At 68.1% G+C, this 55485-nt stretch carries 60 protein-coding genes (2 of these 60 cut by a window edge); 41 read left to right on the top strand and 19 right to left on the bottom strand.

Annotated features, from left to right (window positions below; translation table 11 throughout):
• The 8 genes from SB786_RS01565 to SB786_RS01530 form a co-directional block, all read right to left on the bottom strand.
• Positions 1 to 81 carry the beginning of a D-alanyl-D-alanine carboxypeptidase family protein gene (locus SB786_RS01565; RefSeq protein ID WP_410725877.1) on the bottom strand. Its footprint begins 1233 nt before the window's first position, so 81 of the gene's 1314 nt are visible here — the first part of the coding sequence; its start codon is at positions 79 to 81; its stop codon lies beyond the left edge, outside the window.
• Positions 82 to 578: 497 nt separating this feature from the next.
• The gene (locus SB786_RS01560; RefSeq protein WP_138847095.1) at positions 579 to 1223 is read right to left on the bottom strand and encodes an alpha/beta hydrolase; all 645 of its coding nucleotides are present in this window, start codon (positions 1221 to 1223) and stop codon (positions 579 to 581) included.
• Between the two features lie 13 nt (positions 1224 to 1236).
• Positions 1237 to 1554 (bottom strand): (2Fe-2S) ferredoxin domain-containing protein, encoded by a 318-nt coding sequence (locus SB786_RS01555; RefSeq protein ID WP_006755914.1) that lies wholly within the window; start codon positions 1552 to 1554, stop codon positions 1237 to 1239.
• 144 nt (positions 1555 to 1698) lie between these two features.
• A complete protein-coding gene (locus tag SB786_RS01550) occupies positions 1699 to 2850 on the bottom strand; it encodes a VanZ family protein (protein ID WP_410725876.1) in 1152 nt (383 codons plus the stop codon).
• A 19-nt stretch (positions 2851 to 2869) separates the two neighbouring features.
• Positions 2870 to 3493, bottom strand: a complete 624-nt coding sequence (locus SB786_RS01545) for an ABC-type transport auxiliary lipoprotein family protein (protein WP_410725875.1) — start codon at positions 3491 to 3493, stop codon at positions 2870 to 2872.
• 89 nt (positions 3494 to 3582) lie between these two features.
• Positions 3583 to 4518, bottom strand: a complete 936-nt coding sequence (locus SB786_RS01540; RefSeq protein ID WP_410725874.1) for an MlaD family protein — start codon at positions 4516 to 4518, stop codon at positions 3583 to 3585.
• Positions 4519 to 4542: 24 nt separating this feature from the next.
• A complete protein-coding gene (locus tag SB786_RS01535; RefSeq protein WP_410725873.1) occupies positions 4543 to 5454 on the bottom strand; it encodes an ABC transporter ATP-binding protein in 912 nt (303 codons plus the stop codon).
• Positions 5451 to 6575: an MlaE family ABC transporter permease gene (locus tag SB786_RS01530; RefSeq protein ID WP_034177296.1), complete on the bottom strand. Its 1125-nt coding sequence runs from the start codon at positions 6573 to 6575 to the stop codon at positions 5451 to 5453. Before SB786_RS01530 ends, SB786_RS01535 begins: the two co-directional genes overlap by 4 nt.
• Positions 6576 to 6869: 294 nt before the next feature.
• Between SB786_RS01530 and SB786_RS01525 the strand changes: the two genes are divergently transcribed.
• Both SB786_RS01525 and SB786_RS01520 read left to right on the top strand, forming a co-directional pair.
• On the top strand, positions 6870 to 8930 hold the full coding sequence (locus SB786_RS01525) for a bifunctional 2',3'-cyclic-nucleotide 2'-phosphodiesterase/3'-nucleotidase (RefSeq protein ID WP_410725872.1): 2061 nt from the start codon (positions 6870 to 6872) through the stop codon (positions 8928 to 8930).
• 14 nt (positions 8931 to 8944) lie between these two features.
• A complete protein-coding gene (locus tag SB786_RS01520) occupies positions 8945 to 9784 on the top strand; it encodes a tetratricopeptide repeat protein (RefSeq protein ID WP_410725871.1) in 840 nt (279 codons plus the stop codon).
• Between the two features lie 40 nt (positions 9785 to 9824).
• Here the strand turns inward: SB786_RS01520 and SB786_RS01515 are convergent, their stop codons facing one another.
• Positions 9825 to 11297, bottom strand: a complete 1473-nt coding sequence (locus tag SB786_RS01515; protein WP_410725870.1) for a PhoPQ-activated pathogenicity-related family protein — start codon at positions 11295 to 11297, stop codon at positions 9825 to 9827.
• 357 nt (positions 11298 to 11654) lie between these two features.
• Between SB786_RS01515 and SB786_RS01510 the strand changes: the two genes are divergently transcribed.
• The 3 genes from SB786_RS01510 (at position 11655) to SB786_RS01500 (ending at position 13829) form a co-directional block, all read left to right on the top strand.
• Positions 11655 to 12575 (top strand): biotin--[acetyl-CoA-carboxylase] ligase, encoded by a 921-nt coding sequence (locus SB786_RS01510; RefSeq protein ID WP_410725869.1) that lies wholly within the window; start codon positions 11655 to 11657, stop codon positions 12573 to 12575.
• Complete coding sequence (locus SB786_RS01505) at positions 12572 to 13360, top strand: type III pantothenate kinase (RefSeq protein ID WP_410725868.1); 789 nt, start codon at positions 12572 to 12574, stop codon at positions 13358 to 13360. Before SB786_RS01510 ends, SB786_RS01505 begins: the two co-directional genes overlap by 4 nt.
• Before the next feature lie 226 nt (positions 13361 to 13586).
• The gene (locus SB786_RS01500; protein ID WP_410725867.1) at positions 13587 to 13829 is read left to right on the top strand and encodes a hypothetical protein; all 243 of its coding nucleotides are present in this window, start codon (positions 13587 to 13589) and stop codon (positions 13827 to 13829) included.
• Between the two features lie 16 nt (positions 13830 to 13845).
• Here SB786_RS01500 and rfaE2 read toward each other — a convergent pair whose 3' ends face one another.
• The 6 genes from rfaE2 to SB786_RS01470 form a co-directional block, all read right to left on the bottom strand.
• Complete coding sequence (gene rfaE2, locus SB786_RS01495) at positions 13846 to 14331, bottom strand: D-glycero-beta-D-manno-heptose 1-phosphate adenylyltransferase (RefSeq protein WP_410725866.1); 486 nt, start codon at positions 14329 to 14331, stop codon at positions 13846 to 13848.
• 165 nt (positions 14332 to 14496) lie between these two features.
• Positions 14497 to 15375, bottom strand: a complete 879-nt coding sequence (locus tag SB786_RS01490) for a ferritin-like domain-containing protein (RefSeq protein WP_410725865.1) — start codon at positions 15373 to 15375, stop codon at positions 14497 to 14499.
• A 495-nt stretch (positions 15376 to 15870) separates the two neighbouring features.
• Positions 15871 to 17097: a patatin-like phospholipase family protein gene (locus SB786_RS01485; RefSeq protein ID WP_410725864.1), complete on the bottom strand. Its 1227-nt coding sequence runs from the start codon at positions 17095 to 17097 to the stop codon at positions 15871 to 15873.
• 24 nt (positions 17098 to 17121) lie between these two features.
• Complete coding sequence (locus tag SB786_RS01480) at positions 17122 to 17883, bottom strand: PhaM family polyhydroxyalkanoate granule multifunctional regulatory protein (protein WP_410725863.1); 762 nt, start codon at positions 17881 to 17883, stop codon at positions 17122 to 17124.
• Between the two features lie 79 nt (positions 17884 to 17962).
• Positions 17963 to 18790 carry an enoyl-CoA hydratase/isomerase family protein gene (locus SB786_RS01475; protein WP_410725862.1) on the bottom strand — a complete coding sequence of 276 codons (828 nt, stop codon included), beginning with the start codon at positions 18788 to 18790 and terminating at the stop codon, positions 17963 to 17965.
• Between the two features lie 118 nt (positions 18791 to 18908).
• The gene (locus SB786_RS01470) at positions 18909 to 19901 is read right to left on the bottom strand and encodes a fumarylacetoacetate hydrolase family protein (RefSeq protein WP_410725861.1); all 993 of its coding nucleotides are present in this window, start codon (positions 19899 to 19901) and stop codon (positions 18909 to 18911) included.
• 127 nt (positions 19902 to 20028) lie between these two features.
• On the opposite strand from SB786_RS01470, the gene SB786_RS01465 reads away from it, so the two are divergent.
• From SB786_RS01465 to metH, 5 genes are all read left to right on the top strand, one after another.
• On the top strand, positions 20029 to 20904 hold the full coding sequence (locus SB786_RS01465; RefSeq protein WP_410725860.1) for an IclR family transcriptional regulator: 876 nt from the start codon (positions 20029 to 20031) through the stop codon (positions 20902 to 20904).
• Between the two features lie 148 nt (positions 20905 to 21052).
• On the top strand, positions 21053 to 22372 hold the full coding sequence (locus SB786_RS01460; protein WP_410725859.1) for a DUF3108 domain-containing protein: 1320 nt from the start codon (positions 21053 to 21055) through the stop codon (positions 22370 to 22372).
• 244 nt (positions 22373 to 22616) lie between these two features.
• Entirely contained in the window at positions 22617 to 22874 is a 258-nt protein-coding gene (locus tag SB786_RS01455; RefSeq protein WP_006477667.1) for a DUF3567 domain-containing protein, read from the top strand.
• Positions 22875 to 23136: 262 nt separating this feature from the next.
• Positions 23137 to 24204 (top strand): homocysteine S-methyltransferase family protein, encoded by a 1068-nt coding sequence (locus tag SB786_RS01450; RefSeq protein ID WP_012364814.1) that lies wholly within the window; start codon positions 23137 to 23139, stop codon positions 24202 to 24204.
• Positions 24205 to 24250: 46 nt separating this feature from the next.
• Positions 24251 to 26968 (top strand): methionine synthase, encoded by a 2718-nt coding sequence (gene metH, locus SB786_RS01445; RefSeq protein ID WP_410725858.1) that lies wholly within the window; start codon positions 24251 to 24253, stop codon positions 26966 to 26968.
• 109 nt (positions 26969 to 27077) lie between these two features.
• On the opposite strand, the gene SB786_RS01440 is transcribed toward metH, so the two are convergent.
• A complete protein-coding gene (locus SB786_RS01440) occupies positions 27078 to 27401 on the bottom strand; it encodes a DUF1840 domain-containing protein (protein WP_410725857.1) in 324 nt (107 codons plus the stop codon).
• Between the two features lie 201 nt (positions 27402 to 27602).
• On the opposite strand from SB786_RS01440, the gene argS reads away from it, so the two are divergent.
• The 31 genes from argS (at position 27603) to SB786_RS01285 (ending at position 53630) form a co-directional block, all read left to right on the top strand.
• Positions 27603 to 29384: an arginine--tRNA ligase gene (gene argS / locus SB786_RS01435; protein WP_410725856.1), complete on the top strand. Its 1782-nt coding sequence runs from the start codon at positions 27603 to 27605 to the stop codon at positions 29382 to 29384.
• A gap of 84 nt (positions 29385 to 29468) precedes the next feature.
• Complete coding sequence (locus SB786_RS01430; RefSeq protein ID WP_410725855.1) at positions 29469 to 30368, top strand: SPOR domain-containing protein; 900 nt, start codon at positions 29469 to 29471, stop codon at positions 30366 to 30368.
• 69 nt (positions 30369 to 30437) lie between these two features.
• A complete protein-coding gene (locus tag SB786_RS01425; protein ID WP_410725854.1) occupies positions 30438 to 31079 on the top strand; it encodes a thiol:disulfide interchange protein DsbA/DsbL in 642 nt (213 codons plus the stop codon).
• A gap of 19 nt (positions 31080 to 31098) precedes the next feature.
• Positions 31099 to 31872 carry an SDR family oxidoreductase gene (locus tag SB786_RS01420; protein ID WP_410725853.1) on the top strand — a complete coding sequence of 258 codons (774 nt, stop codon included), beginning with the start codon at positions 31099 to 31101 and terminating at the stop codon, positions 31870 to 31872.
• A gap of 430 nt (positions 31873 to 32302) precedes the next feature.
• The gene (locus SB786_RS01415) at positions 32303 to 33898 is read left to right on the top strand and encodes an ABC transporter substrate-binding protein (protein ID WP_410725852.1); all 1596 of its coding nucleotides are present in this window, start codon (positions 32303 to 32305) and stop codon (positions 33896 to 33898) included.
• A gap of 279 nt (positions 33899 to 34177) precedes the next feature.
• Positions 34178 to 34444, top strand: a complete 267-nt coding sequence (locus tag SB786_RS01410; RefSeq protein ID WP_410725851.1) for a flagellar biosynthetic protein FliQ — start codon at positions 34178 to 34180, stop codon at positions 34442 to 34444.
• 11 nt (positions 34445 to 34455) lie between these two features.
• On the top strand, positions 34456 to 35214 hold the full coding sequence (locus SB786_RS01405; RefSeq protein ID WP_410725850.1) for a flagellar biosynthetic protein FliR: 759 nt from the start codon (positions 34456 to 34458) through the stop codon (positions 35212 to 35214).
• A complete protein-coding gene (locus tag SB786_RS01400) occupies positions 35214 to 36278 on the top strand; it encodes a flagellar biosynthesis protein FlhB (protein WP_410725849.1) in 1065 nt (354 codons plus the stop codon). Before SB786_RS01405 ends, SB786_RS01400 begins: the two co-directional genes overlap by 1 nt.
• Entirely contained in the window at positions 36275 to 38359 is a 2085-nt protein-coding gene (locus SB786_RS01395; RefSeq protein WP_410725848.1) for a flagellar biosynthesis protein FlhA, read from the top strand. The genes SB786_RS01400 and SB786_RS01395 overlap by 4 nt, the downstream gene beginning before the upstream one ends.
• 27 nt (positions 38360 to 38386) lie before the next feature.
• Entirely contained in the window at positions 38387 to 39091 is a 705-nt protein-coding gene (locus SB786_RS01390) for a flagellar hook-basal body protein (RefSeq protein WP_410725847.1), read from the top strand.
• A gap of 1 nt (position 39092) precedes the next feature.
• Positions 39093 to 39869, top strand: a complete 777-nt coding sequence (locus SB786_RS01385) for a flagellar hook-basal body protein (RefSeq protein ID WP_410725846.1) — start codon at positions 39093 to 39095, stop codon at positions 39867 to 39869.
• On the top strand, positions 39866 to 40501 hold the full coding sequence (locus tag SB786_RS01380; protein ID WP_410725845.1) for a flagellar basal body L-ring protein FlgH: 636 nt from the start codon (positions 39866 to 39868) through the stop codon (positions 40499 to 40501). Before SB786_RS01385 ends, SB786_RS01380 begins: the two co-directional genes overlap by 4 nt.
• Positions 40495 to 41643 carry a flagellar basal body P-ring protein FlgI gene (locus SB786_RS01375; protein WP_410725844.1) on the top strand — a complete coding sequence of 383 codons (1149 nt, stop codon included), beginning with the start codon at positions 40495 to 40497 and terminating at the stop codon, positions 41641 to 41643. The genes SB786_RS01380 and SB786_RS01375 overlap by 7 nt, the downstream gene beginning before the upstream one ends.
• Positions 41640 to 42011, top strand: coding sequence for a hypothetical protein (locus SB786_RS01370; RefSeq protein ID WP_410725843.1), 372 nt, complete (start codon positions 41640 to 41642; stop codon positions 42009 to 42011). The genes SB786_RS01375 and SB786_RS01370 overlap by 4 nt, the downstream gene beginning before the upstream one ends.
• Positions 42012 to 42013: 2 nt before the next feature.
• Positions 42014 to 42463 carry a flagellar basal body rod protein FlgC gene (locus SB786_RS01365; RefSeq protein WP_410725842.1) on the top strand — a complete coding sequence of 150 codons (450 nt, stop codon included), beginning with the start codon at positions 42014 to 42016 and terminating at the stop codon, positions 42461 to 42463.
• A complete protein-coding gene (locus tag SB786_RS01360) occupies positions 42460 to 42750 on the top strand; it encodes a flagellar hook-basal body complex protein FliE (protein WP_410725841.1) in 291 nt (96 codons plus the stop codon). Before SB786_RS01365 ends, SB786_RS01360 begins: the two co-directional genes overlap by 4 nt.
• Before the next feature lies 1 nt (position 42751).
• Positions 42752 to 44248 (top strand): flagellar basal-body MS-ring/collar protein FliF, encoded by a 1497-nt coding sequence (gene fliF, locus SB786_RS01355; RefSeq protein WP_410725840.1) that lies wholly within the window; start codon positions 42752 to 42754, stop codon positions 44246 to 44248.
• On the top strand, positions 44235 to 44747 hold the full coding sequence (locus SB786_RS01350) for a hypothetical protein (RefSeq protein ID WP_410725839.1): 513 nt from the start codon (positions 44235 to 44237) through the stop codon (positions 44745 to 44747). The genes fliF and SB786_RS01350 overlap by 14 nt, the downstream gene beginning before the upstream one ends.
• Positions 44744 to 45439 carry a hypothetical protein gene (locus tag SB786_RS01345; RefSeq protein ID WP_410725838.1) on the top strand — a complete coding sequence of 232 codons (696 nt, stop codon included), beginning with the start codon at positions 44744 to 44746 and terminating at the stop codon, positions 45437 to 45439. The genes SB786_RS01350 and SB786_RS01345 overlap by 4 nt, the downstream gene beginning before the upstream one ends.
• Positions 45417 to 46748 (top strand): FliI/YscN family ATPase, encoded by a 1332-nt coding sequence (locus SB786_RS01340; protein WP_410725837.1) that lies wholly within the window; start codon positions 45417 to 45419, stop codon positions 46746 to 46748. Before SB786_RS01345 ends, SB786_RS01340 begins: the two co-directional genes overlap by 23 nt.
• Positions 46745 to 47194: a hypothetical protein gene (locus tag SB786_RS01335; protein ID WP_410725836.1), complete on the top strand. Its 450-nt coding sequence runs from the start codon at positions 46745 to 46747 to the stop codon at positions 47192 to 47194. The genes SB786_RS01340 and SB786_RS01335 overlap by 4 nt, the downstream gene beginning before the upstream one ends.
• Complete coding sequence (locus tag SB786_RS01330) at positions 47191 to 47922, top strand: hypothetical protein (protein ID WP_410725835.1); 732 nt, start codon at positions 47191 to 47193, stop codon at positions 47920 to 47922. Before SB786_RS01335 ends, SB786_RS01330 begins: the two co-directional genes overlap by 4 nt.
• On the top strand, positions 47912 to 48319 hold the full coding sequence (locus tag SB786_RS01325; RefSeq protein ID WP_410725834.1) for a flagellar hook assembly protein FlgD: 408 nt from the start codon (positions 47912 to 47914) through the stop codon (positions 48317 to 48319). Before SB786_RS01330 ends, SB786_RS01325 begins: the two co-directional genes overlap by 11 nt.
• 7 nt (positions 48320 to 48326) lie before the next feature.
• On the top strand, positions 48327 to 49493 hold the full coding sequence (locus SB786_RS01320; protein ID WP_410725833.1) for a flagellar hook protein FlgE: 1167 nt from the start codon (positions 48327 to 48329) through the stop codon (positions 49491 to 49493).
• Positions 49494 to 49714: 221 nt separating this feature from the next.
• Positions 49715 to 50308, top strand: coding sequence for a FliM/FliN family flagellar motor C-terminal domain-containing protein (locus SB786_RS01315; RefSeq protein ID WP_410725832.1), 594 nt, complete (start codon positions 49715 to 49717; stop codon positions 50306 to 50308).
• Positions 50305 to 50640, top strand: a complete 336-nt coding sequence (locus tag SB786_RS01310) for a FliM/FliN family flagellar motor switch protein (RefSeq protein ID WP_410725831.1) — start codon at positions 50305 to 50307, stop codon at positions 50638 to 50640. Before SB786_RS01315 ends, SB786_RS01310 begins: the two co-directional genes overlap by 4 nt.
• On the top strand, positions 50641 to 51033 hold the full coding sequence (locus SB786_RS01305; protein ID WP_410725830.1) for a flagellar biosynthetic protein FliO: 393 nt from the start codon (positions 50641 to 50643) through the stop codon (positions 51031 to 51033).
• The gene (gene fliP / locus SB786_RS01300) at positions 51030 to 51809 is read left to right on the top strand and encodes a flagellar type III secretion system pore protein FliP (RefSeq protein WP_410725829.1); all 780 of its coding nucleotides are present in this window, start codon (positions 51030 to 51032) and stop codon (positions 51807 to 51809) included. Before SB786_RS01305 ends, fliP begins: the two co-directional genes overlap by 4 nt.
• A gap of 35 nt (positions 51810 to 51844) precedes the next feature.
• A complete protein-coding gene (locus SB786_RS01295) occupies positions 51845 to 52603 on the top strand; it encodes a sigma-70 family RNA polymerase sigma factor (RefSeq protein WP_410725828.1) in 759 nt (252 codons plus the stop codon).
• Positions 52604 to 52656: 53 nt separating this feature from the next.
• The gene (locus SB786_RS01290; RefSeq protein ID WP_410725827.1) at positions 52657 to 53226 is read left to right on the top strand and encodes a hypothetical protein; all 570 of its coding nucleotides are present in this window, start codon (positions 52657 to 52659) and stop codon (positions 53224 to 53226) included.
• A gap of 17 nt (positions 53227 to 53243) precedes the next feature.
• The gene (locus tag SB786_RS01285) at positions 53244 to 53630 is read left to right on the top strand and encodes a hypothetical protein (RefSeq protein ID WP_410725826.1); all 387 of its coding nucleotides are present in this window, start codon (positions 53244 to 53246) and stop codon (positions 53628 to 53630) included.
• Between the two features lie 35 nt (positions 53631 to 53665).
• On the opposite strand, the gene SB786_RS01280 is transcribed toward SB786_RS01285, so the two are convergent.
• From SB786_RS01280 to SB786_RS01270, 3 genes are all read right to left on the bottom strand, one after another.
• A complete protein-coding gene (locus SB786_RS01280; protein WP_410725825.1) occupies positions 53666 to 54223 on the bottom strand; it encodes a hypothetical protein in 558 nt (185 codons plus the stop codon).
• Positions 54224 to 54506: 283 nt separating this feature from the next.
• A complete protein-coding gene (locus SB786_RS01275) occupies positions 54507 to 54860 on the bottom strand; it encodes a DUF2846 domain-containing protein (protein WP_410725824.1) in 354 nt (117 codons plus the stop codon).
• A 269-nt stretch (positions 54861 to 55129) separates the two neighbouring features.
• Positions 55130 to 55485: the 3' portion of a hypothetical protein gene (locus tag SB786_RS01270; RefSeq protein WP_410725823.1), read on the bottom strand. It continues 169 nt past the right edge of the window; the window shows 356 of its 525 coding nt (coding positions 170-525); the start codon falls outside the window, past its right edge; it ends in the stop codon at positions 55130 to 55132.

Raw genomic sequence — 55485 nt, 5'->3', positions numbered from 1 at the left:
GCCCAGCGCGACGTTGCGCGCGGCGGTGCCGAAGGCGATGGAAGAAGCGAGGGACTTGAGGCCTTGGGGAGACAGACGCATGATCGATTCAGGCTGGTGGCAGAAAGTGCGGCGCGAAACGCGCAGGGTTGAACGGCGAGGCGGCGGGCGTTCCGGGCATTCGTCCGACTGCGTCGGACGGCGCGAAACGCGCCGGTTGGACTCGTGCGGACGCGTTCGGTTCGCGGCCGTCGCGAGCGGGCTGACAGGCGGCGAAACGAGCGCCGCATGGGCCCGGCCGGGCCGCGGGCGACGCGAAATGCGGCCATTATACGTGGCCGCGAACGACGTTTTCGCGAACCGTGCGGGTGGCCGCACACGGGCTTCGGGAGGATAGCGCGGCTTCGCTGGCGGACAATCGCGCGCGAAGCCGCGCGAAAGGCGTGCGCGGGCGCGGTGCAAGACGGGGGCGCCGCGCGGCGGCGGCGGGCATGTGCGACCGGGTTCGACGCGGTGCGACGAGACGCCGCGCGAGCGGCGGCATCGGGATGGCGCGGCAGCGACGACGCAACGCGCGCCGCGCTGCACGCTTCAACGCTTCAACGCCACGCGTCGACGATGATGCGCTTCAGCACGTGCAGCTTGCGATGGAAGAAATGCTCGGCGCCGGGGATCACGACGACGGGCAGCTCCTGCGGCCGTGCCCAGTCGTAGACCGATCCGATCGGCACCGTGTCGTCGGTTTCGCCGTGGATCACGAGCGTGTTCTCGGGCACGTCGGCGACCTGCCAGCGGCTCGCGGCCGTGCCGACGAACACCATCCGCTCGATCGTCTCGCCCGCGTCGCGCAGCCGCTTCGCGACATGCGACAGCACGAAGGTGCCGAACGAGAAGCCCGCGAGCACGAGCGGCAGCTCCGCATGGGCCGGCTGCGCGCGCATGTGCGCGAGCACCGCGAGCAGGTCGTCCGCCTCGCCGATGCCGTTGTCGTGCACGCCCTCGGTCGCGCCGACGCCGCGGAAGTTGGACCGGTACACCACGTAGTTGAGCTGGACCAGCGTGCGCGCGAGCGTTTGCGCGACCTTGTTGTCCATCGTGCCGCCGAACAGCGGATGCGGGTGCGCGACGAGCGCGATCCCGCGCGGCGCGGCGCTGCCGTCGCGCACGGCGTCCGGCAGGTCGACCGCGATTTCGATCTGCCCGGCCGGGCCGGCGATCAGCGACTTCTGCGTATGAACGTTCATTCGGCCGGCCCGCTCAGATCTTCAGGCGGTCGACGACCTTGCCGTCGCGCAGGTGCGATTCGACGATCTCGTCGATGTCGGCCTGGTCGACGTACGTGTACCACGTGCCTTCCGGATACACGACCATCACGGGCCCTTCCTCGCAGCGGTCGAGGCAGCCGGCCTTGTTGATGCGGACCTTGCCCGGCCCCGCGAGGCCGAGTTCCTTCACGCGCTTTTTCGCGTATTCCTGCATGGCCTGCGCATTGCATTGCGCGCAGCTCGGACGCTCGGCGCCCGGTTCGCGCTGATTCAGGCAGAAAAAGACGTGGTGCTGGTAGTAGGAATCCATGATGGTGACGAGCGGCCCGGCGCGGTGCCGGGCGGAAAGAGGGGCGATTGCCGTCGCGCGCGGCAACGGATGTGCGGACGATTATAACGACCGGCGCGCGCCGCTGCCGGCGATCGGCCGTGCCGCCCTGCCCCGCGTGCCGCGTCAGCGCCGCAGCGCGGCCGGCAGCCACGCGTGCTCGACCCGCTGGCCGAGCCAGATCAGCGCCGCGTAGGGCCAGATCCATGCGAGCCAGCGCGCGATGCTGTTGAAGTGCACATAGCGGCCCTGCCGCCAGCCCGACAGCGTGAAGTCGAAGAACGGGTTGACGGGCAGCAGGTTGACGAGCGCCACGCCGGCCAGCAGCGCGGCCGCCGCGAGCAGCGCGCGCCACGCGGCCGGCACGCGCAACGCCACCAGCGCCGCCGCGAAGCCGAGCTCGATGCCGAGTCGCGCGCCGGGCGTCGCCCACACGACGACGAGGCCGGTGCTCGATTGCATGAAGGTGGCGCCCGCCTTCAGCGCGAGTGCGGCCGCGACGAACGCGATCAGGAGTCGCACGCGCGGCGCGCCGGCGCGCATCGCGAGCGACGCGATCGCCAACGCGGCGAACAGCATCAAGCCGCCGAGCACGGCTTCCCACGCGGAGTCGGACAGCCAGCCGTCGACGCGCTCGGGCCACTCGCGCACGCGCCACGCGGCCGGCAGCCACGCGAACAGCGCGTCCTGCATCGAGCCGTCGGCGCGCTCCCACAGCGCGGCCGGCCAGTCGCCGATGCCGAACAGGAACGGCGACGGAAACAGGATCGCGAATGGCCACAGCGCGGCGAGCAGCAGCGGCGTCGCGCCGTCGGTCTCGAACCATGCGAAGCGCAGCCGGCGCAGCGCGCCGCGGTCGAGCAGCGCGCCGGTGGCCGGGGCCGCGAGCGCGGCGCCGAACAGCGCGCCGAGCGCATTGGCCGCGAGGTCGAGATTCGACGCGACGCGCATCGGCAGGTAGGTCTGCAGCGCCTCCATCGATCCCGACAGCAGCACGCCGAGGCCGCCCACGATCAGCGTCGCGGCCACGCCGCGCCGGCGCGGATGCAGCGCGAGCACGCCGAGTGCGCCGAACGGCAGGTAGCCGAGCACGTTGGTCACCACGTCGAACGCGGTCACATAACGCTGCATCGGCGCGAACAGGTAGTCGAACGGCCCGATGCCGAGCGACATCCAGCCGCCGAACGGATACAGCGATGCATAGACGATGAGCGCCGCGTACGCGGCGAACGCCTGTCGTGCCAGCGACGACGCGCGCGGCGTGCCCGGCGCGCTCATCGCGGCTGCACGCTGCGCGTCACGGGTTGCCCGCGTACGCCTGCACGCCGACCCACGCGGCGATCTGCGACACGAGCTCGTCGCTCGCGGCCGCGAGCGCACGCGCGCCGCCGGCCGCGTCGGGCGTGCTCGACGGCGCGCGCGCGACGAACGTGCGCTGGCCGAGCACCTTGCCGTCCTGCATCAGCGTCGCGCGCGCGGTGACCGCGCCGTGACTCTGCGACTCCCCGTCGAACACCTGCTCGAATTCGTTCAGGTCGACCTTCAGCGTCGGCGCGCGCACGCCGTCGGAGCCTTCGAGCACCGCGCCGCGCGACGACAGCGCGCCGCGCAGCCGCTGCGTGAGCAGTTGCGCGGGCGGTGCGGTCCAGCGGCTGTCGCGATAGACGGCCGTGCGCTGCGCATCCGCATACGTGAGGCGGTAGACGAACTTGTCCGTGTCGAGCGCGTCGGGCGCGGCGACGTCGAGCACCTTCAGCGCGGGGCCCGTACCGGCCGTCACGACCGACGCGGCCGGCCCGAGGTCGTAGCGGACGTTCGACAGCGCCGCGCCGTTGCCGGCGCAGCCGGCGGCGAACGCGAGCGTCAGCATCGCGAGTGCGGTCGCGGCCGGACGCAGCGCGCGATCAAGGATTCGTGGCATGGCATGTTCCTGCATGATGTTTCCGGTTTCGATGACGTCAGTGCCCGGCCTCGCTTCGGGCCGGGCGGTCGATGGGCTGGCGCCACGCTTCATTTGCCGGCCGCCGCACCGGCCCCCGGCCAGACGAAGCCCGCTTCGCCGGGCCCGGGCGCGGAGCCGGGCGAACCGAACAACAGACTGCTCGGGTGGCGGCCGAGTTCACCGGCGACGTCCTTCAATTGCCGCGACGCATCGCCGACGCTGTCCGCCAGCGTGTTGAAACGCGGCAGCGTGTCGTACTGGACCCGCGAGTTCAGGTCGTTCAGCGCGACGCCGACCTGCTCCGCGGCCGAGCCGGCCTTGTTCAGGTTCGACACGAGCGGCCCGTTCGGCTGCAGCAGCGTGTTCGCCGACGCCATCGCGCGATTGACCTCGTGCATCGTCTGCGGCAGCGCGGCCACCGCCGGCGCGAGCTGCTTCGACAGCGTCGCCGCCCCGTCCGCCGCGTGCTGCAGGCTTTCGGCCGTCGCGCGCAGCTGCTCGCGCATCTCCGGCGACAACAGCGCGTTCGCGCTTTCCGCCGCCTGCTCGAGCTGCCGCAACAGCACGTCGCCGCGCTCCTGGATCTGGTCGAACAGGCTCGGCCGCATCGGAATCTGCGCGATCGCCTTCGGCGACGACGGCAGCGGCGCCAGGTCGCGGCCCGTGTCCTCGAGCTGCACGAACGCGATGCCCGTCACGCCCTGGAAGCCGAGGCTGCCGTAGGTCGACTGCGTGATCGGCGCGTCGTGGTCGACGAGAATCCGGATCCGGATCTGGCCCGGATGCGTGCGATCGAAGCCGATCGACTGCACCTTGCCGACGTCGAGCCCGCGAAAACGCACGGCCGCATCGGGGAACAGGCCCGTCACGTTGGTGCGCGCGAGCAGGTCGTACGGCACGCGCACGGTGCGGTCGACGTTGAACCAGAACACGGTGCCCGCGATCGCCAACGTCAGCGCGATCGTGAACAGGCCGGCCCAGAACGCATGTGATTTGTTTTCCATCAGGAGATTCCTTGTCCTTGCCGGTTACAGCTCGACGCTCGAGAGCGCCGGTTCGAGGGCGGCCTTCGGCAGCTTCGCGCGCCGCTCGGGCGGCAGCGCCTGCAGTGCGCGGCGCCCGCGCAGCCCCAGGAAATATTCGTGGATGAACGGATGGTCGACGTTCGCGGCCTCCTCGACCGGCGCCGCGACCAGCACCTTGCGGTCGGCCAGCACCGCGACGCGCGTCGACAGCGCGACCATCGTGTCGAGGTCGTGCGTCACCATCACGACCGTCAGCCCGAGCGTGCGGTGCAGCGTCGCGATCAGCTCGACGAATTCGTCGGATGCCTGCGGGTCGAGGCCGGCGGTCGGCTCGTCGAGGAACAGCAGTTCGGGCTCCAGCGCGATCGCGCGCGCGATGCCGACCCGCTTCACCATCCCGCCCGACAGCGCGGCCGGCATCTTCGACGCGTGCTTGCACGGCAGCCCGACCATTTCGAGCTTCAGCATCACGATGTCGTGCAGCAGGTCGGGCGGCACGCGGCCGAGCTCGCGCAGCGGCTGCGCGACGTTGTCGAACACCGTCATCGACGAGAACAGCGCGCCCTGCTGGAACAGCATCCCCGAGCGCGTGCGCATCATCCCCGCGCTCGCGTCGTCGATCTTCGAGGTGTCTTCGCCGAACACCTTGATCGTGCCGGACGTCGGCCGCTCGAGGCCGAGGATCTGCCGCACGAGCGTCGTCTTGCCCGACCCCGAGCCGCCGACGATCGCGACGATCTCGCCGCGCCGCACGTCGAAATCGAGCTTCTGGTGAATGATGTTGCGCCCGTAGCGCTTCGTCAGGTTGCGCACCTCGATCACGAGGTCGTCGCCGGGCGCGGCGGCCGATCCGGCGCCGGCTGCCGCGGTATGGGCGCTGGCGGCACCGGCCGCCGAGTCGTTCGACGCGTTCATCCGAGCCCCACGTTCTGGAACAGGATCGCGAACACCGCGTCGGCGAGGATCACGACCGTGATCGACGAGACCACCGACGTGGTCGTGCCTTCACCGAGGCTTTGCGAGTTCGCCTTGATCCGGAAACCGAAATGGCATGCGACCAGCGCGATCAGCATGCCGAACACGACGCCCTTGCCGACGCCGATGTACAGGTTCGCGATCGGCACGACGCCCGGCAGCGAGCGCACGAAATAATTGATGTCGATGCCGAGCACGAATTTGGCGGCGAGCGCGCCGCCGGTCAGCGCGATGATGTTGGTCCACATCACGAGCAGCGGCATCGCGACGCCGAGCGCGAGCACGCGCGGCAGGATCAGCCGCAGCCCGTGCGGGATGCCCATCACGCGCATCGCGTCGAGCTCCTCGGTCACGCGCATCACGCCGATCTGCGCGGTGATCGCCGAGCCCGAGCGGCCCGCGACGAGGATCGCCGACAGCACCGGGCCGAGCTCGCGGATCACCGACAGCCCGAGGATGTTCACGATGTAGCGGTTCGCGCCGAATGTCTGCAGCTGCTGCGCGGACAGGTAGCTGAGCACGATGCCGATCAGGAACGCGACCAGCGCGGTGATCGGCAGCGCCTGCGCGCCGGCGCTGTAGATGTTCGCCGAGGTTTCCTTCCACGGCATCGTGTTCGGACGGCGCAGCACCGACAGCGCGTCGAGGATCACGAGGCCGAACATCGCGATGCCGCCCTGCAAATGCTCGGCGAACGCGAACAGCATGAAGCCAAAGCGCGTGATCGGGCCGAAGTGCACGACGCGCTCGGGCGCCTCGCGCTGGCTGTCGAGCCGCTCGATGCGCTCGAAGATCGTGCGCTGCGTGGGGCTCAGCGCGACGCCGTCCGGCAGCTTCCGGCCCCACACGCGCCACAGCGCCTGGCCGCCGACGTGGTCGAGCCGTTCGATGCCGGACAGATCCCATTCGCTCACGCGCCCGGTCGCGATGCCCGCGACGCGGCGCGCGACCGCGCCACGGTTGCGCGCGAGCGCAAGCGCGGTCCATTGGCCGTACAGGCGCACCGTCTGGCCCTGGCCGCCGGCGTCGACCGACAGGCCGGGAGGAGTCTCGAAGTCCAAGGGCGGGTAGTTTGCAAAAGGTTGACAGCGGCCATTGTAGCGAACCGCCCGGCGCAGCGACGTGAGGATGTCGGTCGCGGCGCCCGGCCGGCGCGCCGGCCCGAGGCGCCCGCCTGCACGTGCGCGGCCCGGATCGGCTTGCCCCGCGCGCGAGCTTTCATTCTTCCGTCATGTTTCCTTTCGATACTCTCACGCGCCGCACCTCAGGCCGTCGGCGCCCGCGCCGCCATTTCGTTGCGGACTTCGCACTTCATCGTCGCGACTCATAGAACAGAACACCGAACAGGACAACCGATGCGTCTCCCCCCGCTTTTCCGCCGCCGCGCGGGCTCCGCCGCCGCGCTCGCCAGCCTCGCCTTCGCCCTCGCCGGCTGCGGCGGCGACGACGTCACCGCTCCGCCGCCGCAGGCCCAGGCACCCGCCGGCACGACCGCCACGCTCGCGCTGCTCGAAACGACCGACCTGCACACCAACGTGCTGTCATATGACTATTTCAAGCTCGCCGCCGACAATTCGCTCGGGTTCGAGCGCGTGTCGACGCTGATCGCGCAGGCGCGCGCGCAGTACCCGAACACGCTGCTGCTCGACAACGGCGACACGATCCAGGGCACCGCGCTGTCGGACTATCAGGCGCTCGTCAAGCCGATCGGCTGCGACCAGACGCTCGCGATCTACAAGGTGATGAACGCCGCGAAGTTCGACGGCGGCGGGATCGGCAACCACGAGTTCAACTACGGGCTGCCGTACCTGTCGCAGGTGACCGGCAACACGTTCGACGTCGACGGGCTGCCGGCCCCCGCGCAGCAGAAGAAGTGCGCGGGCCCGAACTTCCCGCAGGTGCTCGCGAACGTGATCAGCGCGAAGACCAACGCGCCGCTGTTCACGCCGTACACGATCCTGACCCGCACGGTGACGGCCGTCACGCCCGACGGCAAGACGGTCAGCGCGCCGGTGAAGGTCGGCATCATCGGCTTCACGCCGCCCGCGATCATGAACTGGGACAAGCGCTGGCTCGACGGTAAGGTTTATACGACCGGTCTGAAGGAAGCGGCCGAGAAGTACATTCCGGAGATGCGCGCGAAAGGCGCCGATCTCGTCGTCGCGATCTCGCACGGCGGCCTCGACAACTCGGCCTATTCGCCGACGATGGAAAACGGCAGCTGGTGGCTGTCGAAGGTGCCCGGCATCGACGCGATGCTGATCGGCCACTCGCACCAGGTGTTCCCGGACGCGAACAGCACCGTGCCGCAGTTCAACCTGCCGGGCGTCGACAAGGCGAAGGGCACCGTCAACGGCGTGCCGACCGTGATGGCCAACTTCTGGGGCAAGCATCTCGGCGTGATCAAGCTCGGCCTGAAGTTCGACGGCAACACGTGGAGCGTCGACAAGTCGCTGACGACCGTCGAGGCGCGGCCGATCCAGAACGCGGACAAGAGTTACGTCGCCGCCGACCCGTCGGTCTCCGCCGCGATCGCCGCCGAGCACCAGGCGACGATCGACTACGTGAAGACGCCGATCGGCTCGACCGACTACCGGATGAACTCGTACTTCGCGGACGTCGGCGATCCGGGCGCGATCCAGATCGTCAATGAGGCGCAGGCCGACTACGTGCGGACCTACGTGCAGGCGAACCTGCCGCAATACGCGTCGCTGCCGGTGCTGTCGGTCAGCGCGCCGTTCAAGAGCGGCTTCGGCGGCGGCAGCGACTACACCGACGTCGCGCCGGGCGCGCTCGCGATCAACAACGCGGCCGACCTGTACCTGTATCCGAACACCGTGTACGCGGTGAAGGTGAGCGGCAGCGACGTGAAGAACTGGCTCGAGACGGCCGCGAAGCGCTTCAACACGATCGACCCGACCAAGGCGACCGTGCAGCCGCTCGTCAGCAGCTTCCCCGGCTACAACTTCGACATGTTCACGTCCGCCGATCTCGCGTACGAGATCGACGTCACGCAGGCGGTCGGCAGCCGGATCAGGAACCTGACGTACAAGGGCGCGCCGATCGACCCGAACGCGCAGTTCATCGTCGCGACCAACAACTACCGCGCGAGCGGCGGCGGCAACTTCCCGGGCCTCGACGGCAGCAAGACGATCTTCGCGTCGCCCGACGCGAACCGCGACGTGCTGATCGCGTTCATCAAGAAGCGCGGCGCGATCACGCGCGCGGCGGACGGCGCGCAGCGCAGCTGGCGCTTCACGAAGCTCGCGAGCTCGGTCGCGCACGTGCGGTTCACGTCGGCGCCGAATCGACTAGGCGACGCGGCGGCAGCCGGCCTGAGCGGCCTCACGCAGGTCGCGGCCGACGACGGCTCGGGCAAGAACCTCGCCATCTACGAGATCGACCTCACGCAATGACCATGAGACCCGCGATGCAACCGATCCGGACGATGCGGCCGGCCGAGGCCGGCGTCACCGCCGCCGCGCGGCGCCTGCTGCGCGCGAAACTCCCGCCGGCCGCGTTGCTCGCGGCGGCGGCCGTGACCGTCGCGGCCGTCGTCGCGACGACCGGCTGGCGGGCCGCCGGCCCCGCGCCGAGCGCCGCGCAGCTCGACGAATGGCAGGCGATGGTCGCGCAGGCCGTCGAGCCGCACGCGCTCGCGCAGTTGCGCACCCTCGCACGGCGCGGTTCGGGCGACGCGCAGGCGGCGCTCGGCATCGCGCTCGTCGATGCGCGCGAGCCGGGGCTGCGCGACGAGGGGCGCGGCTGGCTGGAAACCGCCGCGGACGGCAAGACCGACTCGCCCGCCGCGCGACGCGCGCAGCTCGCACTCGGCAAGGCCCTGCTGCTCGGCAGCGGCGACCTCCCGAAGGACTACGTCCGCGCCCGCGCGCTGCTCGGCGAAGCGGCCGGCCAGGGCGATCCGGCCGCCGCGTACTACCTCGGGCTGATCTACCGCAGCGGCTACGGCATCGCGGCCGACCCGGTGCAGGCCGCGCACTGGTTCGAGCTCGCGTCGCGCGCGGACATCCCGGCCGCGGACTTCATGCTCGCGAACGCATACCGCGACGGCAGCGGCGTGCCGCGCGACGAAGCGCGGGCGCTTGCGCTGTATCGCCGGGCCGCCGAGCACGAGTTGCCGGAAGCCGTGCAGACGCTCGCGATGGCCTATCGCAACGGCGAACTGGGGCTCAAGCCCGACGCGGACGAATTCCACGCGCAGTGGATCGAGACCGCGCATGCGTTGAAGCATCCGGTGGTCGCGCCGTGACGGCACGGCGCGACCACCGCGTCGGACCGGAAGCCACGCATCACGGCGTGAAGCCGCGCCCCGGCAAGGTCTTGCACGCGCTGCCGCCGGCCGGCGGCGCGACCGTCGGGTAGCCGTCGCCGAGGATGTAGGTCGGACTCGTCGCGACGAACCCGTCATCGAACGTCGCTTCCACGAAATACGCACGCCAGCCCGACGCGGGCTTCTCGACCGGAATGCGCAGCGGCGGCGCATCGGCTGAACCGACCGGCGTCGACGTGTAGCGAATCCCGCACGCGTAGCGAAAATCCCGCGCGTTCGGGTTCTCCGCCTGCCACAGCAGCAGACGCTTCGGCTGCTCACGCAGCTTCAGCTTGATCGCGGCGCCATGCCCGGTCTGCTGCAGCTTCGCGTCGACTTCCGGCAACGCCGCGCCGCGCTGGATGCGATTGACGAACGCGGTCAGCGAATCGAGCGTCGCGCGCCGGATGTCGACGTGCGACGAATTGGGCACCATCCGCAGCGCCTTGTCGCCCGGCAGCCGGTCGAAATACAGGCTCGCATTGTCAGGCACGAAGAAATCGTCGCCGCTCGCATTGACGACGTATTTCGGAATCTTCAGCCGCTTGCCGTGGCGGGTGCCGCGATACGCGAGCGGGTCTTCGATCTGCATCAGCGCACCGAACGCCTCCGTGTCGATCGCCTTGTCGATGCCCTCCGCATAGTATGGATAGAACGCGAGCGGCCAGTTGCCGCCATAGCTGCGATACATGTTCTTCAGCGCGTCGCGCGTCGACAGCAGGTCGATCGCGAACGGTGCGACGGCATCGATGCGCGAATCGCCGATCACGGCCAGCCAACTGATCCAGGCCCGCTTCGAAATACCCGACACGATGAACCGGTCGATCTGCAGCGCGCCAAGTTCGCGTTCGGCCAATGTCATCCCGCGCCACACCGCGGCCGCCATCGGCACGTGCAGCGGCATGGTCGCCCGCTGCTGCGGCGCCTGCATGAACAGCGACCAGCTGTGTGCGACGCTGTCGTCTTCGGCACGCGGCCGGCCGTCGTCCATATACGTCAGGAACTGGCTCGGTATGTCGCTGACGGACACGATCACCGTGCGGGTGTTCTTCGCGAGCGACGCGAGCGTTTCGGGCGTGAAGTCGTTCGGGGCGATCGGGTCGCCCCCGCCCTGCGGATAGCGCGTGCCGTTGTTGGCGATCACGAGCGCACGGCGCGTCAACGCGCGTTCCGGGATGTACAGCGTCGCCTCGTGCTCCCACGTGCTCGGCTGCACCAGTTGCTCCGGCGACCACGACTGCGACGTGAACCGGTAAGTGCGCCGCTCGATGCCCGGCAGGTTCTCGACGCGCGTCAGCGTGTAGTGCAGTGGCTGGCTCTCGACCATCTGTCGGTAGCACGCAACCGTATCCTCGAGACCGGCTTTTCGGTCGCCGTCGCATGGCAATTTTGCGTAAGCGCTGGCGAACAGCGTTGAGCACACGAGCGCAACCACCATTTTTTTTCTTGGCATTTCAACCTTGTGTTTCTTTGAATGAAGCGGCCGCGTCAATCGCGACGCGCTGTCGACGCCGCCGCCGACGACGAATCGTGCACGCCGGCCGCTGGGAAAACAGGTAGCGGGCAAACCGTGATGCGAACGCTGCTCGAACGGGCGGCGACACGCTCGCCGAGCCGTCGCCCGCATCGGACGAACGGCAGAAACCCGTACCGGCGGCACGCAGTCACGAGCCGGCCGCCCCTCCGGACCGCAGAACGATCCGGCCCTCGCATCCTAGAAATGCGCGTCATCCCGCACAACGTTTCTCAACGATTTCTCAAGTTCGTGGATCAAGCGCGCCACCGCCGCCCTGTCGCTACAATAGGCGCCATGAACGCCCCCACCTCCTCCGACACGCCCGATACCGGTGACGCGCGCATCGCGCGCAACCGGCTCGAGGCGCACCTGGATGCCGCGCCGCGCGCATGGCCGCTCGACATCGTCGCCGCCACCGGCTCGACCAACGCCGACGTCGCGACGCGCCTGAAGGCGCTGCCGCGCACCGCGAGCGCGCTGCCCGCGCCGCTCGTGCGCGTCGCGTTCGAGCAGACGGCCGGCCGCGGCCGCCAAGGCCGCCCCTGGTTCGCGCAACCCGGCAACGCGCTGCTGTGCTCGGTCGGCTGCATCGTGCCGCGCCCCGTCGACGCGCTCGCCGGCCTCAGCATCGCGATCGGCGTCGCGCTCGCGGAAGGGCTCGCCGCGCTGCCGCTCGACGCCCGCTCGCGTATCGCCCTCAAATGGCCGAACGACGTGCTGCTGACGGCCACCGACGACGGTACGTCGCACATCGTCGGGAAGCTCGCCGGGATCCTGATCGAAACCGTGTGGAGCACCGCCGACGCGACCGCCGTCGTGATCGGCTTCGGCATCAACGTGCGCGGCGCGGAAGCCGTCGCCGCGCAGGTCGAAGCGCTGCGCGCGCGCGAAGCGGCGCTCGCGAGCGGGCTGCCGCCGGCCGCGCTGTCGGCCGCGTGCGCATCGGCCAACCTCACCGATACGCTCGCCGCCGCATTGAACGCGCTCACGCCCGCCCTCGCGCAGTTCGGCACCGACGGCCTCGCGCCGTTCCTGCCGCGCTGGCACGCGCTGCATGCGTACGCCGGGCGCGAAGTCGTGCTGCTCGAACAGGGCGTCGAACGCGCGCGCGGCATCGCGACGGGCATCGACGCGACCGGCCAGCTGCTGCTCGACACGCCCGACGGCGTGCAGGCAATCGCGGCCGGCGACGTATCGCTGCGCGAAGCGCAATGAACGAACCGCATCTGCTGATCGACGCCGGCAACAGCCGGATCAAGTGGGCGCTCGCCGACGCGCGGCGCACGCTCGTGGACACGGGCGCGTTCGGCCATACGCGCGACGGCGGCGCCGATCCCGACTGGTCGGCCCTGCCGCGTCCACACGGCGCATGGATCTCGAACGTCGCGGGCGCCGACGTGGCCGCACGGCTCGACGCGCTGCTCGATGCCCGCTGGCCGGGCCTGCCGCGCACGACGATCCGCTCGCGACCCGCGCAATGCGGCGTGACGAACGGCTACACGACGCCCGACCAGCTCGGCAGCGACCGCTGGGCCGGCTTGATCGGCGCACGTGCGGCGTTTCCGGACGAGCATCTGCTGATTGCGACATTCGGCACGGCGACGACGCTCGAAGCGCTGCGCGCGGACGGTCGCTTCACCGGCGGGCTGATCGCGCCGGGCTGGGCGCTGATGATGCGCGCGCTCGGCACGCACACCGCGCAGTTGCCGACGCTGACCACCGACATCGCGAGCGGGCTGCTCGCCGGCGCGCAGGCCGAGCCGTTCCAGGTCGATACACCGCGCTCGCTGTCGGCGGGTTGCCTGTACGCACAGGCCGGGCTGATCGAACGCGCATGGCGCGATCTCGCCGATGCGTGGCAGGCGCCCGTGCGGCTGGTGCTGGCAGGCGGGGCGGCGGACGAGGTCGCGCGCGCGCTGACGCTGCCGCATACGCGGCACGACGCGCTGATTCTGTCGGGGCTTGCGTTGATCGCCGCGGAAGCGGCGGCACAGGATTGACGAAAACCGACCGGCATCGCGCCGACCGCGTCGACGGATGCCCGGCTGCGTGCTTCGTCACGGGAAGGATGGAACAATGGGCGCCGGTGTATGCGCCCATGCAGACAGCCGGCCGCCCGCGCGGCTCGGCCGTCGCGAACGATCGCCGGCTGCAACGGCAACCTTTGCCATGCGGCCGGCCCGACTGAACGGTTGAACGACTGAACCACGACGAGGAGTGTCGACGATGCTGCGCTGGCTGATCGCTGTTCTCTTTCTCGCGAACCTGCTCGCGTTCGTGGCGGTGCGCGGCGTGTTCGGGCCGCCGCCGGCGGCCGGCGCACGCGAACCGGGCGTGCTGTCCCGGCAGGTGCGGCCCGATGCAGTGCACGCGATGCCGCTCGCGCAGGCGACCGATCAGGCCGTGATCGGCGGTGCGATCGCCGCGCCGGCCATCACGGCGGAGCCGCTCGCGGCATCCGCGCCGTGACGGCGCGGCGCGCGTATCAGGGCTGCTGCGCGCGCACCTTCTTCAGCAGCGCGGTGGTCGAGCGGTCATGCTCGAACGGAATCGCGAGCGCACGACCGCCCCAGCCGCGCACGATGGCGGACTCCGGCAGCGCGTCCATGTCGTAGTCGCCACCCTTCACGAGAATGTCCGGACGGACGGCCTCGATCAACGAAACCGGCGTCTGTTCCTCGAACTTCACGACCCAGTCGACGCTCTCCAGCGCCGCGAGCAGCGCCATCCGGTCGTCCTCGCGGTTGATCGGACGGTCGTCGCCCTTGCCGAGCATACGCACGGACGCATCGCTGTTCACGCCGACGATCAGGCAGGCGCCGAGCGCCTTGGCATCGGCGAGATACGTGACGTGGCCACGGTGCAGGATGTCGAACACGCCGTTCGTGAACACGACGGGCGAAGGCAGCGAAGCGCGCAGGGCAACCAGCGTGTCGCGGGTGATCAGCTTGCGTTCGAAGGTAGCGGACATGATGGAGTTCGAATGGCGTGAGCGGCGCGCAGTGCGCATCGCGACAGGACGCGGCGGCGCCGGATAATAAAAAGCCCGCCGGCGGGCCGGGCGGGCTTCATGCAGAGAATCACTGCGACGATCGCAACCGGCGGAGCGTCACGGCGGCTGCGCCGCCGCGCGGCCTCAGGCCAGTTGCGCGGCCGACGACGGGCCGCTTTCGGACTGCAGGCGGCCGGTGACTTCCTTGCGATAGCGGTTCAGCTCCTGCGCGGTCGCGAACGTGCGCTCGAACAGGATCGACAGGTTGTGCAGGATCCGGTCGACGACCTTCTTTTCCCACTCGCCGTCGAAGCGGATCTGCTCGTCGAGCCAGCGCTCGAGCCATTCCGGATCGGGCAGGCGCGACTGCACGGTGTCGCGCGGGAACAGCGCCTGGTTCACGTGCAGGTTGGTCGGATGCAGCGGCTTCTCGGTGCGGCGCGCCGACGCCATCAGCACGCCGATCTTCGCGAACGCCGCACGCGCGACGTCGCCGCAGTTGTTCAGCGCCTTCTTCATGTAGCGCAGGTAAGCGCCGCCATGGCGCGCTTCATCGCGCGAGATCGTTTCGTAGATGTGCTTGATGACCGGCTCGGTGTGCCAGTCGGCCGCGCAGCGATACCAGTGGTTCAGGCGGATCTCGCCGCAGAAGTGCAGCATCAGCGTCTCGAGCGGCGGCGCCGGATCGAACTGGAAGCGCACCGCGTGCAGCTCTTCCTCGGTCGGCACCATTTCCGGCCGGAACCGGCGCAGGTATTCCATCAGCACGAGCGAATGCTTCTGCTCCTCGAAGAACCACACGCTCATGAACGCGGAAAAGTCGCTGTCGTGCTGGTTGTCGCGCAGGAACATTTCCGTCGCGGGCAACGCCGACCATTCGGTGATCGCGTTCATCTTGATCGTCTTCGCCTGCTCGTCGGTGAGCAGCGAAGCGTCGAACTTGTCCCACGGAATGTCCTTCTCCATGTCCCAACGGACAGCTTCGAGCGACCTGTAAAGTTCCGGATAAAGCATGGTGTTCATGATGGTCCCACCCCTGTTCTGCGCAATGCGACTTCTCTAAACGTGACTGTTGCCGCGTACGCGCGCGAACGCGCTTTTTGCAGCCAAGACTCTAATTTTACGCGGGAATCCAGCCGCCGGACGCAGATTCCGCATCCGGCTGCCGGGCGGCCGCGCCGCCGCCTCGACGCACGCCGCCGCCCCGCTCCGCTCGAACGGAACCGGCCGCGCGTGCCTCATGTGGGGCCGGCGCAGGCCGGCTCGTTGACGAGCCGGCCCCAGCGTCACGCGGCTGCCGGACGGGTTACCCGTACGGCTGCCGGACGGCAGGCTGCTCGATATGGTGTATACGGCGGCGGCCATGATAGCACGCAGCCATGACGGTTCCGAGACGCCCGCCCGCTCGCGCGCGGCCCACGGCGGTGCGGCGATCGGTCGCGGGTGGGCGTCGCGAAAACGCAACCGGTCTGTAAGGCGGATCTGCTTCAGCACCGTTTCCCGGTAGCCGGACTCCCATCAGACCCGTATTTCGCCCGTCGCGATGCCGCCTTCCGGTGGCGTGCCGGTGGGCGGCGCGCTGCAGCCATCGGCCCCCGCGATCCAGTGCGCCAGCGTGTCGCGCTGCGCGCGCCCGTCGCGATAGCCGAGCTCGATCAGTTCCCGCGTGAACGCCTCCTCGAACAGCAGATAGCTCGCGAACGACGCGCCGGCCGGCTGGCTGCCGCCGATCGCGCCGAGCAGCCCGCGCATCGTCGCCGGCATCTGCTTCAGGTGTTTCGCGGCGATCAGCTCGATGCGCTCGGACGGCGCGATCGCGAGCACGTCCACGTGCCGCCAGCCGCTGTCCACTTCGACCTGTTGCGGCAGGTGCTCGATCATCCGGTTGATGTGCTCGATGCGCTCGATGTCCGCGCCGATCGAGTCGAGAAACACGCTCGCAAGCACTTGCTGGCCGATCTGCGCGAGCGTCGGATAGCCGCGCACCCGCCCCGAACCGTTCGCGGCGGGAATCTCGGGCCGCGGATCGGCCGCGCCGATCACGACGATCCGGTTCGCGCCGAAGTGGATCGCCGGCGACAGCGGCGCGACCTGCCGGATCGACCCGTCGCCGAAGTACTCGACCTGTCCGTCGAGCACGAGCGGCACGGCCGGGAACACGAACGGAATGGCCGACGACGCGAGCAGGTGCGACGCCGACAGATCGACGAGCCGCGCGGTGCGCTGCGCGCGCCGCCATGCCTGGATCGGCTCGGCGGCCTGGTAGAACGTCAGGTGCCGCCCGCTCGAATAGCTGAGCGCCGTGATCGAGAGCGCATGCAGCAGCCGGCTCTCGAGCATCTGCTCGATCCGGTGGAAACTCAGCTCGCGCTGCAGCAGGTGCGCGAGCGGCGCGTTGTCGAGCAGCCCGCGCGGCGAACGGCGTGCCGCCCAGCCGAAGGTCATCGTCGCGAGCCAGCGTGCGCCCGCCGCCGCGATGCCGAGCCAGTCGGTGCGATACACGTAGTCCGCGCGCAGCGGCTCCCAGAATTCGAGCAGCCGCCGCACGCCGTGCGAAAAATCGTCTGCGTGGCTCGCGATCGACGTTGCATTGATCGCGCCGGCCGACGAGCCGCATACGACCGAAAACGGCACCGTATGCCGCTGCGGATCGGCCTCGCGCGCGATCTCGGCCAGCGCCTTCAGCACGCCGACCTGGTAGGCGGCGCGGGCGCCGCCCCCCATCAGAACGAGCGCGAGCCGCATGATCGACCTGCCATCCGGTTCGCGTCAGGTCGAGCGCTTCGGCGGACGCGTTTCGGGCGACGAAGCGGCCGCCGCGCGCGCCGCGGCCGAACCGGACGGCCTCGCGCGCTTCGCGGCCGGCTTGCGCGGCGCGGCGGCAGCGGCAGCGGCCGCGGCCGGTGCGGGCGGCTCCGCCCGCGCCGCCGGCGCGGCCTGCCCGGGCGGCGCATCGTCCGGCTGATCGGCCTGCACGCCCGGTTGCGTCATCGCAAGGCTCGCGAGCTGGTTGAACTGCGCCTGCAGCAGGTTCCACCAGCCGGTCGGGTCGAACGCCTGCTGCGCGGCGTCGCCTGCGGGCGGCGCCTCGGCAGCGCCCGCACCCGGCGCTTGCTGCGCATCGGCGCGCGGCGCGGACGCCGCTTGCGCGGCCGCGAGCGCGGCTTCCTCGGCCGCCGACATCGAGCTCTGCGCGAATGCGCCGAACGCGCGCAGCGTCGCGAGCGTCGCGCGCTGGACCTCGAGCGCCTGGATCGCGGACTGCAGCATCCCGAGATTGAGCTTGAGCCATTGCTCGACCGCACGCAGATCGGTGATCCGCTTGTCGAGCTCCTCGACGCTCGTGAGCGGCGCCATCATGTCGGACATGCTCGACAGCGACGGCGGCAACCCCGAGGCGGCGCCGGGAAACGACGCCATCCCGCCGAACGGCGACATCCGCATCATGTCCCACATCCGGTCGAGCATGTCGGCAGGCTTGAAACCGGCAAAGCCGGCGAAAGGATTGGAGCCGGAGGCTTCGTTCGTCATTACGGGCATCCTGGTTGACTGGGTGGGCGAAGCGGCCGGCACGGGTCGCGCGGCCGCCCTGGTTCGATGATAGCGCGCGTCAGAACGGTGCGTCGCCGGGGAAACCGGGCGGGCGCCGCTCGCGCAGCGAGCGGATGCCTTCCTGCACGTCCGGCCCCGAGAAGCCCATGAATTCGAGCGCGAGCGACGTATCGAACGTCGGCCCGGCGCTGCGCAGCCAGTTGTTCAGCGCGTACTTGGTCCAGCGGATCGCCGACTGCGACCCGTGCGCGAGCCGCTCCGCGACTTCGTACGCCTTCGGCAGCAGGTCGGCCGGCTCGACCGCGAGCGACACGAGGCCGATCCGCTCGGCCTCCTCGCCGCTCACCGGCTCGCACAGCAGCAGGTAGTACTTCGCCTTCGCCATCCCGCACAACAGCGGCCATACGATCGCCGCATGATCGCCGGCCGCCACGCCGAGCCGCGTATGACCGTCGATGATGCGCGCATCCTTCGCGGCGATCGAGATGTCCGCGAGCAGCCCGGCGACGAGCCCCGCGCCGACGGCCGGGCCGTGCATCGCGGATACGATCGGCTTGCTGCAGTTGATCACGTTGTAGACGAGGTCGCGCGCTTCGCGCCACACGCGGGCGCGCACGTCGAAGTCGTTCGCCATCGCCTCGACGAGCGCGAGATCGCCGCCCGCCGAAAAACCCTTGCCCTCGCCGCGGATCACCGCGACGCGCGTGTCGGGATCGCGGTCGACGTCGCGCCAGATGTCGGCGAGTTCGCGGTGCATGCGCTCGTTCGCGGTCGCGAGGCCGCTGCGGTTCGCGCCCTCCCCGCTCATCACGATGTCGAGCACGCCATGATCGCGGCGCGTCACCTTCAATGCTTCGTAACCGCCGTATGCGGCAAGATCGGCCATGCGCAGCTCCCGGTGCTTGAGGCGTTTGAAACGCCTGAATCGAGTGTAGCCAAGCCCGCGCGGGCAAACATCGGGCGAAACCCGGCGCGCGGGCCGGGAGCCGGGCTTCGCGCGTGCGTCAGGCCGCGCCGTCGGGCGGTGCGACGGCCTGCTCGATCGCGCCGAAGATCGACTTGCCGGCCGCGTCGAACATCTCGATGCGCACGGTGTCGCCATAGCGCATGAATTCGGTCTGCGGCGCGCCGTGCTCGATCGTCTCGAGGCAGCGCTTCTCGGCGATGCAGCAGTAGCCGCGCTTCGCGTCCTTGTTCGACACGGTGCCCGAGCCGACGATCGAGCCGGCACGCAGGTTGCGCGTCTTCGCCGCATGCGCGACCAGCTGGCCGAAGTGGAACACCATGTCGGTGCCCGCGTCGGGCTGGCCAACTTTCTTGCCGTTCCAGTGGACGATCATCGGCCGGTGCACGCGGCCTTCGCGCCATTCGTCGCCGAGCTCGTCGAGCGTCACCGCGACCGGTGCGAACGCGGTGGCCGGCTTGCTCTGGAAGAAGCCGAAGCCCTTCGCGAGCTCGGCCGGAATCAGGTTGCGCAACGACACGTCGTTCACGAGCGTGACGAGCCGCACGGCCTTCAGCGCGTCGTCGGGCGATGCGCTCATCGGCACATCGCCGGTGATCACCGCGACCTCGGCCTCGAAGTCGATGCCCCACTCCTCGGACGCGCACACGATGTCGTCGCGCGCGCCGAGGAAGTCGTCGCTGCCGCCCTGGTACATCAGCGGATCGGTCCAGAACTCCGGCGGCATCTCGGCGCCGCGCGCGCGGCGCACGAGCTCGACGTGATTCACGTACGCGGAGCCGTCGGCCCACTGGAATGCGCGCGGCAGCGGCGCCATGCAGTTCGCCGGGTCGAACGCGAACGTGTTGCGTGCGCGGCCGTGGCTCAGCGCGTCGTACAGGTCGCGCAGTTGCGGCGCGTAGAACGCCCAGTCGTCGAGGACGCGCTGCAGCGTCGGTGCGATCGCATCGGCGATCGCCGCGGTGTGCAGGTCGCGCGACACGACGATCAGCTGGCCGTCGCGCGTGCCGTCCTTCAGCGATGCAAGTTTCATGGGGTGTCTGCCGTTGTAGTGACGATGGAGGGAATCTATTTTACGATGGTGAATCCGTGCGGCGCGCCACGATCGTGCGTGCCGCTTTCGTCCCGACCCTTGCCGCCTTGTCGCGCTCCCGCTGCCCATGCCCGCCAACCCGCTTCCCGACGACGATCTCGCTGATTCCGACACCGACGACACCGGCTCCGGCGAGCATGGCGAAGGCGGCGAGAAGGTGCGCTCCGGCATCCAGTCGATCGAGGTCGGCTTCCGCCTGCTCGAGGTGCTGACGAGCGAGCCGCGCGCGATGATGCTGCGCGACCTCGCGCAGCGCGCGGGCATGAGTCCTGCGAAGGCGCACCGCTACCTGGTCAGCTTCTCGCGACTCGGCGTCGTGTCGCAGGATCCCGTGTCGGGCCGCTACGAACTCGGCGGCTTCGCGCTGCAGATGGGCCTCGCGCGGCTCGCGCGCGTGGACGGCGTGAAGCTCGCGCGGATCGCGCTGACCGAGTTGCGCGACCGCGTCGACCAGACGGTCGGCATCGCGGTGTGGGGCAACCAGGGCCCGACGATCGTGCACTGGATGGAGTCGAGCCACCCCGCGAAGGCGTCGCTGAAGCTCGGTGACGTGATGCCGCTGCTCGGCTCCGCGACGGGCCTGCTGTTCGCCGCGTATCTGCCGCGCAGCAAGACCGCGGCGATGCTCGAACGCGAGCTCGCCGACACGCGCCGCTCGCCGCATCACGGCGGCCCGCGCACGCTCGACGAGGTCGATGCGGTGCTCGCCGACGTGCGCGCGCATCAGGCCGCGCGCGTCGAAGGGATGCTGCTGCCGACGGTCCACGCGTTCTGCATGCCGGTGTTCGACGCGGTCGGCGAACTGGCGCTCGCGATCGTCGCGCTGGGTCAGGAAGGCACGTTCGACATCGCGTGGGGCGGCGAGATGGACACTGCGCTGCGCGCGTGCGCGCAGAAACTGTCTTACGAACTCGGCTATAGTCCGGACGCGCGCGACGCCTGACACGCGAGGCGCGCGACACCCGGGCGAATCCGCGCGATGCAGCGCGAACGCGCGGCGCAGCCGGTGGTCCGATGGGTGTGACGTGCCGTTGCGATGTACGTCATGCACGATCCGCCACGACTGCCCCAACCTTGCTCCGTTTTCGCCGATGCCGCCTGCCGACACCCGTCCTCGTCACGTCCTGCCCCGCCACTGGCTGCGCGCGGGCATCGCGATCGTCGTCGTGCTGGTGCTGCACGCACTCGCCGCGTTGTGGCTGACGCGCAACCGCGAATCGTTCACGCCGCCCGCGCCCGCCGAGATCCCGGTGCAGATCGAATTGCTGAAGCCGCGGCCGATCGAGCGCCAGCCCGCGCCGAAGCCGGTCGAACCTCCAGCCGAACATCATACCGAGCCTGCGCCGGCGAAGCCGGCTCCCGCCGCATCGAAACCTGTGCCATCGCCCGAGCCCGTCCTGACGTCGACGCAGACGGCCGAGCACGGCGAGCCGCCGCCGGCCGCCGCCTCCGCCGCGAGCGGCACGACGGACGCATCGGACGCATCGGACGCATCGGGCGCATCGGACGCACTCGCGGCATCGGCCGGCGGCGCCAGCAGTGCCGCGACGCCAGGCCCCGCGACGAGCGGCGTGAAGTTCGTGGCGCCGCCGTCCGGCGATCTGCAATACGATACGTTCTACAACGGGATGCAGAACATGATCGGCACGATCCACTGGCGCACCGACGGACGCACCTACGACCTGTCGGTGTCGATGCCCGTGCCGTTCGTCGGTCCGTTCACGTACCGCAGCGAAGGCCGCGTCGACGCGTTCGGCGTCGCCCCCGACCGATATGTCGAGAAACGCGGCAGGCGGCCCGAGGACATCGCGATCTTCAACCGCGAGATCCGTCAGGTCGTCTTCACGCGCACGCCGAACAACGCGCCGCTGCCCGACGGCGTGCAGGATCGCTTCAGCATGCTGATGCAGCTGTCGGGGCTCGTGCGCGGCAATCCGTCCGCATATCAGCCGGGCGTCACGCAGCAGTTCTTCGTGATCGACAACAACAGCGGCGAGACCTGGCCGATCACGGTGATCGGCGACGAGGACGTGCAGACGCAAACCGGCATCGTTCGCGCGCGCCACTTCATCCGGCTGCCGCGCCGCGCCGGCGACACGCGGCGCATCGACATGTGGCTCGCGCCGTCGCTCGACTGGCTGCCCGCGAGGCTCGTACAATCGGAACCGAACGGCGCGCAAATCGAATTGCTTTGGCATGGCCGGCTCGCGCCGCCGGACGCACCGGCCGACGGCGCGACGCCACGCGCAACGAGCGCAACAAACGCGCCCGACAGCGCGCCCGCCAGCACCCCGGCCGCCGTGGCACCCGCCGCGGAGCCGGCACAACCGGCACAACCCGCGCCGCCGGCGGACGTGCAACCGTCCGCGCCCACGGGTTCACCGCCCGCGTCGACGCCGCCCGCGCCATGACGACCGACAGATCGGCAATTTCGACCGATTAAAGTGATGGCCGAAATGGCCGATGACACTCTTTAACAACTATTTCAGTGCACCGGATCACAATAAGAAACGTTTGATAGACATAGGCTTCTAACCCATACACCCCACGCAAACGGGAGAACGGGGTGTGCAGCGCAAGCCCCTTGAAACCGGCACAGCCTGCCCCACCTACGGGACAACAAGGCCAGATGCCACTGCGAAGAGGAGTGCCGCCATGCAAATGATCTACAACAGCCCCAACTACTGCGTCGTCGAATTTGCGCCGCAGGCCGGTCACCATCTGATGAATGCCGGCGGATACGAAATCGTCGACAAGAACGCCCAGCGCGAGATCTTCATCGACGGTGAACTTGCCGAACGTTTTCGCGCACACGTGAAACAGCTGATCGAGGACGAGCCGTCGCTCGACGAAGTGGACGAATTCCTCGGACAGTTCGACAGCCTGATGATGATGCCCGTCGTCCTGCACTGACGACACCCGGTCCGGCGCATCGCCGGGCCCATCGCCGCGCGCTGGCGCGGCGCCGCGAGCACTCTGATCCAAGCCCCCGTCCGGTTCGCCGGCGGGGGTTTTCGTTTGATGGGGCCCGCGCGGCCGGGCGCGCCTTCGCTGCACCGACAACGCTCGCCCGCACGCTTCGCGCCGGCCCCGCTGCCCGCGCCGCGCGAGGCCGGGCGGCGCCCCGGCGCACCGGCTACAATGGCGGTTTTCCCGTCTTCGCCGGTCTTCCGCCATGTCTGCGACCCCTCTCGCCGCTTCCGTCCCGCTCGACGCGCCCTACACGCGCGGCGCCGAACTGCCCGCGCTGCTGAAATCGCGCATCCTGATCCTCGACGGCGCGATGGGCACGATGATCCAGCGCTACAAACTCGACGAGGCCGCCTATCGCGGCGAGCGCTTCAAGGACTTCCCGCGCGACATCAAGGGCAACAACGAGCTGCTGTCGCTCACGCAGCCGCAAATCATCCGCGAGATCCACGATCAGTACTTCGCGGCCGGCGCGGACATCGTCGAAACCAACACGTTCGGCGCGACGACGGTCGCGCAGGCCGACTACGGGATGGAAGACCTCGTCGTCGAGATGAACGTCGAATCGGCGCGGCTCGCGCGCGAATCGGCCGTGCGCTACGCGACGCCCGACAAACCGCGCTTCGTCGCGGGCGCGATCGGGCCGACGCCGAAGACGGCGAGCATCTCGCCGGACGTCAACGACCCGGGCGCGCGCAACGTCACGTTCGACGAACTGCGCAGCGCGTATTACCAGCAGGCGAAGGCGCTGCTCGACGGCGGCGTCGACCTGTTCCTCGTCGAGACGATCTTCGACACGCTGAACGCGAAGGCCGCGCTGTTCGCGCTCGACGAATTGTTCGAGGACACCGGCGAGCGCCTGCCGATCATGATCTCCGGCACCGTGACTGACGCGTCGGGCCGCATCCTGTCGGGCCAGACGGTCGAGGCGTTCTGGAATTCGCTGCGCCACGCGAAGCCGCTCACGTTCGGCCTGAACTGCGCGCTCGGCGCGGCGCTGATGCGCCCGTACATCGCCGAGCTCGCGAAGCTGTGCGACACCTACGTGTCGTGCTACCCGAACGCGGGCCTGCCGAACCCGATGAGCGACACCGGTTTCGACGAGACGCCGGACGTCACGTCGGGCCTGCTGAAGGAATTCGCGCAAGCCGGGCTCGTGAATCTCGCGGGCGGCTGCTGCGGCACGACGCCCGAGCACATCGCCGAGATCGCGAAGGCGCTCGCCGACGTGAAACCGCGCCGCTGGCCGAGCCACTACAGCGACGCCGCCTGACCGACCGCCCCAACGCCCGCCCTACCTCACACGAATTCGCACCGCCATGACCGATCACATGATGCGCCTTGCCGGCCTCGAGCCGTTCAACGTCACGTCCGGGACGCTCTTCATCAACGTCGGCGAACGCACCAACGTCACCGGCTCGAAGGCGTTCGCGCGGATGATCCTGAACGGCCAGTTCGACGAGGCGCTCGCCGTCGCGCGCCAGCAGGTCGAGAACGGCGCGCAGGTGATCGACATCAACATGGACGAGGCGATGCTCGATTCGAAGGCGGCGATGGTGCGCTTCCTGAACCTGATCGCATCCGAGCCGGACATCGCGCGCGTGCCGATCATGATCGACTCGTCGAAGTGGGAAGTGATCGAGGCCGGCCTCAAGTGCGTGCAGGGCAAGGCGATCGTGAACTCGATCTCGCTGAAGGAGGGCGAGGAAGCGTTCCGCCATCACGCGAACCTGATCCGCCGCTACGGCGCGGCCGCGGTCGTGATGGCGTTCGACGAGACGGGCCAGGCCGATACCTACGCGCGCAAGACCGAGATCTGCAAGCGCTCGTACGACTTCCTCGTGAACGAAGTCGGCTTCCCGCCGGAAGACATCATCTTCGACCCGAACATCTTCGCGGTCGCGACCGGCATCGAGGAGCACAACAACTACGCGGTCGACTTCATCGAGGCGACCCGCTGGATCAAGCAGAACCTGCCGTACGCGAAGGTGAGCGGCGGCGTGTCGAACGTGTCGTTCTCGTTCCGCGGCAACGACCCGGTGCGCGAGGCGATCCACACCGTGTTCCTGTACCACGCGATCCAGGCGGGGATGGACATGGGCATCGTGAACGCGGGCCAGCTCGGCGTGTACGCCGATCTCGACGCGGAACTGCGCGAGCGGGTCGAGGACGTGATCCTGAACCGCCGCGACGATTCCACCGACCGCCTGCTCGAGGTCGCCGACAAGTTCAAGACCGGCGCCGCGAAGAAGGAAGAGAACCTCGAGTGGCGCAACCAGCCGGTCGAGAAGCGCCTCGCGCACGCGCTCGTGCACGGCATCACGAACTTCATCGTCGAGGACACCGAGGAAGCGCGCGCGGCCATCGCCGCGGCCGGCGGCCGCCCGATCAACGTGATCGAAGGCCCGCTGATGGACGGGATGAACGTCGTCGGCGACCTGTTCGGCCAGGGCAAGATGTTCCTGCCGCAGGTCGTGAAGTCGGCGCGCGTGATGAAGCAGGCCGTCGCGCACCTGATCCCGTTCATCGAGGAAGAAAAACGGCTGCTCGCGGAAGCGGGCGGCGACGTGCGCGCGAAGGGCAAGATCGTCATCGCGACCGTGAAGGGCGACGTGCACGACATCGGCAAGAACATCGTGTCGGTCGTGCTCCAGTGCAACAACTTCGAAGTCGTCAACATGGGCGTGATGGTCCCGTGCAACGAGATCCTCGCGAAGGCGAAGGTCGAAGGCGCGGACATCATCGGGCTGTCGGGCCTTATCACGCCGAGCCTCGAGGAAATGGCGTACGTCGCGTCCGAAATGCAGCGCGACGATTACTTCCGCGTGAAGAAGATTCCGCTGCTGATCGGCGGCGCGACGACCTCGCGCGTGCACACGGCCGTGAAGATCGCGCCGCATTACGAAGGCCCGGTCGTCTACGTGCCCGACGCATCGCGCTCGGTGTCGGTCGCATCGAACCTGCTGTCGGACGAAGGCGCGACGAAGTACCTCGACGAATTGAAGTCGGATTACGAACGGATCCGCGAACAGCACGCGAACCGCAAGGCCCAGCCGATGGTCACGCTCGCCGAGGCGCGCGCGAACAAGGCGAAGCTCGACTGGGCGAGCTACCGGCCCGTGAAGCCGAAGTTCATCGGCCGCCGCGTGTTCAAGAACTACGACCTGAACGAACTCGCGAACTACATCGACTGGGGCCCGTTCTTCCAGACCTGGGATCTCGCGGGCCCGTACCCGGCGATCCTGAACGACGAGATCGTCGGCGAATCGGCGCGGCGCGTGTTCTCCGACGCGAAGTCGATGCTCGCGCGCCTGATCCAGGGTCGCTGGCTCACCGCGAACGGCGTGATCTCGCTGCTGCCGGCGAACACGGTCAACGACGACGACATCGAGATCTACACCGACGATACGCGCTCCGAAGTGCTGCTCACGTGGCGCAACCTGCGCCAGCAGAGCGTGCGTCCGGTGGTCGACGGCGTGATGCGCCCGAACCGCTCGCTCGCCGACTTCATCGCGCCGAAGGAATCGGGCATCGCCGACTACATCGGGATGTTCGCGGTCACGGCCGGCCTCGGCGTCGACGTGAAGGAAAAGCAGTTCGAAGCCGACCACGACGACTACAGCGCGATCATGCTGAAGGCGCTCGCCGACCGCTTCGCCGAAGCGTTCGCCGAGGCGATGCACGCGCGCGTGCGCCGCGAGCTGTGGGGTTATGCGAGCGGCGAGACGCTCGACAACGATGCGCTGATCGCCGAAAAGTACGCGGGCATCCGCCCGGCGCCCGGCTATCCGGCCTGCCCCGACCACCTCGTGAAGCGCGACATGTTCGCCGCGCTGCACGCGGAGGAAATCGGGATGAGCGTGACCGAATCGCTGGCGATGCTGCCGGCCGCGAGCGTGTCGGGCTTCTATCTCGCGCATCCGGACAGCCGGTACTTCTCGGTCGGCAAAATCGGGCAGGATCAGCTCGACGACTACGCGCGGCGGATGTCGCTGTCGCTCGCCGACGCGCGGCGCGCGCTCGCGCCGCAACTCTGACCGATGCCGGCGGGCGGCCAGCCGCCCTTTTATCGGACGAAATGAAAAGCCCGCTCGAAAGCGGGCTTTTTTTGCGTTGCCGACCTGTCGATCGGGCGGGCAAGGAAGCTCAGAAGCCCCAGTGCACGTCGGCCTGGCCGGCCTTCGCTTCGCGCAGCATCGTGAGGAAGGGTGCAACGCGCTGCGCGAGGCTCGGCGGCACTTCATGGTGCGCGTGGTCTTCGTCGTCCTCGTGGAAGTGGCCCGCGTGCTCGGCGCGCTCCTGCTTCGCCTGCGCGACCGCGCCTTCCAGCTTGGCGATTGCGTGGTCCAGTTCGTCGTGCGTAATCACACCGCGCTCGCCCAGCTGCTTGCCGACGAGACCCAGCACATACACGGCGAAATCCTTCAGCACGTCGAGATCCTGTGCCGCCTTGCTCTTGAACGTAATCATGACAATTCCCTTTTCATCTTGTTGTGCCTGCGCGGCGCGGTTGGGGGGACGCCGGCAGACCGGCGTACGGCCTCGCGAAGCCGGGGCGCCTGAGCGGCATATTAGCACCTGTTAAAATTCTGCGATCCCTGAAACGCGCGCTTAAAAAGCGCGCCGGCCGGCCGGTGTTTCCGGCAGCCACCAACGAAGCCTTCTACCAGCATGCTGCCAGCACACAAACAGACCCTCGAAGCCCTGCTCGCGGATAGCGTCACGCAGGTCGCACACGCGCTGAAAGGCGCCGACGCAGCGTTCGTCGCCCCGGCCATCACGCTGGAGCGCCCGAAGGTCGCCGCGCACGGCGACGTCGCGTGCAACGTCGCGATGCAGCTCGCCAAGCCGCTCGGCACGAACCCGCGCCAGCTCGCCGAGAAGATCGTCGCCGCCCTCACGGCCCAGCCGGGCGCGCAAGGGCTCGTCGACGCGGCCGAAATCGCCGGCCCCGGCTTCATCAACCTGCGCCTGACGGCCGCCGCGAAACAGGCGGTGATCGCCGCCGTGTTCGAGCAGGGCCGCGCGTTCGGCACGTCGCAACGCGAAAAGGGCAAGCAGGTGCTGCTCGAATTCGTGTCGGCCAACCCGACCGGCCCGCTGCACGTCGGCCACGGCCGCCAGGCGGCACTCGGCGACGTGCTCGCGAACGTGATCGCGAGCCAGGGCTACGCGGTGCACCGCGAGTTCTACTACAACGATGCCGGCGTGCAGATCGGCAACCTCGCGATCTCGACGCAGGCGCGCGCGCGCGGCCTGAAACCGGGCGACGCGGGCTGGCCGGAAGCCGCGTACAACGGCGAATACATCGCCGACATCGCACGCGACTACCTGAACCGCGAGACGGTCGCCGCGAAGGATGGCGAGCCGGTCACGGGTGCGGGCGACATCGACGATCTCGACGCGATCCGCAAGTTCGCGGTCGCGTACCTGCGACACGAGCAGGACATGGATCTGCAGGCGTTCGGCGTGAAGTTCGACCAGTACTACCTCGAGTCGTCGCTGTACAGCGAAGGCCGGGTCGAGAAGACGGTCGACGCGCTGATCAAGGCCGGCATGACCTACGAGCAGGACGGCGCGCTGTGGCTGCGCACGACCGACGAAGGCGACGACAAGGATCGCGTGATGCGCAAGTCGGACGGCACGTACACGTACTTCGTGCCGGACGTCGCATACCACGTGACGAAATGGGAGCGCGGCTTCACGCAGGTGATCAACATCCAGGGCTCGGACCACCACGGCACGATCGCGCGCGTGCGCGCGGGCCTGCAGGGTCTGCACATCGGCATCCCGAAGGGCTATCCCGACTACGTGCTGCACAAGATGGTCACCGTGATGCGCGACGGCCAGGAAGTGAAGCTGTCGAAGCGCGCGGGCAGCTACGTGACGGTGCGCGACCTGATCGAATGGTCGGGCGGCGCGGCGCCGGGCCAGGAAGCGGCACCCGACCTGATCGACGAGGCGACCATCACGCGCGGCCGCGACGCGGTCCGTTTCTTCCTGATCTCCCGCAAGGCCGACACCGAATTCGTGTTCGACATCGACCTCGCGCTGAAACAGAACGACGAGAATCCGGTCTACTACGTCCAGTACGCGCATGCGCGCATCTGCTCGGTGCTCAACGAACTGAAGTCGCGCTACAACGTCGACGTGGCGCAACTGCCGGGCGCCGACCTGTCGCAGCTCACGAGCCCGCAGGCCGTGTCGCTGATGCAGAAGCTCGCCGAGTATCCGGACATGCTCACGCACGCGGCGAACGAACTGGCCCCGCATGCCGTCGCGTTCTACCTGCGCGATCTCGCTGGTGAATTCCACTCGTTCTACAATGCGGAGCGCGTGCTGGTGGACGACGAAGCGCCGCGCAACGCGCGCGCCGCGCTCCTCGCCGCGACCCGGCAGGTGCTCGAGAATGGTCTGGCGGTGCTCGGCGTGTCCGCGCCCGCCAAGATGTAAGCGGCCCGAACGGGGTAGCAAATGGCCGGGGCAGGAGCGCCTGCCTCGGCCTTTTCACGATTCTTTTTGCAGGTGACTCAAGCAATGGCACAACCACGCCGAACTTCGAAGCAATCGAAACAAGCCGGAGGGACATTTCTTGGAATCGTGCTGGGCCTGATCGTCGGCCTCGCGATCGCGGTGGTGGTGGCGCTCTACATCACGCGTTCGCCGTCGCCGTTCGTGTCGAAGGTCGCACCGCCGCCGACCGACACCGGCGCGAGCCAGCCGCAGCAGTTCGACCCGAACCGCGCGCTGCAGGGCAAGACGCCCGGCCAGCCGGTGCCGCAGGCCGCGCAGCCCGCGCCGCCCAACACCGCGCCCGGCCAGGCCGCGAACCAGACCCAGGGCGGCCTGCTGCCCGAACCGCAGATCGTCGAGGTGCCGCCGTCGGGCAACGCGAACGGCTCCAGCGGCTCGAGCAACACCCCCGCCTCGAACAATGCGCCGTCGGGCAACGGCGTCGCCGTCGCGCCGAAGCCGGCCGACAACACGCCGCCGCCGAAGAAGACGCAACAGGCGCAGCAACAGCAGCAAGGCGGCGAGGACGATCTCGCGCGCTTCGCCGCGCAGAAGCAGGCGCAGCAGGCGGCCGCGCAGAAACAGCAGCAACAGCAACTGGCCGCGAACACGCCGAAGCCGGCTCCGTCCGCAACATCCGCTACGTCCGCCGCGGCAGCGAAACCGCCGACCGCGAACGACGCGAACACCGGCTACTTCCTGCAGGTCGGCGCGTACAAGACGGAAGGCGACGCCGAGCAGCAGCGCGCGCGGCTGGGCTTCCAGGGCTTCGAATCGAAGGTGTCGAAGCGCGATGTCAGCGGGGTGACCTATTTCCGCGTGCGCGTCGGCCCGTTCTCGAAGTTCGAGGATATGAACTCGGCCCGTCAGCGCCTGTCCGATGCAGGTGTCGACACGGCGGTGATCCGCTTCACGAAGCAGTAAGCAACCGGCCGCGCCCACGCAGAACCCGTTACGTTTCGTAATCCGAGCAACTGATTCGACGCTTACAACATGAAAAAACTACTTAGCACGCTCCTTCTTTCCCTGGGCCTGGCGGCCGCCGGCTTCGCGCACGCGTCTCCCGCCGCGCCTGTGTCCGGCAAGGACTTCGAGGTGATGAAGTCGCCGCAGCCGGTGTCCACGCCGGCCGGCAAGGTCGAGGTCATCGAATTCTTCTGGTACGGCTGCCCGCACTGCTACGAATTCGAGCCGACGATCGAGGCCTGGGTGAAGAAGCAGGGCAACAACATCGACTTCAAGCGCGTGCCGGTCGCATTCCGTGACGATTTCGTCCCGCACTCGAAGCTGTTCTACGCGGTGTCCGCGCTCGGCATCTCGGAGAAGGTCACGCCGGCGATCTTCAACGCGATCCACAAGCAGAAGAACTACCTGCTGACGCCGCAGGCGCAGGCCGACTTCCTGGCGACGCAGGGCGTCGACAAGAAGCAGTTCATGGACGCGTACAACTCGTTCAGCGTGCAGGGCCAGGTGAAGCAGTCGGCCGAGCTGCTGAAGAGCTACGCCATCGACGGCGTGCCGACGGTTGTCGTCCAGGGCAAGTACAAGACGGGCCCGGCTTACACGAACAGCATCCCGGGCACCGCTCAAGTGCTCGACTACCTCGTGAAGCAGGTTCAGGACAAGAAGCTCTGATCCCCGCCCGCGCGCCGGCATGACTACTCCGCTGAAGGTCTTCATCACCGGCGCGTCGAGCGGCCTCGGCCTCGCGATGGCCGAGGAATACGCCCGCCAGGGCGCCACGCTCGCCGTCGTCGCGCGCCGCACCGATGCCCTCGATGCGTTCGCGCGGCGCTTCCCGAAGCTGTCCGTCTCCGTCTACAGCGCCGACGTGCGCGACGCCGATGCACTCGCGACGGCCGCCGCGTCGTTCATCGCCGCGCACGGCTGCCCCGACGTCGTGATCGCGAACGCGGGCATCAGCCAGGGCGCCGTCACGGGCCAGGGCGACCTCGCCACGTTCCGCGACGTGATGGACATCAACTACTACGGGATGGTCGCGACGTTCGAACCGTTCGTCGGCCCGATGACGGCCGCGCGCCACGGCACGCTGGTCGGCGTCGCGAGCGTCGCCGGCGTGCGCGGCCTGCCCGGCTCCGGCGCGTACAGCGCATCGAAGTCGGCCGCGATCAAGTATCTCGAGGCGCTGCGCGTCGAGCTGCGCCCGGCCGGCGTCGGCGTCGTGACGATCGCGCCCGGCTATATCCGCACGCCGATGACCGCGCACAACCCGTACCGGATGCCGTTCCTGATGGACGCCGATCGCTTCGCGGCCCGCGCCGCGCAGGCGATCGCGCGACAGCACGCGTTCCGCGTGATTCCGTGGCAGATGGGCGTCGTCGCGAAGGTGCTGCACGTGTTGCCGCGCTGGCTCTACGACCGCCTGTTCGAGAAGGCGCCGCGCAAGCCGAAGGCCGGCACGCACTGAGCGCGTCATGGATCCGGCGCGCGCCTCGCCGGATCGCTGTCGGGCCTCGGCCTGATCTGCATCGCCGTACCGCGCGAATCCGCGCGGGTCTCTCCCTTCGTGTCGCACCACACGGCGCGCACATCTGTCGCGATCCTGTCCGTTCCGGCGTTTGCGCCGCGCCGCGCATTTCCGCCCCCGCATTCGCAGCCGCCGGCCCCGTCGCGGCCCCTCGCCCCCACCTCCGTCGCCGCGACCGAACCGCCGCATCAACACCCGTTCCGTCGCGAACGCAGCCGTTTTTCGCTCAATTCACCGCGTTCAGACGCCTTTTTTCACGCGCCGCGCGCTTTGCCGGTATGCTATTCGCCAGCCGCGCGGCCCCGTCCACTACCGGGCCGCGCCAGCATTCCGACACCCGGCAAAAATCACAAGTCACGTGGGAGAACCTATGCACGTCAAGCTGTTCGCCGCGGCTGCACTCGCCGCCGCCCTCGCCGCTCCCGGCCTCGCCGTCGCCAAGCCCCTCACCATCTGCACGGAATCGAGCCCGGACGGCTTCGACGTCGTGCAGTACAACTCGCTCGTCACCACCAACGCGTCGGCCGACGTGATCTTCAACACGCTCGTGTCGTACGACGAAGCCGCGAAGAAGGTCGTGCCGGCGCTCGCCGACAAATGGGAGGCCAGCGCCGACGGCCTTACGTACACGTTCCACCTGCGCCCGAACGTCGCGTTCCAGACCACCGACTACTTCAAGCCGGGCCGCCCGCTGAGCGCGGACGACGTCGTGTTCACGTTCTCGCGGATGCTCGACGATGCGAACCCGTGGCACAAAGTGGCCGGCGCGAGCGGCTTTCCGCACGCGCAGTCGATGGGCCTCGTGAAGCTCGTGAAGTCGGTCACGAAGGTCGACGACAACACGGTGAAGTTCGTGCTGAACGAGCCGAACGCGACGTTCGTGTCGATCCTGACGATGGGCTTCGCGTCGATCTACTCGGCCGAATACGCGGACCAGCTGCTGAAGGCCGGCAAGCAGGCCGATCTGAACGCGAAGCCGATCGGCACCGGCCCGTTCGTGCTGAAGAGCTACACGAAGGACGCGCTGATCCGCTACGACGTGAATCCGACCTACTGGGGAGCGAAGCCGAAGGTGGACCGGCTGATCTACGCGATCACGCCCGACGCGTCCGTGCGCGTGCAGAAGGTGAAGGCCGGCGAATGCCAGATCGCGCTGTCGCCGAAGCCGCAGGACGTGCTCGCCGCGAAAGGCGAAAGCGCGCTGAAGGTCGTGCAGACGCCCGCGTTCATGACCGCGTTCGTCGCGCTGAACACGCAGAAGAAGCCGCTCGACAACGAGAAGGTGCGCGAGGCGCTGAACCTCGCGTTCGACCGCGCGACCTACCTGAAGGTCGTGTTCGACAACACGGCGACCGCCGCGAACAACCCGTATCCGCCGAACACGTGGAGCTACGCGAAGGACATCGCGCCGTATGCGTACGATCCCGCGAAGGCGAAGCAGCTGCTCGCGTCGGCCGGTTTCCCGAACGGCTTCTCGACGACGATCTGGACCCGCCCGACCGGCAGCGTGCTGAACCCGAACCCGAAGGCCGGCGCGGAACTGCTGCAGGCCGACCTCGCGAAGATCGGCGTGAAGGCCGAGGTGAAGGTGATCGAATGGGGCGAGCTGATCAAGCAGGCGAAGCTCGGCCAGCATGACATGCTGTTCATGGGCTGGGCCGGCGACAACGGCGATCCGGACAACTACCTGTCGCCGCTGTTCAGCTGCAACGCGGTGAAGTCGGGCATCAACTTTGCGCGCTTCTGCGACGCGCAGCTCGACAAGCTGATCGCCGACAGCAAGTCGACCGCCGACCAGGCCAAGCGCGCGAAGCTGTACGAAAGCGCGCAGAAGGTGATCCACGACCAGGCGCTGTGGATTCCGCTCGGCTACCCGACCGCGGCCGCGCTCACGCGCGCGAACGTGAGCGGCTATCGCGTGAGTCCGTTTGGACGGCAGAACTTCACGACAGTAATCGTTCAATAAATCGGCACGACCGAATCGGTCGAATCCGATATTGAGCCCGGCCGCAAATTGCGGCCGGGCTTTTTTTATCCTTTTTATCCAATTCGAATCCAATCAAATCGGCATACCGATCGAATGCAAAGCATGCCGGCTTTCAGCCGCTAAAAGCACCAAAACCCTCCATTCAAATTCATACGCGTCCTATATCAAGCCAGAAAATCGGCCTATACACTTTTCCAGCGCTGAAACAGCGCAACACTTACGAATTTCCCAATATCCACTCTTAAGCGGGAATGGCCGATGTCAGAAAATCAAGCACTGCAGATGCTCTCGCAGCTCATCTGGAACAGTTTCTTGATCGCAGGCCCCGTGCTTGCCGCAACGCTCATCGCCGGCCTGCTCGTCAGCATTTTCCAGGTCGTCACGCAATTGCAGGAGATGAGCCTGAGCTATGTGCCCAAACTCGTCGTCGCCGGCATTGTCCTCGTGACGCTCGCCCCGTGGATGCTCGGCCGTCTGACGGGCTTCACCACCACGTTATTCGTCGGCATCGCGGATCTGCGCTGAACCGCTGAATCATGTCCGCCGACACCCTCACCGGTTGGGCAATGGCGTCGCTGCTGCTATCGCTGCGTGTCGGCCCGCTGTTCATGTTCTCGCCGCCATTCGCGCAACTCCGCGTTCCGTTGCGGATTCGCGTCTGCCTCGTGCTCGCGCTGGCCGGTGCATTGGCCACGCCCTTGCCTGCCCAGCTCCGCAACGCGCCCGCGATGCTCGTCGCGAGCGCGATCTCCGAGCTCGCGCTGGGATTCACGCTCGCCTTTCCGCTCCAGGCGGCGTTCGCCGCTCTGTCGTTCGCCGGGCGCGCGCTCGACGTGCAGGCGGGCTTCGGGCTGGCGACAGTCATCGATCCCGGTTCGCGCGGTCAAGCCCCGCTGTTCGGCACGCTCCTCACGCTTGGCGCCGGTGCAATCTGCTTTGCGAGCGGCGCCCATCTCGAGCTGCTGCGGCTCGTCGCCGCCTCGATCGAACGGATGCCGCCGGGCACCGCACATATCGTCGCGTCGCCGCAAGCGTTTATCGGCTACTTCAGCCGGGTCATGGGGATCGGCATCGGCGCCGTCGCCGCCGTCATGCTCGCGCTGTTCCTGATCGATCTGTCGATCGCATTCCTGTCACGCACGTTGCCGCAACTGAACGCGCTGATGCTGGGCCTTCAGGTCAAAGCCATCGCGGCGATCGTCGTCACGGCGCTCTCGATCGGCCTCCTCGGGCCCGTCACATTGCGGCTGCTGCGTGCGGCGCTGGAATTCGCCCCCGCAACCGGAGCACTCTGATGGCCGACCAGGAACAGGAAAAATCCGAGCAGGCAACTCGCCACAAGCTCGCCCGCGCACGCAAGCGAGGGCAACTGCCACGCAGCCAGGAGCCCGGCATCGTACTCGCCATCGCTGCTTGCGCCGGCTATTTGTGGCTGTCCGGCGAACGGATGGCCGGCCAGGTCGCCGCGCTCGGCACGCGCGCGCTGAACGATGCGGCCGCCATCCCGGCCGACGGCCGCGCGCTCGCGCACTGGCTCGGCGCGCTGCTGCCCGACGCACTGGCGATCGCCGCACCGCCGGCCGCGGCGGCGGCAGGCGGTGCACTCGTCGGCGCGGTCGCGCAGGCCGGCTTCCTGTTCGCGCCTGAAGCGCTGAAAGCCGATTTCTCGCGCCTGAACCCGGCGGCCGGGATCAAGCGCCTGTTCTCCATGCAGACCGTGCTCGACGCGGCAAGGGCCTGCGTCAAGCTGGGCGTCTATTGCACGCTCGCTTACCGGTGCATCGCCGACGCGGTGCGCGCCGCGTCGCATGCGGGGCTGACCGCGGCCGGCCTGGCCCTCACGCTCGGCTCGGCCAGCTTCGCGCTTGCGACGCAACTGCTGATCGCGGCGGCACTCTTCACGGTGTTCGATTACGCACTCGTGCGACGCCGGTTTGCCAAGCAAATGCGGATGAGCCGGCACGAGGTCAAGCAGGAATTCAAGCAGCATGACGGCGACCCCCGCATCAAACAACGCCGCAGGCAATTGCAGCGCGAGTTGCTGCAGCGTTCGCGCAGCCTGCGGGGGATGCGCGGAGCGGATGTGCTCGTGACCAACCCGACACATTACGCGATCGGTTTGCGTTATACCCCGGCCGAGATGGCCGCGCCGACCATCGTGTCGAAGGGAGCCGGCGAGTTCGCGCTGCGCCTCAGGAAGCTCGCGTTCATCCATCGCGTGCAGATCGTCGAGGCGCCGGCGCTCGCGCGTCAGTTGTTCCGCCACGGCGCGCTCGACACTGAGATCCCGCCGCAGTTGTTCGTCGCGACCGCCGCGATCTATCTGCGCGTCCGACGCACGCAGGAGCCCGCGCGATGAACTGGCTCGAGCGCCGTCTGCGCGGCCAGTCCGATCTCGCGCTCGTGTTCGCGGCAACCGCGATCCTGCTGATCCTGTTCGCGCCGATCCCGGCCGCCGTGCTCGATCTCCTGATCATCGTCAATTTTGCATTCGCGTTCACGATTCTCCTGCTGACTTTCTATGTGAGCCGGCCAGTCGAATTCTCGACGTTTCCTTCGCTGCTCCTGATCGCGACGCTGTTCCGCCTGTCGCTCAACGTCGCGGCGACGCGTCTCATCCTGTCCGGCGCCGATGCCGGACAGGTCATCGACGCAATCGGGAAATTCGCGGTGCAGGGCAACTACGTGATCGGGCTGATCGTGTTCTTCATCCTCGTCGTCGTCCAGTACGTGGTCGTCACCAACGGTGCGCAGCGCGTATCCGAAGTCGCCGCGCGCTTCGTGCTCGACGCGATGCCCGGCCAGCAGATGAGCATCGATGCCGACCTCAACATGGGCCTCATCGATCAGGACGAGGCGAAACATCGCCGCAAGACGCTCGAGCGCGAAGCGGGCTTCTATGGCTCGATGGATGGCGCGAGCAAGTTCGTCAAGGGCGACGCGGTCGCCGGCATCATCATTCTGCTCATCGACATTCTCGGCGGATGGGCGGTCGGTGTCGCCCAGATGGGCATGCCGTTTGCGGAGGCGGTCCGCACGTTCACGCTGCTCACGATCGGGGACGGCATCGTCACGCAGGTGCCCGCGCTGGTGATCTCGGTCGCGACCGGGATCATCGTCACCCGTTCGTCGGCGGACAACGCGCTGAGTCACGAAGCGCTGCGCCAGCTCGCACGCTTTCCCAAGATCCAGTTGCTTGTCGCGGCCGCGCTAATAGGCCTTCTCGCATTGCCCGGCATGCCGAAATGGCCCGCCGCCCTCCTCGCGCTCGGCGCGCTCGGTGTCTGGGCCGGCACGCGAGTTCGGCCCCCGCCGGCGAGCGACGACGCCACGCCGCCAGCGCAGACGCCGGCAGCCGCGGGCCCCGCCGCCCTGCCGGCCGTCGAGGTCGTGTTCGGCGGGGCGCTGACGGCCGCCTGGCAGCCGATGCAAGCCGTATTCGCCGAGCGCATCGCCACCTTTCGCGACCAGTACGCCGACGAAAGCGGCTTTGTCGCGCCCGCCGTCGTGTTTCGCGATTCGACCCAACTGCCTCCGGACGAATACCAGGTGCGGCTGTTCGGCACCCGCTTCGGCCAGGCCGCGACCTATCCGGGTCGCACGCTCGCGATACACCCCGCGGGCGTGACGGGCGCGCTGCCCGGCGCCGCGACGCAGGAGCCGGCATTCGGCCTGCCGGCCGTGTGGATCGACGACGACCAGCGTGATCGCGCGAAAGCGCTTGGCCACACGTGCGTCGATCCCGTTACCGCGCTGCTCACGCACGTGACCGAGCTGATCAAGACTCACGCGGCGCGCCTGTTCGGCCGTGCCGAAACGATCGCGCTGCTCGACGGCGTGCGCGCGCGTCAGCCCGGCCTCGTCGACGAAGTCGTGCCGAACGTGCTCGCCGTCGGCGACGTGCAGCAGGTGTTGCAGGGGCTGCTCGCCGAGCAGGTTCCGATTCGCGATATCGACTTGATCGTGCAAACGCTCGCCGACGTCGCCCGCCACGAGAAGGACCCCGCGCGGCTTGTCGAGGCCGTGCGCCAGCGCCTGGGCCATGCGATCTGCCAGCGTGCGCAGGGCGAGCGCGACACGCTTGCGGTGCTGACGCTCGATCCGGCGCTCGAGGCCGAGATCGCACGCAATCTCGCCGGCGCGGACGGCCACGGCACGCATGTGCTCGACCCGCGGCTCGCCGAGCCCTTCCTGGGCCGCCTGCTCGCGCACACCGAGACGATGATGCGCCAGGGACACACGCCCGCGCTGCTGTGCCGGCCCGATATCCGGCGTGCGCTCAAGACATTCTCGCGCCGCGTCGCACCGAGGCTCGTCGTGCTGTCGATCAATGAAGTGCCGGATGCGATTCCATTGCGTGCATTCGCGACCGTCGGCATCGATCCGCCGCCCGCGTCGCCCGCTACGACATCCACACCGGCGCCGCCGCTCGCTGCCTAAACGCCACACGACTCCCGAGACACCCCGATGGATGACCTGATGACGCTGTCGTTACGCCTGATCTCGCTCGAAACGCAGCGCGCGGAGACGGCCGCACGCAATCTTTCGAACGTCGCGACGCCCGGCTATCGGCGCGAGATCGCCTTCCAGGACATGCTCGCAAACGACGTAACGCCGGCCGGCGGCGGCCCGCCGATTCCCCGGCTCACCGATTTCTCGCCCGGCCGGCTCGTCCGGACCGGCGATCCGTTCGACCTGGCGATCGACGGCGACGGCTTCTTCGAAGTGCAGACCGATACCGGCCCCGCGTACACGCGCACCGGCGCGTTCGTGCGCGCGGCCGACGGACGCCTCGTCACCCGCGCGGGCGGCTGGCCGCTGCAGGGCGCGCAAGGCGACATCGTCGTCAGCCTGGACGGCTGGCGCGTCGACGCGGACGGCACCGTGCTCGATCACGGCGTGCCGACGTCGGTCATCCGCGTCGCGACGTTCGACGCCCCGTCGCGCCTGCAGCGCATCGCGGACGGCCTGTACGCGCCGCGCGACACGGTCGGGATGCGGGACGCGCCGACCCGGCTCGCCCAGGGCTTTGTCGAAACATCCAACGTCAGCGCCGCTGACGACATGGTGCGGCTCATGGAAGCAATGCGCCGGGTCGAAACCGGGCAAAAGCTCGTCCACGCATACGACGACCTGATGGGCAGCGTATTGCAACGCCTCGGAGGCATGTGACATGAATAACCTGTTCTACATCGGCGCGACCGGTCTTGCCGCACAACAAACCGCCGTCGATACGACCGCGCAAAACATCGCCAACCTGAACACGCCAGCCTTCAAGCGGGGCGCCGTCACGTTTTCGACACTGCTGTCTTCGGGCGCCCTGCCCGGGGCACGGCAGGAAAACGCCGCGCCGGCCGGCATCGCGGGCGGCGCGGGAGTCACCGCATCGGCCCGGCCGGTATTCTCGCCCGGCACGCTGCGGCAGACCGACGATACGTGGGATCTCGCGATCCGCGGCGAAGGGTTTGTCGAGCTCGACGCGCCAGACGGCAACGTCACGCTGTGGCGCGGCGGCCGGCTGCGAGTCGGCGACGACGGCTATCTGCGTGCGTCGAACGGGGTCCCGCTGAAAGCGGCGATCTCGGTGCCGCGCGACGCCGAGCGTCTCGAAATCGCGCCGGACGGCCAGGTGCTTGCCGTGGTCCCGAATCAGGCCGCGCCGCTCGAAGTCGGCCGGATCGAGATCGCGCAGGCGACCGACCCGCGCGCGCTGCAGCCGCTCGGCGACGGAACCTACCGGATCGCCGACGAAGGCGCCGCCGTGATCCGCTCGCGCCCCGGCGAAGACAATGCGGGCACGCTGGCGCAGGGCTTCAGCGAAGCATCGAACGTCGCACTCGCCGACGAACTCGCCGGCTTGATGCTCTACCAGCGCGCCTATGCCGCGAGCGCGAAACTCGTCCAGGCCGGCGACGAGTTGATGGCGATCGCGAACGGCCTGAAGCGATGAGTTCGCGCCCCTGCAAACGCCGCCGTGCGCACGGCGCGGCGACATATGCGCGCCGTCTCGGGCCGGCTGCGGCGATCGCCTGCGGCATGCTGGTCGCGGCACTGTCCAGCCGTGCCGATACGCTCTACCGGCCCGACGCATTCCAGCCGCTGATCGCCGACCGTCGCGCGAGCGCGATCGGCGACATCGTCACGGTTCTCGTCTACGAGCAGTCGAGTGCGAGCCAGACGGCCGACACGTCGACGCGCGCCGGCTTCTCGATCAACGGCAGCGTATCGACGCTGTATGCCGGCAACAATCGCGCGCAGGTCGGCGCGGGCGACGACTATGGCGGGCGCGGGCAGATCCAGCGCAGCGGCCGCCTGCTCGCGCAACTGAGCGCCGTCGTCGTCGACGTGCTGCCGAACGGCGATCTCGCCGTCGCAGGCGAGCAGCGCATCGACGTCAACGGCGAGAAGACGGGCATCCGTCTGAACGGGCGTGTGCGGGCGATCGACATCGGCCCCGGCAATACCGTGCTGTCGACCCGGCTCGCCGACGCCCGGATCGATTACACCGGCGACGGCTTCGTCACCGATCGCACGAAGCCGGGGCTCATTCCCCGCTTTTTCGCATGGCTCGGCCTATGGTGAACCGTCTCCACTCATGGCTTCGGCGCCTGTCGCTGCCGGTCGCGCTCGCGCTGGCCGTCGCGAGCGCGCCTTCGGCCGCCGCGGGCGTGAATGCCGAGGTGCGGCTCAAGGACCTCGGCCGCTTTCTCGGCTGGCGCGACAACCTGCTGGTCGGATACGGGATCGTGACGGGCCTTGCCGGTTCCGGCGACTCGCCGCGCAACCAGGCGACCCGCCAGGCCCTTGCGAACCTGCTGTCGCAGTTCGATCTCGTCGTCGGACACGAGCAGATTCAGAGCCGCAACATCGCAATGGTGATGGTGACGGCCACGCTGCCGCCCGCCGCCAATCTCGGCGATGCGCTCGACGTCAACGTCACGTCGACGGGCGACGCGCGCAGCCTCGCGGGCGGCACGTTGATCATGACGCCGCTGCGCGGGCCGGATCGGCGGATCTACGCACTCGCGCAAGGCCCCGTGTCGGTCGGCGGCTACCGGTACGACGCGAACGGCAACTTGAAACTGAAAAATCATCCCACGGTCGGCATCGTGCCACGCGGCGGCACCGTCGAGGTTGCCGTACGCGCGGCGCTCGTCGCGCAGGACGGCAAGCTTCGCTTCGTGCTGCGCGAGCCCGATCCGGTCACCGCGCAACGCATCGTGCAACGCGTCAACCGCACGCTCGGGGAGCCGGCCGCGCGCGCGCTCGGCGCGGATACGGTCGAGATCGACGCGCCGCCCGATCCGGCAGCGCTCATCCCGTTCGTCGCACGCGTCGAGGCGTTGAGCGTGGAGCCGGACCAACGCTCACGGGTCGTCATCAACGAACGCACCGGCACCGTGGTCGCCGGCGGCGACACGCGGATCTCGCCCGTCACGATTTCGCACGGCGATATCCGCGTATCGGTCACCACCGAGTACTCGGCGTCGCAACCGAACTTCGTCACGTTCGGCGGACGCGACGTGCGCAGCCTCGTCATCGCCAACAGCGATCTGTCGGTCGACGAGGCCGGCCCGGCCGCAACCGTATCGTTTCCGCGCGGCACGGTCGGCGATCTGGTGCAAGCGCTCGCGAAGGCGCGCGTCGGCACCCGCGACGTCATCGCGATCCTGCAGGCCGTCAAGGCCGCGGGCGCGCTGTATGCGGAACTGGTCATTCAATGAAGAAGGAGCAAGCGATGTCGATGGATTTCGTCGCCGCGATCGCCGGGAAGGCGATGGACGGCCTGTATGCGCGCTCGACCGCGATCGCGCACAACGTCGCGAACGCAAATGCGGCAGCCTTCTCGCCGTTGCGCGTGACGTTCGAGGAGGCGCTGTCCTCCGCCGCGGCCGTGCGGCCCGGCGATACGACGGCGACGCGACTCGAACGCATCGAAGCCGTCCGACCGCGTACCGTCGCAACCTCGGACGCACTCCGGCTCGATCGCGAGATCGCCGACGCGTCACAGACGTCGGCCCGTTATGCGCTACTCGCCGGCGTACTCGCCCGCACGCTGCAGCTTCGACAAATCGCCGTGCGGGGAAGCTGAACATGTCCGACACGATTTTCGCGATCGCGCGCTCCGGGCTCGACGTCGAACGCCAGCGTCTCGAACTCATCGCCCGCAACTTCGCCAATGCGGGAGCCTCCACCGCGCCCGGCGCCGAGCCGTATCGGCCATTACGGCTCGTATCGGGCGCCCAATTGGAACCGGCCTTCCCGGAAGCACTGCGACGCGCGCCCGGCGGCATTTCGACCGACCGGCCTTTGGGCACCCGCGCGATCGGCATCGATGCCCTCGACACGCCGCCGCGCGTCATGCGCGACGCCGCGCACCCGCATGCGGACGCACAGGGGTTGGTCCGCTATCCCGGCCTTGACCATGCCGCCGAAATGGCGCTGCTCGTGCAGACACTGCGCACCTATGAAGCCAACGTCGTGATGTTCAACGCCGCGCGTTCGATGTACCTGCGCGCGCTCGACATCGGAGGCCAGTCATGACGCCAGTCGACGCCATCGCCGAATATGCGGCTACCCCTTGGCCGGCTGCGCCCGCTCCGATCGCGGCAGACAGCTTCGGGACGCTAATGATGTCCGGCATGCAGAACCTCGACCGGACGTTGCGCGCGGCCGAAGCGGCCGGCACGGCGTTCGCGCTCGGCGACGAGCGGCCGCCGCACCAGGTCGTGCTGGCGCTCGAGGACGCGCGGCTCAAGCTGCAATTCGCGCTGAACGTGCGCACGCGGCTCGTCGAGGGCTACCAGGAACTGATGCGGATGCAACTGTGAGATGAAGCGATCGATTTCGCGCCTCGGCGCATATTTCCTTGCCGGCTCCCGCGCGCGTCAGTTTGCGCTCGCCGGCACGCTCACCGCGGTGGTCGGCTGTGCCGGGCTCGCCGCCTGGCTCGCGTTGCGCCCGTCGTATCAGATCCTGGCCCGCGACCTGAAGCCGCAGGACGCCGCCGCCGTCGCCGCCCAGCTCGACAAGGAAAAGATACCGTTTCGCTACGACGAGTCGACAGCCGCGATCCTCGTGCCCGCGAACGATGCGCGGGCCGCGCGCGTCAGGCTGACGAGCGCGGACTTGCGCCTGCAGGGCGTGGCCGGGTTCGAACTATTCAATCAAAGCGATTTCGGGCTGACGGAATTCGCGCAGAAGGTGAATTACCAGCGCGCACTGCAAGGCGAACTCGCGCGCACGATCGCGACGCTCGACGCGATCGAACTCGCGCGCGTGCATCTGAGCCTGCCGGAGGCCTCGCTGTTTCGCCGCGACCGCAGCCGGCCGAAAGCGTCGGTGGCGCTGTTCGTACGCGACGGTCATGCGCTGGAGCCCGACGTCGTCAAGGGGATCCAGCGGCTCGTCGCGGCGGCCGTGCCCGAGATGTCGGCCGCCGACGTCTCGGTGCTGAATCAGCGCGGCGCGTCCGCCGATGCGCGCAGCGCCGATGTCGACGATCCGAAGTTCGCATTGAAGAATGCCGTCGAACAGCGTTACGAACACAAGATCCTCGCGCAAATCGCCCCGATCGCCGGTGCGGGCCGTGCGACGGTGAGCGTCGACGCATCGCTCGATTTCGATCAGATCCGCACGACCCGCGAATCCGGCCTCACGCAGTCGGCTGCCAACCCCGGCAACCCGCCGGGCGCGCCGACCCACGGCGCAACCGCCGGGTGGCCGAACGCCGGCCTGCCTCCGCTGCCCGGCGCACGGACGGCGCGTATCGAGCCGGAAACCGCCCGCTCGGAACGCAGCGTCGAACAGATCGTCCGGAGCCCGGGCGCGATCCGCAAGCTGTCGGTCGGCATCGTGCTCGACGATACGATGACGCCGGAGCGTGCCACCCGCCTGCGCGACATCGTATCCGCATCGATCGGCTTCGATCCCACGCGCGGCGACACGCTGGCGATCTACACGCCCGACGCGGCGCCCGCACCGCAGAATGGACAGGCCGCGCCTGGCGCGCCACCCTCCGCGACCGTTTCGAGCGCGGCCCCAGCGGGCAGGGACGGCCCGCGCGCGTCGCCCGTTGCCGCGCCGCGACCGACGCAGTTGCACTGGATCGGCCTCGTCGATTTCGACAAAGCGCGCCCCTACCTGCCGGCCGCCGCGGCGGTGGCGCTCTGCGTCGTCGCGGCATGGGCCGCGCGCCGCAGATACGCAAGACGACTTGCGCAACCGCGGCGGCTGAACGACGCGCAGCGCGCCGAGTACGCCGCACGCTTGCAGCGGCTGCTCGCCGAGGCCGGCGAGTCTCACGGGGGATGGCATGACGCGCGTTGATCAGGAGCGCCGTCTGCGCCGAGCGATAGCGGAACTCGCCCGTTGCAGAATCGAGGACATCGAGTCGATCTGGGCCATGCTGCCCGGCGCGGATCGCGAGCGACTGCGGCCGCTGCTTGCCGACGCGTCGAGCGCGGTCGCCGGCGCGCCCATATCGCCCGCAATCGCACCCGACACCGAGGCCGGCTCGGGCGCGGACCGCCTCGCCCGTGCGTTCGCGGCGCTGCCCGTCGAACTGGCTGCACGTCTCGCGGCGGGACTCGATGATGCCGAACGCACGCGCGCGCTTGCCCGTCTGCCCGATGAGCGCCGGCGCGCACTCGCCGGCTGCATCGAAACGCGCACGACCGGGTTCCGAATCTCGCCGCGAGCGGGCGATGCGCTGCGCGACGCCGTGCTGGCAATCGACCCGCCAGCCGATGCCGCGCTGCCTGCGTCGCCCGCAGCGCCGCGCACATTGCGCGACCGATTCCGCAGCCTGGTAGGGAAACGACGATGAGCCGCCTTCTGAAAGCGCATCGCGTGCGGCTCGAAGGCGGCCGCAAACGGCTGGCCGCGGCAGTCGCAAGCGAACCGCACCCGGACATCGCACCGTCGGCTGCGCCGCTCGACAGGCATGCAGCCGAAATCGAAGCGTTGACCGTGCGGCTCGCCGAGTTCGATGCGAAGTGCGCCGCGCTCGAAGACGAGCGGGAAGCCGCTTACCGCCGAGGCGTCGACGACGGCCGCCGCGCGGCCGATGCGAGCGCGAAGCGCGACGACGACGCGCGCGTCGCCGCGCTCTCACGCGGCGTGCAGCATGCGCAGGCGTCGCTGCAGACGCGGTTCGCATCGCTCGAAAGCCTCGCGCTCGACATCGCGCAAGCCGCGCTGGAGCGGATGCTCGGCGCGACCGAGCACTATCCGGCGCTCGTCGCGCAGACGATCCGACATCACGTCGCACAGATGGAGGCGAGCGTCGTATTGACCGTCGACGTATCGCGCGCCGATTTCCCCGACGACCACGCGCTGCGGCCGATTTCCGCGGCAGCGCCTGAGTCGGTCGTCAACGCGCATCCGCACCTGCCGGCTGGCGCGTGCCGATTCGGGCTCGCGCCCGGCCGCGCCGAACTCGACCTTCCCCGACAATGCGACCGCCTGATGGCTGTCCTCAACCGACTCCGAGACGATGCCGAGCCGACCGCTCACTGAGCACGCGTACGTCGCGGCCATCCGCATGACCGATCCGGTGCGACGCACCGGCGTGGTGACGCGCATCATGCCGACGTTTGTCGAAGCGGACGGCCCCGGCGCCCCGCTCGGCTCGCTGTGCGCGATCGGCGGCGAACAGTCGGAGCCGACGCTCGCGGAGATCGTCAACGTCGAACGCACGCGCGTCACGCTCGCCCCGTATTCGACCGCCTCCGCCATCCGGATCGGCGATGAAGTCGCGGCGCTGCAGGCAGACGCGACGATCCCCGTCGGCGACGCGTACCTGGGCCGCGTCGTCGACCCGCTCGGCCGTCCGCTCGACGGCGCCGGAGCACTGGGCCACTGCGTGGCGAACTGGCCGCTCGCCGGCATCGCCACGCCGCCGCTCGAGCGCCAATCGCCCGAGCACGTGCTGGAAACCGGCGTGCGTGTGCTCGACGCGCTGCTGACGCTGGGGGTCGGCCAGCGCGTCGGCCTGTTCGCCGGCAGTGGCGTCGGCAAGACAACGCTGCTCGGCGCGCTTGCCCGCGACGTCGATGCGGACGTCCGCGTCCTATGCCTCGTCGGCGAACGCGGCCGCGAAGTCGAGGAATGCTGGAACCGGACACTGTCCGCCGCGAGCCGTGCTCGCACGACGCTTGTCGTCGCCACCTCGGATCAGTCCGCCGCGCTGCGTGCCCGCAGCGTGCCGGCCGCGCTGTCGATCGCCGAATATTTCCGCTCGCAGGGCGCGCACGTCTTGCTGATGATCGATTCCGTGACGCGCTATGCGCTCGCGCTGCGCGAGATCGGCCTCGCGGCCGGCGAGCCGCCGACCGTGCGCGCGTATACGCCCGGCGTGTTCGCGGCGCTGCCGAAGATCGTCGAACGTTGCGGCGCGTTGAAGAGCGGCGGCGCGATCACCGCGCTCATGACCGTGTTGACGGAAAGCGACGACATCGACGACCCGATGGCGGAAACGATGCGCTCGCTGCTGGACGGTCACATCGTCCTGAGCCGGGCGCTCGCGGAACAGGGGCAATTCCCGCCGATCCAGGTACCGAAGAGCGTGAGCCGGGTCAGCCGGTACGTCGCGAACGACGCGGAACGCGCGCTGGCCGCCGACGCGATCGCTCAACTCGCGCTGTACGACGCGTCGAAAACCCTTGTCGAATCCGGACTCTATACGGCAGGCAGCCATCCGGCGCTCGATCGCGCGTTGCGTCTGCGCCCCGCGCTGCTCTCGTTCCTGCGCCAGGACGCCGAGAGCCCGACCGGGCGCGAGCAGGCGATCGCCATGCTCGCGTCGCTACTGGAGGACCCCGCATGAAACCCTCGGATCGCTTGTCCCTGGCGACGCGGATCGCCGAACTCCGCGCACTGCAATTGTCGCGCGAGCGGTCCACGGCACGGCAGCTCGCCGCCGCCAGCGAGGCCGCGTGCCAGCGCGAACGCGACATGGCGAGCCGGCTGGAAGCCATTGCGCAGGCCGGCTGCACCGGAACCGAAAGCGTCACGCTGTCGACCGACCTGCTGCGCAATCTCGCCGGCGCATTCGATGCCACACGCGACACGTGGCTGACGGCGGCGGAACACGCGTGCTCCGCCGCCGAAAAGGTCGAGGCGCATCGTTCGATACTCGAGCGGCAACAGCAGCGTGCCGACGCGGCCAACGCTCTCGTCGCCGTGGCCCGCCGCGCCGCACGGCGCGCGCGCGACAAGTCCGACGACGCGCAACTCGAGGCGTGGCTGTCGACTCGACGGAGGAGCGCGTGAACGCCGCGCCGGCAACCCTCCGCCATCCGTTCGATGGCGCCTCCGTCTCCGGCGACGCGGTGGCGCAGCCGCCGTGTCGAGACGGCGCGCCATCGGCATTCGCGCAGACGCTGCGCCGGCTCGAACAGGACATGTGGCGGGGCGCGACGGCAGGTCGCTCCCCGGCCGCGCCGGACCGGACGGCCCCGCCGCGCGCCGTGCCAACGCTCGTCGCCGCGAGCGCCGCCGATCCCGCGCAGCCGGCTCGCACGCCGCTCGGGCCGAAGGCCATGCAATCGAGCGTCGGCCACCGCGCGCCCGCGCGGCACGGCACGACCGTGGCCGAACCGGCCGCGCCGGGGTCGGCGCATCGTCGGCCGGCGCGGCCCGGCAGCGACACGCAACCGTCGCCCAACGCGCTCGCGCCGTCCGCGTCTACCGCGCCCGGCACTCACCGCGTCGCGGGCACCGCATCGCGACCGACGCTGGAGACATCGCGCCCGCCGCTTCGTCACGCAGGCGACATCGCCACCCGCCCCGCTTCCGGGCCGCACTACCGGCTCAGTGTGCTGACAGGCGCGGGCGGCGTCTCGATCGCGGTACGCGCCATCGGAATCGACGACGCGACACTCGCGCAGCAAACCTTCGCCGAACTACGCCGCCTCGGCATGCCAGCCGCACGGCTCTTCATCAACGGCAGGCTCTTCATCGAAACGCACCGACTCCCAGGAGGAACACATGGCGATTGACTCCATCGGCCCCGTAACGGGCAACGGCAGGCAAGCCGACCCGAGCGGACTCGACCTGCAGTCCCTGCTCCGGATCATCGTGACGCAGCTTACCTATCAGGATCCGCTCAAGCCGGTCGACAACTATGAATTCGTGTCGCAGCTCGCGCAATTCACGTCGCTCGAGCAAAGTCGCCAGATCGCCGGCAAGATAGACGATCTGCTGTCCGTGCAATCGGCGACCCAGACCATCGGCCTGCTCGGACGCAAGGTCGATATCCGCGGCGACGCGGGCACGATGACCGGCATCGTCAAGGGCCTGTCGTTCAAGGACGGCGAGCCGAAGCTCACGATCGAGAGCGAGAACGGCCAGTTCCTCGCCGATGCGACCGTCTCGCAGATCCTGACCGTTCGCTGAGGCGCCCATGCTCGACAGCATCTATATCGGCATGAGCGGTCTTGCCGCCTACTCGAAAGGCTTGCAGACCATCGGCGACAATGTCGCGAACCTGAACACGCCCGGCTTCAAGTCTTCGGCGCCGCGCTTTCAGGATCTGTGTGACGGGCGGCCCACCGCGGGCGACGGGAAGCGATCCGGCAGCGGCGTCGCCTACGCGCACGCGACGGTGAATTTCCGGCAGGGCGAGCTACGCGGCAGCACGGGGCAACTCGACCTCGCGATCGACGGCGACGGCCTGCTCGCGCTCCGCGACGGCGACACGATCCGCTATGCGCGGACCGGTCAGTTCCATATTGCCGACGACGGCTTCGTGACCGAACGGACGAGCGGCTTGAAACTCGCCACGCTCGACGCGACCGGCACGCTCGCGCCGATCTCGCTGGCGCATCGGCAGCTCGACCCGCCGTGCGCGACTCGCGTGGTCCGCTTCACCGACAACCTCTCTCCCGGCTCGACCGACTTTGCCGTATCGGACGTCGAGATTTACGACGCGAACGGCGCGAAACACGTGCTGAAGGTGTCGTTCGCGCAGGATACCGGCGTGATGCCGGGACGCTGGAAAGTCACCGTCGCCGATCGCGACGGCACGCCGCTCCAGATCGGCACGCTGCAATTTCACGGCGGCATTCCCGAGCCCGGCCAGGACAGGATCGACGTCACGCTGCCGTCGTCGCAACTCACGGTGACGCTGGATTTTTCCGAAGGCGTGACCGCGTTCTCGGCCGGCGCGACGTCGACGCTGCGGGTGTCGAAGCAAGACGGTTATGCGGCCGGCATGCTCGCGTCGATGAGCATCGACGGCGACGGGCAGCTCGCATTGCGATATTCGAACGGCCAGATCGGCCACGCCGGCGCCGTCGCGCTCGCCCGGTTCGCCGATCCGCAGCGGCTGGTCCGGCTCGGCGCCGGCCTGTTCGACGCATCGCATCTCCCGCCGCCGCGATACGCGAAGAGCGGCGATCCGCTCGTCGGTCAGTTGCGCTCCGGCGCGGTCGAGGCGTCCAACGTCGATCTGTCGGGCGAATTCGGACAGCTCATTCTGATCCAGCGCGGCTTCCAGGCCGCCTCCCAGGTCATCAGCACGTCAAACGAGATGATCATGCAATTGTTCCAGATGCGGGGGCAGGGATGAGCGACGCGCCGTTGCGCTGGCGACCGCTCGCCGAGCGCGATCTCGCGGAGGCCGCGACGCTCGCGGAAAGCGCTGCCGCGCCCTGGCTGCGCACCTGGTGCGACGATGCGCCATGCGTCGACGGCGTGGAGCGGATCGCGCCGCTGGCCCCGCCGCCGTGGTCGTCCGCCGCGCATGTCTGGTCGTGCGGGCCGCATCTGCAATGGGCAACCGAGCCGCGCATGCTCGACCGGCTCGCTCGGCGCGCGCTCGACCTGCCCGACGATTTCGCCGCCACGTCTGCCGATCACTGCGCCGACGTATTGCGCGCATTCGGGAAGTCGATGACCGACGACATGGCCGCCGCGCTAACCGCCATCTGCGGCGCGGCCGCGCCCGACGCACGGCGCTTGCCGCAATCCGACGCGGCGAAGCCGCGCGCATCGCGGTATGGCGGCGTGCATGTCCGACTCGTGCTGGGTCCGAGCAATGCTTGTCTGTCAATCCTTTTCGCCGCGCCATTCTGGTGGGCACGGCATGTGCGCCGCGACGCCGCGCCGACGCGCGCCAACACGCTGACGCCGCGTACGGCGGCGCTCGAATCGATCAGGACACGCGTATGCGCACGGCTCGGCGTCGTGGAACTGCCCGTCACCCAGTTGCTCGACCTCATGCCCGGCGATGTCCTGGTGATCGCCGAACAGCTCGATCCCGTCGTTTCCCTCGTCACGGGAAACACCGGCCAAGTCCCGGTCGGTTTCGGCCGTCTCGGTCGTACCGACAGACAGCTTTCCATTCAACTGCAATCGCTCGTCGAGCCCAAGGATCACCCATGAGCAGCCACGCCACTTCCGAACGATCCGTCGTCATGCGCGTCGACCTTCCCGAGCACGAGCCGGCCGAGACCGCCGAAGCCCGTCCGGTCTCTCACCCGCGCCTCGATCTCGTCGGCGACGTCATCGTTTCGCTCGACGTGCATCTCGGTTCGGTCGATCTGGCCGTCAAGGAACTGATGACGTTGCAGTCAGGCTCCCTCGTCACGCTCGACCGGCAACTCGACGATTGTGTCGACGTTCGACTCAACGAGCGGACGGTAGCCCGCGCCGAGATCGTCGCCGTTGACGATCGGTTCGGGATCCGGATCGTCGAGATCGTCGAGGAACGCTGAATGCCGTCGTTCGACTCGCTCTCGAAGCTGCTGCCGGCATCGGCCGCATCCACGCCCGGCACCGATACCGGCGCAAACTATCCGGTCGCACTTGCACCGACGCTCGGCGACGGGATCGACCTGTACCGGATCGGCGGCGCACTTCTCTTCTGCGCCGTGCTCGGCATCGTCGCCATGCTGGCGCTGCGCCGATACGGGTTCGCCCGCCTCGAAGGACGCGCCGGGCCGTCGGCCAGGAAAAGACTGACGATCGTCGAGACCGCGCGTCTTGCCCCGCGCGCGACGCTTCATCTGATCGAATACGACGAACGGCGCGTGCTCGTGGTACTCCATGCGAACGGCGTCTCGCTGCTCGATGCGCACGCGCGACCGTCGACGGAGGCCGCATCATGACCGCGCGCATCCTGCAGGGCTGGTGCCGGCTCTCCGTGCGGCCCCGAGCGCTGAGCGTGCTGGCGGTGGGCGTGCTGCTCGGCGGTCTGGCGATGCACGCCGCCGCCTTCGCGTCGCCACCCAGCGCACCCTTCGAGCTTGATCGCGATGGCGCGTCGGAAGCCGTGCGCATCGCGGTGCTGCTAACGCTGCTCAGTATCGGTCCGGCACTCGTTGTCTCGATGACCGCGTTTATCCGGATCGTCATCGTGCTGTCGATGATCCGGCATGCGTTCGGGATGCCCGAAACCCCGCCCACACCTGTCTTGATCAGCCTCGCGCTGTTCCTGACCGCGTTCGTGATGATGCCCACGTTCGACACCCTGCATCACGATGCGCTGCAACCGTTCATGGACGGCCGCATCGCCGTCGATCGCGCGCTCGAACTCGGCGCCGCGCCGCTGCGCGATTTCATGCTGCGCCAGGTGCGCGACGACGAACTGCGACTGATGTACGAGCTGTCGCGCAAACCGCTGCCCGATTCGGCCGACGAGGTCGGGCTGCTGCAACTCACGCCGGCCTTCATCCTGAACGAACTGCGCGTCGCGTTCCAGATCGGCTTCGTCGTGCTGTTGCCGTTCCTGCTGCTGGATCTCGTGGTGTCGACCGTGCTGCTGTCGCTGGGCATGCTGATGGTGCCGCCCTCGACCATCTCGCTGCCGCTCAAGATTTTGATGTTCGTGCTGATCGACGGCTGGGGGCTCGTGATGCGGGGCGTGCTCGGAGGATTCAGATGACGCACGCGGGCGCGCGGAACCAGGGCCCGAGATCGGTGAACGACACCGCCGCCGCTCCCGAATCGGAGCTGTGGCGAAGATGGGCGGCCGAGCGCAACGCGTGTAATCGCGAAGCCGTGTTCGCGCATTACCTGCCCTACGCGCGCGCCATCGCGGCCCGGTTGTATGCGGGACGGCATCGCGACGACGTCGAGTTCCGGGACTTCGTTCAGCTCGCCAGCATCGGCCTGCTCGAATCGATCGACCGCTTCGACCCTGCACGCGGCGTGGCTTTCGAGACGTTTTGCACGACGCGCGTGCGAGGCGCGATCCTGACCGGCGTCGAGAAGCTGACCGACGGACAGGAGCAGATTTCGTTTTCCCGGCGCGTGCGCAGGGAACGGGTCGCTTCGCTGCAGGCCGACATCGACCGGCCGGCACGGCAGGGCCGCGACGCATTTCAGGCGATCGGTACGCTGGCGGCCGGACTCGCGATCGGATTCATGCTGGACGGTACCGGCCTCGTCGCGCAGACGACAGATGGCATGCCGCCCGGCGATCCGGCGCTGCCCGGCGCTGCCTATCAAGGCATTGCGTGGCGCCAGACGAAGACGCGGCTGGCCGACGCGGTCCGGCATCTGCCCGAACGAACGCGCAAGATCATTCAGTACCACTATTTCCATGGCCTCGCATTCGAGCAGATTGCAGACATCCTCGGCGTCAGCAAGGGCCGCATTTCGCAATTGCATCGCGCGGCGCTGGCGGAATTACGTGAGCGGCTCGGCGCGGTGGAGCATATGCATCTCATCGGATAGCACTCGCTCGGTGCGAGTACCAAACCGCCTACTCTCGTCTACAGGAGATATCGATGAATCGCCATGAACACCACGCCGCGTTGTGCGACGACGATACGATGGGCGAGATCGTCCGCATCGTCGACAAACCGGACGGCGACGCGCTCAAGCTGCTCAGCGCCGCGCTCGCGCGCTGGCCCGACGATCATCGGCTGTGGTTCCTGCGTGGATCGATCTACGCAGGAGACCAGCGCCGCGCCGAAGCGCGCGTCGATTTCGCGCGAGCGGTCGCACTCGCGCCGGATTTCGACATCGCGCGCTTCATGCTGGGCCTCGTCGACTTGCTTGACGGGCACGTACAGAATGCGGCGGCTTGCTGGGCGCCATTCGACGAAAAACCATCCGGACGCGATGCGTTGTGGTTGTTCAAAACGGGAATGCTCGCGCTGTGCGATGACCGGTTCGATGAGGCGCTCGACTGGTTGAGGCAGGGAATAGCGGCGAACGAGCGCTATCCGGGCATCAACGGCTATATGGAAGGCATCGTCGGGCAAATCGATGCATTGAAGCGGGATACCATCGGCAACGAGAAAGACGGCCATCTGCTCTTGGCCGAATATATGGTGTCGCGCACGCGGCATTGACGATCATCGGAGCACTCATGGATCCTGTTTCAACGCTCAATCAGGTATTGGCGCTGCTGCGGCAACAAGTGGTGGACCGGACGCGGCGTCAGGTCAACGAGGCGGAAAGTCAGGCATCCGCGCGCGACACGGTTGCGGCGCGCGCGGCCGGTTCTGATTTCGGCGCACGGCTGCACGAGAGAATCGACGCGCTGCGAACCGCCGGCATCGACGATGAAGCCCGGTTGGCGCGCGCCGCCATCGAGGTCGTGCTGCGGCATGAATTCGGCGCGACGCTCGCCAATGAGCTGGAATTTCAGGAGATGGTGGAATGGGTGCGGAAAGGGATGATGGAGGACGAGCGCGCGGCGGCATTGCTCGACGACGTGATGCGTGAGCCCGGGCATCGGTCCGGAAAACGGTGAATCGGGGTGCGCCGGTGGAATCCGGCGAGGTCTGGTCAACCCATGGGCTTTGGCGCGTCGTGCATTTCAACGTTCGGGGCCGTGCCACTCACTGCAATCACCGCGCCGGGCAGCGTCCGGAACACGATGCGGTTCGCCTGGATCGACATGCCGGAGCCATCGCGATGGTGCAGGTAGGAAAAGACCCCGCCTCCGACGAAGTGCAATGTATGGGAAGTCGTCAGATGTACGTGGACGATCTCGTGCCGCAGAACCTGCGCGAGATCGTCCACCTGAACCTTCCGGATCTCTGGAACGGTCGCGCTGATATCGCCTGACTCGGAAACCAGGTATTTGTCGCCTCCGGGCCCCTCGACGAGATGGCTGCCGTTTGGAAAATCGATGCGTTTTCCGCCGGGGATGTCGACGGACGACGTCACGGGTGCGGTCGCGGGTCGTTCTGGTTGCGTCGGTTGCGTCGGCGGGATCTGGTCGTCGTTTTGCATTTGGTCGAGGCGCGGAAGGTGATGGGATAAACCGGCTGCTTTCATGTCGCTTGCGGATTCCAATGCGGATAGCGCGTTCTCCGCGAATTTCTCGTAGCGCCACCCCATTCCGATCCTGGAATGAGTCATATTTCGAAGGCGATTTCCGGATACGTTCGGCATTATCCGGGGCCAGGCCAACACATTTTCAACGATGAACTCTGGTAGGTATTTTTAGCATGCAGAGGTCATCGATCCCATTGGACAAGTTCGATTCTTCTTGACTCGTTTTTCGCTACGCCAACCGAATGCGCTCTTCTGAATTCCGTCCAACTGTTCCAGCGCATCGATTTCGATTGTGACGAAGCCCGCACATTGCGGCCTCGGTTCAAGCGCCATCAGCGATGGACAGTCACTTTGCGTCCTCGCTTTGCGAGGACTCCAGAACCGCCAGCTTCGATTCCTTTACCCCATTTTGCCCAGTCGTGTCGTCGACGAGTTGCAGTTTGTTGCGAGCATACAGGACACCCATCTTGACCTCTTGCCAGACGTAATAGATCTTGCCTGCGACCGTGTCGACGTCCAGCTTCGAATCGTTTTCGGCTTTCGAGATCAACTGGTGACGGCCTGGCTCCACTTCGCTATACAGGTAAGTCTTCGCGGCAGTGTGGCCCAGAATCTTCCCGTCGAGCGTCACCGGCATCTTGACGGCACCGCCGATGCTCTCGTTCCGATACACGTAAATCGCCGCCTTTTCCTGCGGCACGCTGAACGTCTTTCGGCATCGCGTTGTGGATCACCCATAGGTACCGAGGCGCAGCCCGATAGAATCAACAGCGAGATACCGAGCGGGATCAATTTCTTCAGATGCATATATTCGATTCCTTTTTTATAAATGAATGACCGCACAACTACGATGCTATCGACTTCAGCGCCTCGCCTTCTGATTCAAGGTGTTGTACTTGAAATTCGAGACTAAGCTTCTCCGTCTCTACCGCCCGCAAAAGCTTATAGCACAAGCCTTCAGCCATTCCATCAGGTCCGCTGTAGGTTTGCGCCCGGACACGTATTCTTACGCGTCGACATTCCGACCTCATTCAATTCATCGAGAAGGCGCTCGCTAACAGGAGCGCCATCAAGGCTCTTACTTGAACTGTTCGTTTTTTTCTCACCTGCGTACTTGGCAATGAAGCTATCAAGATGTGCTCGATCAGCATCAGATTTTACAATTTCACTCAACGCAGGAATCAAATAATACAAAACAAGACAAACATCTTCACTCTTCTCGGGCATACATTCTCCCGCAATCCTCAAAAAACGCTCAGCCGGCATCACCTTAGAGAGTGCCCTGTATGCCCTGCCGCTTGCAAATGGCATGCCTTTTAAATAGT

Origin of the sequence: Burkholderia sp. SIMBA_062 (genome assembly GCF_046534765.1) — a bacterium.
Taxonomy (GTDB): domain Bacteria; phylum Pseudomonadota; class Gammaproteobacteria; order Burkholderiales; family Burkholderiaceae; genus Burkholderia; species Burkholderia ambifaria.
This window is presented reverse-complemented; position numbering and strand designations above follow the sequence as displayed.

Excerpts from the sequence above, each read along its gene's own strand:
- SB786_RS01375 (WP_410725844.1), top strand. The coding sequence starts at position 40,495 with ATGGTGAACCGTCTCCACTCATGGCTTCGGCGCCTGTCGCTGCCGGTC.
- SB786_RS01470 (WP_410725861.1), bottom strand. The coding sequence starts at position 19,901 with ATGAAACTTGCATCGCTGAAGGACGGCACGCGCGACGGCCAGCTGATC.
- SB786_RS01340 (WP_410725837.1), top strand. The coding sequence starts at position 45,417 with ATGCCGAGCCGACCGCTCACTGAGCACGCGTACGTCGCGGCCATCCGC.
- fliF (WP_410725840.1), top strand. The coding sequence starts at position 42,752 with ATGAAGCGATCGATTTCGCGCCTCGGCGCATATTTCCTTGCCGGCTCC.
- SB786_RS01335 (WP_410725836.1), top strand. The coding sequence starts at position 46,745 with ATGAAACCCTCGGATCGCTTGTCCCTGGCGACGCGGATCGCCGAACTC.
- SB786_RS01405 (WP_410725850.1), top strand. The coding sequence starts at position 34,456 with ATGTCCGCCGACACCCTCACCGGTTGGGCAATGGCGTCGCTGCTGCTA.
- SB786_RS01385 (WP_410725846.1), top strand. The coding sequence starts at position 39,093 with ATGAATAACCTGTTCTACATCGGCGCGACCGGTCTTGCCGCACAACAA.
- SB786_RS01410 (WP_410725851.1), top strand. The coding sequence starts at position 34,178 with ATGTCAGAAAATCAAGCACTGCAGATGCTCTCGCAGCTCATCTGGAAC.
- SB786_RS01320 (WP_410725833.1), top strand. The coding sequence starts at position 48,327 with ATGCTCGACAGCATCTATATCGGCATGAGCGGTCTTGCCGCCTACTCG.
- SB786_RS01460 (WP_410725859.1), top strand. The coding sequence starts at position 21,053 with ATGCCGCCTGCCGACACCCGTCCTCGTCACGTCCTGCCCCGCCACTGG.
- SB786_RS01345 (WP_410725838.1), top strand. The coding sequence starts at position 44,744 with ATGAGCCGCCTTCTGAAAGCGCATCGCGTGCGGCTCGAAGGCGGCCGC.
- SB786_RS01560 (WP_138847095.1), bottom strand. The coding sequence starts at position 1,223 with ATGAACGTTCATACGCAGAAGTCGCTGATCGCCGGCCCGGCCGGGCAG.
- SB786_RS01360 (WP_410725841.1), top strand. The coding sequence starts at position 42,460 with ATGACGCCAGTCGACGCCATCGCCGAATATGCGGCTACCCCTTGGCCG.
- SB786_RS01415 (WP_410725852.1), top strand. The coding sequence starts at position 32,303 with ATGCACGTCAAGCTGTTCGCCGCGGCTGCACTCGCCGCCGCCCTCGCC.
- SB786_RS01365 (WP_410725842.1), top strand. The coding sequence starts at position 42,014 with ATGTCCGACACGATTTTCGCGATCGCGCGCTCCGGGCTCGACGTCGAA.
- SB786_RS01440 (WP_410725857.1), bottom strand. The coding sequence starts at position 27,401 with ATGATTACGTTCAAGAGCAAGGCGGCACAGGATCTCGACGTGCTGAAG.
- SB786_RS01535 (WP_410725873.1), bottom strand. The coding sequence starts at position 5,454 with ATGAACGCGTCGAACGACTCGGCGGCCGGTGCCGCCAGCGCCCATACC.
- fliP (WP_410725829.1), top strand. The coding sequence starts at position 51,030 with ATGACCGCGCGCATCCTGCAGGGCTGGTGCCGGCTCTCCGTGCGGCCC.
- SB786_RS01485 (WP_410725864.1), bottom strand. The coding sequence starts at position 17,097 with ATGCGGCTCGCGCTCGTTCTGATGGGGGGCGGCGCCCGCGCCGCCTAC.
- SB786_RS01380 (WP_410725845.1), top strand. The coding sequence starts at position 39,866 with ATGAGTTCGCGCCCCTGCAAACGCCGCCGTGCGCACGGCGCGGCGACA.
- SB786_RS01450 (WP_012364814.1), top strand. The coding sequence starts at position 23,137 with ATGTCTGCGACCCCTCTCGCCGCTTCCGTCCCGCTCGACGCGCCCTAC.
- SB786_RS01480 (WP_410725863.1), bottom strand. The coding sequence starts at position 17,883 with ATGACGAACGAAGCCTCCGGCTCCAATCCTTTCGCCGGCTTTGCCGGT.
- SB786_RS01555 (WP_006755914.1), bottom strand. The coding sequence starts at position 1,554 with ATGGATTCCTACTACCAGCACCACGTCTTTTTCTGCCTGAATCAGCGC.
- SB786_RS01490 (WP_410725865.1), bottom strand. The coding sequence starts at position 15,375 with ATGAACACCATGCTTTATCCGGAACTTTACAGGTCGCTCGAAGCTGTC.
- argS (WP_410725856.1), top strand. The coding sequence starts at position 27,603 with ATGCTGCCAGCACACAAACAGACCCTCGAAGCCCTGCTCGCGGATAGC.
- SB786_RS01430 (WP_410725855.1), top strand. The coding sequence starts at position 29,469 with ATGGCACAACCACGCCGAACTTCGAAGCAATCGAAACAAGCCGGAGGG.
- SB786_RS01420 (WP_410725853.1), top strand. The coding sequence starts at position 31,099 with ATGACTACTCCGCTGAAGGTCTTCATCACCGGCGCGTCGAGCGGCCTC.
- SB786_RS01370 (WP_410725843.1), top strand. The coding sequence starts at position 41,640 with ATGAAGAAGGAGCAAGCGATGTCGATGGATTTCGTCGCCGCGATCGCC.
- SB786_RS01550 (WP_410725876.1), bottom strand. The coding sequence starts at position 2,850 with ATGAGCGCGCCGGGCACGCCGCGCGCGTCGTCGCTGGCACGACAGGCG.
- SB786_RS01425 (WP_410725854.1), top strand. The coding sequence starts at position 30,438 with ATGAAAAAACTACTTAGCACGCTCCTTCTTTCCCTGGGCCTGGCGGCC.
- SB786_RS01310 (WP_410725831.1), top strand. The coding sequence starts at position 50,305 with ATGAGCAGCCACGCCACTTCCGAACGATCCGTCGTCATGCGCGTCGAC.
- SB786_RS01465 (WP_410725860.1), top strand. The coding sequence starts at position 20,029 with ATGCCCGCCAACCCGCTTCCCGACGACGATCTCGCTGATTCCGACACC.
- SB786_RS01285 (WP_410725826.1), top strand. The coding sequence starts at position 53,244 with ATGGATCCTGTTTCAACGCTCAATCAGGTATTGGCGCTGCTGCGGCAA.
- metH (WP_410725858.1), top strand. The coding sequence starts at position 24,251 with ATGACCGATCACATGATGCGCCTTGCCGGCCTCGAGCCGTTCAACGTC.
- SB786_RS01390 (WP_410725847.1), top strand. The coding sequence starts at position 38,387 with ATGGATGACCTGATGACGCTGTCGTTACGCCTGATCTCGCTCGAAACG.
- SB786_RS01545 (WP_410725875.1), bottom strand. The coding sequence starts at position 3,493 with ATGCCACGAATCCTTGATCGCGCGCTGCGTCCGGCCGCGACCGCACTC.
- SB786_RS01315 (WP_410725832.1), top strand. The coding sequence starts at position 49,715 with ATGCTCGACCGGCTCGCTCGGCGCGCGCTCGACCTGCCCGACGATTTC.
- SB786_RS01400 (WP_410725849.1), top strand. The coding sequence starts at position 35,214 with ATGGCCGACCAGGAACAGGAAAAATCCGAGCAGGCAACTCGCCACAAG.
- SB786_RS01515 (WP_410725870.1), bottom strand. The coding sequence starts at position 11,297 with ATGCCAAGAAAAAAAATGGTGGTTGCGCTCGTGTGCTCAACGCTGTTC.
- SB786_RS01325 (WP_410725834.1), top strand. The coding sequence starts at position 47,912 with ATGGCGATTGACTCCATCGGCCCCGTAACGGGCAACGGCAGGCAAGCC.
- SB786_RS01305 (WP_410725830.1), top strand. The coding sequence starts at position 50,641 with ATGCCGTCGTTCGACTCGCTCTCGAAGCTGCTGCCGGCATCGGCCGCA.
- SB786_RS01455 (WP_006477667.1), top strand. The coding sequence starts at position 22,617 with ATGCAAATGATCTACAACAGCCCCAACTACTGCGTCGTCGAATTTGCG.
- SB786_RS01475 (WP_410725862.1), bottom strand. The coding sequence starts at position 18,790 with ATGGCCGATCTTGCCGCATACGGCGGTTACGAAGCATTGAAGGTGACG.
- SB786_RS01510 (WP_410725869.1), top strand. The coding sequence starts at position 11,655 with ATGAACGCCCCCACCTCCTCCGACACGCCCGATACCGGTGACGCGCGC.
- SB786_RS01540 (WP_410725874.1), bottom strand. The coding sequence starts at position 4,518 with ATGGAAAACAAATCACATGCGTTCTGGGCCGGCCTGTTCACGATCGCG.
- SB786_RS01520 (WP_410725871.1), top strand. The coding sequence starts at position 8,945 with ATGCAACCGATCCGGACGATGCGGCCGGCCGAGGCCGGCGTCACCGCC.
- SB786_RS01395 (WP_410725848.1), top strand. The coding sequence starts at position 36,275 with ATGAACTGGCTCGAGCGCCGTCTGCGCGGCCAGTCCGATCTCGCGCTC.
- SB786_RS01290 (WP_410725827.1), top strand. The coding sequence starts at position 52,657 with ATGAATCGCCATGAACACCACGCCGCGTTGTGCGACGACGATACGATG.
- rfaE2 (WP_410725866.1), bottom strand. The coding sequence starts at position 14,331 with ATGTCCGCTACCTTCGAACGCAAGCTGATCACCCGCGACACGCTGGTT.
- SB786_RS01505 (WP_410725868.1), top strand. The coding sequence starts at position 12,572 with ATGAACGAACCGCATCTGCTGATCGACGCCGGCAACAGCCGGATCAAG.
- SB786_RS01280 (WP_410725825.1), bottom strand. The coding sequence starts at position 54,223 with ATGGGGTGGCGCTACGAGAAATTCGCGGAGAACGCGCTATCCGCATTG.
- SB786_RS01500 (WP_410725867.1), top strand. The coding sequence starts at position 13,587 with ATGCTGCGCTGGCTGATCGCTGTTCTCTTTCTCGCGAACCTGCTCGCG.
- SB786_RS01350 (WP_410725839.1), top strand. The coding sequence starts at position 44,235 with ATGACGCGCGTTGATCAGGAGCGCCGTCTGCGCCGAGCGATAGCGGAA.
- SB786_RS01525 (WP_410725872.1), top strand. The coding sequence starts at position 6,870 with ATGCGTCTCCCCCCGCTTTTCCGCCGCCGCGCGGGCTCCGCCGCCGCG.